Here is a 56004-nt window from a genome sequence, read left to right as displayed (position 1 = left end):
TGCGCCTGCTCACGCTGCGCGTGTCCGGCCCACAGGAACGCCTGGCTGCTGACGCTGTTGGCGGTCTCCGACGGCGGCTTGAGCCGGCCGGCGTGCACCCCGAGGTCCTCGGGAGGCGTGCCGCCGAACAGCCCGACCTGGCCGGCGAGAACGGCCAGCAGCAGCGTGGCGACGATGCCGATTCCGATCCACCTGACGATTCGCATGCTGCACCTTCTGTCGAGAACGCACGCTGAAACGTGCCTGAGAGCGGCATGATGGGCGGAACAGCGGGCGTCCTGCGCGGCCGTCGCAAGGTGGTGAACAGGCTGTCGGCATCCGGATGCGCGCTGCAACGCCGCTGCCAGTCTCATGCCGGGCAGGCACCTACGTCCGGCACGCGTTGCCGAGGCATCGTGACCGCTTCCAGCGGCGCCCGTCTACTGCGGCCGGACAGAATGACGGCGGCCGCTGGCAGGAATCTCTGCCAGCGGCCGCTGATTCGCTCAGTCCCGGTGCGTCGGGGCTGCCGCAACTGACCGATTGCCGTCGTCTACCGGGCGCGCCGCCGCCGAAGACCGGCTGCAGCCAGTGCGGCGCCACCCAGGAGAGCCAGCGAGCCCGGCTCGGGAACGTCGGAGCGGACGTTGGTGAAGACGAAACGGTTGTCGTCGTAGTCGCGGTCACCGCCGCCAAAGATATCCTCGAAACCGACCCACAGACCGTCGACCGGAATCACTCCGTCGGCAGCCCAGCTCGCGTGGCCGACGTGCACCAACCCGTCGGGGTTGCCTGCGCCGGGGCCGGTGAAGAAGCTGTTGCCGGTGGAGGTGACGTCCATGCGAAAGCGCAGTACCGTCCCTGCTGCATAGGTGCCGAGGCTCAGTGACGTACCGACTGGCGTCGAGTGGTTCTGGAAGAAAGGATTGCCGGCAAAGCCCAGTGGCTCGATCAGGTTGAGCTCGCTGTCGTAACCGGCACTTTGGCCAGCAAAGTAGATCACCACTTCGCCGCCCGTCGTGACGAGTTCAGCCGCCGTCGGCGTGACCGGGGATACCAAACCCGCCTGCGCGGATCCTGCGACGAAAGCCAGCGCCATCGCTGCCGTCAAAAGCTTCTTGTTCATTCCTGCGATCTCCTTGTCGTGTGCTGCCGGTGCTCGATTGCTGATTGGTCTGGCAACCCCTCGGGCTGCCGCAGTCTGTGAAAAGCAAGTGCCGTGCCACGATCAGGTGCTGCGTATAAGTTGCTGTTTTGAAATACTTCAGACAATTACTGGCGAGGCAGGAAGGCGGCTGATGTAAAGGAATCCGACACCACCGACCGCTGCGGGCCGCACGCCGGGGTGTGAGGCCGTCGTCGCTTGCAGCCCTGCGGCGCTGCTGGCACGTGCTGGCCCGTCCGCACGGCCGCTCAGACGATCCGGCAGGCCTCGTCGAAGGCGAGTCGCGGTCCCCGCGGATGCAGGCCGGCGGGGTCGCCGATGCCGAGGTTGCAGAGGAAGTTGACCTGATGACGCCCGTCGGCGAAGAAGGCGGCGTTGAGCTTGCCGGCGTCGAAGCCGGACATCGGGCCGCAGTCGAGGCCGAGTGCGCGCGCTGCCAGGATCAGGTAGGCGCCCTGCAGCGTGCCGTTGCGAAAGGCGGTGCTGGCGGCCAGTTCGGCGTTGGCGGCGAACATTGGTCGCGCGTCGTAGGCGGGAAACATCGTCGGCAGATGTTCGTGGAACAGGCTGTCGGTGGCGATGATCACCGTCACCGGCGCCGCCAGCGTCTTCTCCAGGTTGCCGGGCGACAGCGCCGGCGCCAGCAGCGCCTTGCCTTGCGGGCTGGTGACGAAGACCAGTCGTGCCGGCTGGCAGTTCATCGACGTCGGTCCCCACTTCATCAGGTCGTAGAGCTGCCGCAGGGTGGCCTCGGCGATCGGCTCGGGCCGGAAGGCGTTGTGCGTGCGGGCGTTGAGGAAAAGCTGATCGAGTGCTTCGCTGGCAAGGGCTGGCATGGAGTGTCCTTCGGATCGCGGGTTGGGGGGAGGGTGGGCAGTGTCCCAGGCGGCAGCGACACGACCGTCCTACTGTCCGGAAGCTGGCTGCTCGCAGCGCTTCGACGGCGATGCGCGGCAGGAGTTCATGTCCGCCGCCCAGCGACAACGAGGGCGGTTGCGCGTCGACCGCCTTCGCCGCACGGCACGGGCGACAGCCAGCAGGGGCTGCTAGAATCCCTCACCTCCCCGCCTGTCACCCCTCTTGCCCATGGCTTCCGCCGACAACCCGATCCTGAACTCGCCCTACGAGGAACCAACCCGGCACTACGCCACCGATGCGCAGGGAAACCTCAACTATCGCGACGTTCGTCCCGGTCGCCGCATCTTCACCGCGGACGTGCCGCAGGTGCCGATCGGCCAGCCTGACCAGGGCAGCATTTTCGACCTCAACGATTTCCCGACGTTGTACGGCGAGCATTTGATCAATACGCTGCGCGACGAGCTGCGTTCCTGGCGGCAAGCCGGCTACCGCGGCGTCAGCAGCCGCGTCACCCGCGATCTCCTGCAGTACTGGTTCGCCAACCCCGAGCGGGCGGCGCATCAGAAGCTGTTCTTCGCACAGCAGGAAGCGGTCGAGGCCGCCATCTGGCTGAACGAAGTGGCCGAGAAATCGAACACCGGCACGCATGTCCAGAACCAGTTGCGGCAACGACAGGCGACGGCGAGCGACGATCCGGCCAACCACCTGCCGCGCATCGCCTTCAAGATGGCTACCGGCTGCGGCAAGACCGTGGTCATGGCCTGCCTGATCCTCTATCACTACTTCAATCGCCGCGAGTACCGCAACGATACGCGCTACGTCGACTACTTCCTGGTCCTGGCACCGGGCATCACCATCCGCGATCGCCTCAACGTTCTGCTGCCGGACGGCCACAGCCAGCAGCCGTCGGCCGCTGCGGACTACTATCGCCAGCGCCATCTGGTGCCAGCGGCCTACCAGCACGCCCTCGGCGAACTCGCTCACCGGCTGGTCATCACCAACTACCACGAATTCCTGCCACGTGTGCTCGGCGGCAACAAGCGCACGCCCTTCGATGGCAAGCTCGGCGACGATGGCAGGAAGGTCGAGAGCCGCGAGGACGAAAGCCAGATGCTGCGCCGCGTTCTTGGTGGCTTCAAGGCCGGGCGCCGGCTGCTGGTGATCAATGACGAGGCGCACCATTGCTACCTCCCGCGCGCCAGAGGTCGCGACACCGAACTCGACAATTCGGCCACCGAGAACGAGCGCGCTGCCGTCTGGTTCTCCGGCCTGCGTGCCTGTGCCCGACGCTTCCAGGTGCGGGCCGTCCATGACCTGTCGGCGACGCCGTTCTACCTCTCCGGCTCCGGCTTTCCCGCGTACGCTCTGTTTCCCTGGGTGGTCAGCGATTTCGGCCTGATCGAAGCGATCGAAGCCGGCCTGGTCAAGATCCCCTTTCTGCCGATCGACGACAGCAGCCAGGCGATCGGCGAGCCGGTACTGAAGAACCTCTACGAGAACTGCAAGACCGAACTCCCGCGCAAGGGGCAGCGCTTGCAGCGCCGTGAGGCGAAGGAAGCCGCCGCCGGCGAGGCAGCGCCGAACCTGCCGGCGCTGGTCAGGCAGGCGCTCGACCAGTTCTATGCCCACTACGACGAATACGAGCGCGGTCTGCGCCGGCGGGGCGAACTGAAAGCCGACCTGTTCACGGCGCCGCCGGTCTTCATCGTCGTCTGCGGCAACACTGCCGTCTCGCGCGAAGTCTTCAAGGAGATTGCCGGTTACGAACGCGTGGACCAGAATGGCGAGCGCAGCGCCGTTCCCGGCCGCTTCCCGCTGTTCTCGAATTTCGACCGGGATACGGAGCGGCCGCTGGCGCGACCGCCGACCCTGCTGATCGACAGCGATGCCCTCGAACACTCGGGCCAGATCGACGAAGGATTCAAGAAGGTGTTCGCGCCCGAGATCGAGCGCTTCAAGCGTCAATACCGCCTCCGCCACCCCGAGCGCGGCGTCGAGGAACTGAGCGACGCGCAACTGCTGCGCGAAGTGGTCAATACCGTCGGCAAGCCGGACACCCTCGGCGCACACATTCGCTGCGTCGTCTCGGTGTCGATGCTCAGCGAAGGCTGGGATGCCAACACCGTCACGCACGTCATGGGATTGCGCGCCTTCGGCTCGCAACTGCTCTGCGAACAGGTTGCGGGCCGGGCGCTGCGCCGCCGCCACTACTTTACCGACCCGAAGACCGGCAAGTTCCCGCCCGAGTACGCGCACATCATCGGCATCCCCTTCAAGCTGTTCCAGGCCGGTAGGAGCAGCCACGTCGACCCGCCGCAGTACGCCACGCTGCGTGCACTGCACGAACGCGCCAGCCTCGAGATCCGCTTTCCCAATCTGGTCGGCTACCGCCTGCAGACCGACAGCGACCGCCTCGCCGCCGACTTCAGCCGCACGCCCGACTATCGCCTCGATACCACCCGGCTGCCGCTGGAAACGACGCTTGGCACGGCCGTCTCCGAAGATCGCCAGACGATGCGCCTCCAACTCGACGAACTGCGCGAGCAGACGGTGATCTACAAGCTGACGCGCGACTACCTGCGCCGGATCCATGGCGACGAAGCGCAGCGCGCCGACCTGCGTCTCTTCCAGCAGGTCAGGCACATCGTCGAGCGCTGGTACGAGGAAAAGCTGCAAGTCGTCGGCGAGGACGACCCGATCTACAAGCGCCTGGTGATCTACGAAGACCCGCAGCCGGTCGTCGAGAGCATCAACCGCGGCATCGTTGCCCAGGCCGCCGAATCTCAGCGCGTGCTGCCGATCCTCAACCACTACAACCCGCAGGGCAGCACGCGGCACGTCTTCGGCCGCAGCAGCCGCAAGACCTGGCCGACGAAGAAGAGTCACGTCAATCTGGTCGTCGCCGACACCGGCACCTGGGAGCAGATCGCCGCGAAGACGCTGGAAAAGCTGCCGGCGGTCGAGAGTTACGTCAAGAACGCCTTCCTCGATTTCCGCATTCCCTACGTCAGCGGCGGCAAGGAGCGCAGCTACCTGCCCGACTACCTGATCCGGCTGCGCACCCCGAAGCTGCGCAGCGGCAACCTGATCCTCGAGATCAGCGGCTTCAACCAGGACAAGGAACTCAAGCGCTGGGCGGTACGCGAACGCTGGCTGCCCGCCGTCAACAACGCGCGCGGCCAGCTCGGGCTGCCGCCGTGGTACTTTGCCGAGATCACGGAGATCGACGACATCAAGCCGGCGCTGACCCGGGCCATCCGGCGCATCGTCGAGGAAATCGATGCCGCCCCGGATACGCTCGGCGAAGCCCTGCGGCTGCTGGCCAGTCTGCCCGATGATTTCTACCTCGAGGGCCGGGAAGATCCACCGCTCTTCGAACAGCGCGAGCCCTTCGAATGACGCCCCGCTACCTTCTCGACACCAACATCTGCATCGCCTACAAGAAGGGCAAGCCCGGGGTGCCCGAGCGCATCGACGCCTTGCCGCCGGGTCAGGCGGCCATGTCGGTGATCACTTGGGGCGAGCTGATGCTCGGCGCCGAAAAGTCGCAACAGCGGACCCGCTCGCTGGAGATTCTCGCCAGGGTGCGGGCGATCATCCCGGTGATCGGCGTCGACGAGCGCGTCGGCACACGCTACGGCGCAATCCGCGGGGAACTGGAGAAGGCCGGCCGCACCATCGGCCCCAACGACCTTTGGATTGCCGCGCACGCGCAAGCCCTGGGCATCGCCCTGGTGACCAACAACACCGGCGAGTTTGACCGCGTCAGCGGCCTGACGCTCGAAGACTGGACCACGCCATGACCGACAAGAAGATCGACAGCCTGAAGCACCGCAACGCCAGGCGCACGCGCATCCCGAGCCAGGAAGAAGCCGGTTGCGAGCAGGAGAGCGAGGCAGCCCGCCAGACCGAGGCGAGGTGGCCGCTCAATCCGGTGACGCAGCGCGGCCAGGACCCCGAACTGTACTGGCTGGAGAAATACGGCGCCGCTGATCGCGACGAACATCTGGAAGTCGACATCCGCTCGCTCTACCGCACCGAACACATTGCCCCGGAGAAGCTGATCCAGCGCCTCTATACGCTGCGCCGTGCAGCCGACCACCAGGCCGATCTCTTCGTCGACGAACTGTTCGCCAACTACAAGGACGTCGACGAACTCGACAAGCCGCAGAGCTATTACCGTCACGCCGACCGCTGGGCCAACCGCCTGATCCAGGGCGACAGCCTGATGGTGATGGCCAGCCTGCTCGAACGCGAGGGAATGAAGGGCCAGGTGCAGATGATCTACATCGACCCGCCCTACGGCATCAAGTACGGGTCCAACTGGCAAATTCGTGTGGACAATCCATCTATGCCCGACGGTGATCCTGATGATGCTATCTCCGGCGAACCAGAGGTTGTAAAGGCATTCCGAGATACTTGGGAATTAGGTATTCACAGCTATCTTGCTTATCTACAGCAAAGATTGCTGGTTGCTAGAGAGCTATTAGCACCATCGGGCTCGGTCTTTGTTCAGATTTCTTCTGAAAATGTACATCTTGTTCGCTGTGTTGTAGACGAGGTCTTTGGCTCTAGTTGCTTTATTGCGGAGATATTGATTAAGAAGAAAGGATTTCAGAAAGGCGATTATATCCAATCTATTAATGACTATCTTCTCTGGTACTCTAGGCAGCCAATAGGCACTAGTATCGCTAAGTTTCGTCCATACTTTGTTCGAACGGGTCTCGATGACGAAACGCTGGATGAATACAAGTTTGCCGAATTGCCGGATGGAACAACTTTTCCAGTGGCTAATGCCAGGACTCCGAGCGGCGACTTGTTCGATTACCGACTAAGCCCCAAGCGGCTAGCGTCAGACTTCCCGAAGGTAAGGTTGTTTCGAGCGAATCGAATGACTAGCGGAGGAGAGCGTCGAAATCAAAGCCTCCCATTCTCCTTTGAGGGGCGCATATTCAGCCCCGGTAAAGGTAACTGCTGGAAGACCAAGGTAACTACCGACGATGGCAGCACTCCGGGGATGACCAAGCTTGCGCAAATCGGTCGGCTAATCGCTGGAACAGGCCAGCTTCGCTTCAAGTCTTATTTAGATGATTTTGGCTATCAGCGCCTGTCCAATTGGTGGGATGGGCTTGGTGGAGCGAGCAATCCAGTCTACATCGTCCAGACCAACGAGGAAATCATCAAGCGCTGCATGCTCATGACCACCGACCCCGGCGACCTCGTCCTCGACCCGACCTGCGGTTCCGGCACGACGGCCCACGTTGCCGAGCAGTGGGGTCGCCGCTGGATCACCACCGACACTTCGCGCGTCGCGTTGAACATCGCCAAGACGCGGCTGATGACGGCCAGCTACCCGTGGTACACACTGCAGGACGAGCAGAAGGGCCTGCCGCGCGAGCACTGGGATCTGCGGCACGGTTTCCTCTACAGGACGGTGCAGCGCATCACCCTCGGCTCGCTGGCCAACGACGAACCGCCAGAGGAGGTGACGCTCTACGACCAGCCGGCGGTCGACCGCGGCAAGCTGCGCGTCGCCGGGCCGTTCACCGTCGAGACATTGCAGAGCTACGAGCCGCTGGCGCCGGAGGATGTCGCGCAGGCGAGCCTCGACCACCAGCGGATGGAAGCGTTTCAGGCGCGCGTCTTCGAGCACCTGAAGACCGCCGGCGTCAAGAACGGCGCACGCAACGAGATGGCGGTCTTCGTCCGCGTCGATGCGCTGCCCGACAGCGCGCTGCACGCCGAGGGCTATTACGATGCCGCAGACGGCGAGCAGAAGGCCTACATCCACCTCGGCCCGCAGTTCGCGCCGGTCAGCCGGCAGGCGGTGAACGACGCGGTGAAGGCCTGCCGGGCGCGCGGCGACGCGCAATGGCTCCTGATTCTCGGCTTCGCCTTCGAGTCGGACGTCGAGAATTCAGTGCAGAGGCAGCGCGCTGGCAGTTTCCGCGTCGACAAGGTGCGCATGCACGACGACCTGCTGCAGGCCGGCCTGACGAGGAAGGACCGCAAGGCCGCCACCTTCGTCACCATCGGCGAGCCGGACATCGCCCTACAGCGCGACGGCGATACGGTCCGCGTCGAAATCCGCGGTCTCGATCTCTACGACCCGATTCGCGACGAGGTCAAGGCGCGCTCGGTGGCCGACATCGCCTACTGGATGGTCGACGACGACTACGATGGCTCCAGCTTCATGGTCCGCCAGGTGTTCTTCTGTGGCGGCGACCGGGACGAGTTCGACAAGTGGCAGCGTGGCCTGTCCGACGTGGCGAAGACGCGCACCCGCAGGAAACTGGAGAACACGCTCAAGATTGAAATCGACGCCGAAGCCTTCGACCGCCTGTACGGCTTCGTTTCCCATCCCATTCCCTTCCGGACCGGCAGGCGTGTGGCGGTGCGCGTCGTCAGCCAGTTCGGCGAGGAATCGACCAAGGTACTGCAACCATGAACACGCCAACGACCATGCCGCGCGAACGCCTGCGCCTGAAGATCACCCTCGAACGCTTCCGGCCCGCGATCTGGCGCCGCGTCGAGGTCGACGACGACCTCAGTTTCCAGGAATTGCACCGGGTCATCCAGGTGGCCATGGGCTGGGAAGATGCCCACCTGCACGAATTCCGCGTCGCCGGCTTGCGGATCGGAATGCCGGTTGACTCGGACGGCATGTTCGACGATGACGAACCGGCGCTTCCCGAAGACACCACGATACTCGGCGCCTGGCTGTCGGGTCAGCGGAAGTTCCGTTACTGGTACGACTTCGGTGACGACTGGTGGCATAGCATCGCCATCGAAAAGCGGCTGCCGGCCGACCCGGCGGCGCCGCGCGCCGTGCTGCTCGCCGGCAGGGGGGCGTGTCCGCCCGAGGACTGCGGCGGCGTGTACGGCTACGCCGACCTCATCGCCACCTGGAGCGACCCGGCAGCCGAGGATTACGAGAGCGTCCGGGAGTGGCTCGGCGACGATTTCGACCCGAACGCGTTCGACCTCGCCGAGCATGCCCGGCGAGTCGGCTACGTCATCATGCGCTGAGGCCGGCCGGCGCCATCGGGAGCAACGGCCCATGCCGGCGGGGGTCAGGGCCGTGCCGGATCGCACCTGGAAGGGGAATTCATCAGGTGCCAGAGCGCGCGCCGGTTCTTTGTCACTTCAGTGATGTTCAACCTTCTCCTGCAACCATACCTTGATCAGCGACTGATAGGGCACGTCGCGCGCGTTTGCCGCCGCCTTGATTGCGTCGAGCAGATGTTGCGGCAGGCGCAGCGATATGGTCTTGGTCGATGGTTTCAGGTTCGGCAGGACGACGCCCTGGGCCTGTCGCCAGTCCAGATATTCGGTCGAGTCGCTTCCCGTGCTCTCCCAGAAGGCACGTTCGTCCACCTCGCCCTGGAACTTTGGCAGCGGCTTAAACTGCTTGCTCATAAATGCTCCTTTCGTTGCGGTGCATGTCACGCGCCGAGATCACACGGATCGACGTGCCGTCATGGCGCAACGTGAACGTGATGGGCAGCGTCCGCCCCTGCCGCGTCTTGCCGAGTGCGTGGAAGCGCAATTCGTGCGTGCTGTGCCGCGCATCCGCGAGCAACAACAGCGGCTGGTGGAAGAACACTTCTTCGGCATCGGACTGGCTGACGCCATGCTTCTCGTTCTTGCGCGCGTTGCCGTCGTCCCAGTCGAAACCGCTGATACGGGTCAGATCGATCATTTCCGTATATTACCATGATATACGCCGAGGCAGGCAGTTCGATCGTCGCGCCGGCCACCGGTTGCCGCCGGGGAGAACGGTCGCGGGTCTGCGCTACAATGGCGATCCCTGGCGGCGACTGGGGCCACCGATGGCCCAGGGGTCGTCGTTCGCCGGGCCCGCCCGGTTCGGGTGCGTCGGCGCCGTCGCACCGCTTTTCCAACCACCACGCCGGAAGCAGCATGTGAAGATTCTCGAATACTCCGGCCTGGACACGACGCGCGTCCGGGCGAGCTACAGGAAGGTGGCGGAGGCCATCGCACGCGGCGATTTCCGCGCCGCGCAGGTGAAGAAGCTGGTCAATCTGAGCCACGGCAAGTTCTACCGCGCCCGCCTCGACGATGCCGACCGGCTGCTGTTCTCGCTCGTCCGCCACGGCGACGAGGTGTGCGCGCTGATGCTCGAGGTGATCGCCAACCACGATTACGACAATTCGCGCTTCCTGCGCGGCGCGGCGATCGACGAAAGCCGGGTGGCCGACATCGACGCCGCGACGGCGGTCGGCGAAGCGCTGCCGCTTCGCTACCTGCACCCGGAACGGACGGCGATTCATCTGCTCGACAAGCCGATCTCCTTCGACGACACGCAAGAGGCGATCTACCGCCAGCCGGCACCGCTGATCGTCGTCGGCAGCGCCGGCAGCGGCAAGACGGCGCTGACCCTGGAGAAACTCAAGCACGCAGAAGGCGAGGTGCTCTACGTCACGCACTCGAGCTACCTCGCACAGAGCGCCCGCGATCTCTATTACGCCAACGGCTTCGAGCACACGGGGCAGGAGGCGGTTTTCCTGTCGTATCGCGAGTTCGTCGAGTCGATCCGCGTGCCGGCTGGCCGCGAGGCGACCTGGCGCGATTTCGCCGGCTGGTTCGCGCGCATGCGGCAGGCGTTCCGCGACTTCGACGGGCACCAGGTGTTCGAGGAGATTCGTGGCGTCCTGGCGGCCGGTGCCGGCGGCATCCTGAGCCGCGAGGACTACCTGGCGCTCGGCGTCCGGCAGTCGATCTTTGCCGTCGAGCAGCGCGAGCGGCTCTACGAACTGTTCGACAAGTATCGCGCCTGGCTGGCCGAGGCGAAGCTCTACGACCTCAACCTCGTCGCCCAGGAGTGGCAGGCGCTGGCGGCGCCGCGCTACGACTTCGTCGTCATCGACGAGGTGCAGGACATCACCACCGTGCAGCTGGCACTGGTCCTGAAGACGCTGAAGAAGCCCGGCCACTTCCTGCTCTGCGGCGATTCGAACCAGATCGTGCACCCCAACTTCTTCTCCTGGAGCCAGGTCAAGAGCCTGTTCTGGAAGGATCCGAAGCTCGCCGAACGACAGCAGTTGCGCGTCCTCAGCGCCAACTTCCGCAACGGGCTCGAGGCGACGCGCGTCGCCAACCAGTTGCTCAAGATCAAGCATCGGCGTTTCGGTTCGATCGACCGCGAGAGCAACTTCCTCGTCCAGGCGGTCGGCGGCGAGGCGGGGCAGGTGGCGCTGATCGCCGACAAGGAGGCGACGAAGCGCGAACTCGACCAGAAGATCCGCCAGTCGACGCAGTTCGCCGTGCTGGTCATGCGCGACGAGGACAAGATCGAGGCGCGCCGGCATTTCGCGACGCCGCTGCTGTTCTCGATCCACGAGGCGAAAGGTCTCGAGTACGAGAACATCGTCCTCTACCGCTTCATTTCCGATCACCGCTCCGAGTTCGGCGAGATCGTCGATGGCGTTGCCGCCGCCGACCTCGAGGTCGAGACGCTCGACTACCGGCGGGCGAAGGACAAGAGCGACAAGTCGCTCGAGGTCTACAAATTCTTCGTCAACGCGCTCTATGTGGCGCTGACGCGGGCGATCCGCAACGTCTATGTGATCGAGTCCGACAGCGGGCATCCGCTCGTCGGCCTGCTCGGCCTGAGCGTCGGGCCGATGAGCGTGTCGGTGCAGAAATCGACGCTCGAGGACTGGCAGAAGGAGGCGCGCAAACTCGAACTGCAGGGCAAGCAGGAGCAGGCGGAAGCGATCCGGCAGACGATCCTGAAGCAGACGCCGGTGCCGTGGCCGGTGCTCAACGGGGAGAAGCTCGTCGACCTGCTGCAGAAGGTGTTCCGCGAACAGGCGCCGGGCGGCAAGATGAAGCAGCAGCTCTACGAGTACGCGACCTGCCACGACGAGCCGCAGCTGGCCGTCTGGCTGGCCGCCGAGGCGCGCTTCGAGCAGGCGATGAACTTCACGAAGCAGCGCGCGACCTTCGGCCGCAAGACCTACGTGCCGTACTTCGCCCCGCATTTCAAGGACATCCTGAGGCAGTGCGAGCAATACGGCCTCGAGCATCGGCTGCCGATGAACCAGACGCCGCTGATGGCGGCGGCGGCGGCCGGCAACGTGCCGCTGGTCGAGGCGCTGCTCGAGCGCGGCGCCGACCGCGATGCCGTCGACCAATATGGCTGCAACGCGCTGCACTGGGCCCTGCGCGAGGGCTTTCGCGATGCGGCCTTCGCCGCCGGCCCGCTCGCGGCGCTCTACGAGCGGTTGGCACCGGCGAGCATCGACCTGCGCACCGGCGACCGGCTGGTCCGCCTCGACCGCCACCTGGCCGAGTACTCGCTCTTCCAGACGCTCTGGGTGCTCTTCAAGTCGCGCTTCACGTACCCGCAACGTCGCCGCATGGGGGCCTTCGAGTCGAAGGACATCCTCGACGCCTGGCAGAACCTGCCGGCCAACATCGTCCGCCCGGAACGCCGGCGGCGGCAGTACCTTTCCTCGGTGCTGGCGCGCAACGAGATCGATCGCGACTACGCCTACAACCGGGCGCTGTTCCGGCGCCTGCAGCAGGGCTGGTACCAGCTCGATCCCGGCCTTTCGGTGCGTCGCCGCCGGGGCGAGGACGAGATCTGGCTGCCGGTCATCTCTGCCCTCAACCTGCCGCTGATCAGCGAGGTCTCGTACTGGGATCACGGCGAATGGGACAGCGTGCAGAAGGCGATCGACCGCCTCCTCGCACTGGCCGGCCTGCCGGCCCGCAGCCCGCCGATCGCCGCCGAGCGCCTGTTGGCGCTGCAGCGCGCGCAAGAGGAGGCGCGGCTGGCGGCAGCCAGGGAGTTGCAGGCACGACGCGCGGCAGCGCGCACCGGCGTCGCACAGCGGCCGATTCCGTGGGGCTCGCCCGAGGCCAAACGACTCGAGATCGAACGGATCCGGCAGCAGATCGAGGCGCGCCGGAAAGGCTGAACGACACGCTGCCGCTGCGCCAGCAGAGGCGTCGCTGTCCTCGCAGCCGCATCACGCTGTTGACGACGACCGGCAGGTCGATCGCGCCCTCCTTTTCCGAGCGTCGCCGGTAGAGGCATCGGCCCAGCGTCCGCTTTTCACGACGTGACCCCGCACGCGTTGACAGAAGCCCGCGTCGGCGCAGATACTCGCCGCTGGCAATCATGCGGTGTTTCTCCTTGGCGCAGCCCCTATGAAAGAGAAGTACGACGAAGCCGCACAGCGCCACTGGCGCGACGCCGAGTGGTTGCGCGGCGAGAAACGAACCGAAAACGCCGACCAGCTTTACGGTCTTGCTGCCGAATGCGCGGTCAAGGCAGTGCTGTCGAAGCTACCCGGATGCTCGTCGGGTGGGGAGTTGGCTTCGGGTTATAAGAAACATATCGACGAACTGTGGGACAGGATCCGGCTGCAGAGCGTCACCAAGCTTGCCCCCACATTGCAGTTGTTGGTACAGGCCGGCAATCCTTTTCAGGACTGGCGTGTCGGACAACGCTACGCGGGTGATGGCTGTGTTTCGTGTTCGAGCGTGACGAGCCACCGGCAGGCGACGAAGCGCCTGCTCGGTGCCTGCGGCCTGAGTGGCAGTCGCGGAACGTGATTCGACGATGAGCATGGCCGTTCGCTGTTTTGATCAGGCGCTGCCGGCTGCCTTGGGACTTCTGGCCGAGCAGTTCGCTCCGCTCGCCGAGAAGGAGCGACCAGAGATGACGATCGTCCGCGATGCTTTTGGCGGCTTGTTCGTCGTTCTGCCCGACGACGCGCTGCCGGACACCGCCGCGTGGCAGGCACTCGCCGCCCGCCTGCATGCCACGCTCGGTCGCTACAGCCCCGGCGAGCGACGCGTTCTGCTGGCCGTTGGCGATCTGATCGACGCCAACGACGTGCTGGCTTCCGCTGATCGCGTACGCCTCCCGGATGTGCCCCATACCTGGCTGGTTGATCGTTTGCAGACCAATCAGGACTGGTTGCGAACCCCGCTGGGTGCACGGCCACCCCTGCCGACCGCCGTCGCTTTCAGCATCAAGGGCGGCGTCGGGAGGACAACCGCTTGCGCGCTCTGGGCCTGGTTCCTGGCGCGCGAGGGCCGTGACGTGGTGGTGGTCGACCTCGATATCGAGTCGCCGGGCCTCGCCGGCGTCCTGCTCAGCGATGAGTGGCTGCCCGATTACGGGCTCGTCGACTGGCTGGTCGAATCATTGCGCGCGCCGCCCGACGAGTTGCTGCTGAACGAATGCCTGTCTGATTGCACGTTGGCGCACGACGCTCCCGGCCGCATTCGTGTCCTTCCCGCTTATGGGAAGAAGACGCGCGACTACATCAACAAGCTCGGCCGTGTCTATATGCCTTCAGCGAGCGCCGATGGGGCTGTTGTGCTCGGCATCGCCGAGCGCCTTTGGCAGTTGCTCGAGCAACTCGCGCGGCTGCCCGCGCCTCCCGACGCGGTACTGCTCGACTCGCGCGCCGGGCTGCACGATATCAGCTCCGCGGTGATTACCCGCCTGTCCGCGCAGGTGTTCCTTTTCGCGCGCGACGACCCGGCAAGTTGGCAAGCCTATGGACTGCTGTTCCGCCATCTGAGCCAGGCACGCAGCGTACAGTGGGGAATGCCGGATGACGATCTGCGCTGGCGGCTGGCGATGGTCGTGGCGCAGGCGGACATTGCCGAGAGCACGCGCCAGCGCGCCCGGATGCGCTGCTACGAGACGTGGCAGCCGCTCTACGACGACGAGAACGACGAGAACGACGAGCAGAGCGTCGCTGCTGGCGCGGCAGCGCATACGAGCGCGAGCGCCGAGGAGCGAATGGCCAATGACGACGAGCGAGCAGCGCGCGTTTTCGCCCTCGACGAGGATGGGCCGCACCAGCCGCTGTTCATCGCTTTCGACACCCGTTTGCGCACGATCGACCTTGCAGACGCGGCGGCACGGCCCGATTGGCAAACGATCGCCCCTACCTTTGCGGCGTTCTTCGATGCAGCAACGGAACGCTTGCTGCGCGCCAGCGAACGGGATGGGGATGCGTGAGCGCAGCGCCAGGGAGATCACCGATGGCTGAAGGAAAGCGAACAGACGGTCGATCACCCGTCTTTGCGGCTGCCGAGTACCGAGGCGCTCTGCGCGATCTGCCGAACGTCGCCGCCTGGGAGAACCTGGAACCGCCGCAACTCAGTGAGATCAGCGTGCCGCCGACGCACAACAAGGCTCTGTCGCCCGAAACAACCATCGTCGAAGGGATGCGTGGCGCGGGCAAGAGTTTCTGGACAGCAGTGCTGGCCAACGACACGACGCGCGCCTTCGTGGCCGCTGAGGCGCGGCTGGCGACCAACCAGCCGCTCGTCGTGCGCGTCGGATTTGGTCTCGACCTGAGTAACAACGATTTCCCTTCGCCGCAGTTCATGGCAGCACTCGTCGATTCCCCGCAGCCTCCGGATGCGATCTGGCGCGCCGTGCTCCTGCGCCATGCGCTGAAACTTCTGGAAAAGGATCTGCCGTTCGACGATAACTGGCAGTCCGCAGTGGGCTGGGTCGCCGCACAGCCGGCGAAGGTCGCCGAGACCCTGGCGACCGTCGACCGCGAGTTGGCAGCACAAGGCCGGACCCTGCTGCTGCTTTTCGATGCGCTCGACCGTCTGGGCGATGATTGGTCGCGTATCCGTGATCTGCTGACTGCGGCGCTCAAACTCGGTCTCGAATGCCGCTCGCGTCGCGCGCTGCGCTGCAAGTTTTTCCTGCGTCCCGACATGGTCGAGGAGGAAGACGAGGTCTGGCGCTTTGCCGACAGCGCCAAACTCCTGCACCCGAAAGCGACTCTCGACTGGAGCGCCGACGATCTGTATCGCCTTGTCGTCCAGCATCTGGCGAATTCGCCTGCCGCTGGCGCCGCCTTCCGGGCAACGCTGGCGCAGCATTGTGGCGTGCGCTGGTCAGAGGCGCACGGGGCGTATCCGTTGCCACGGGATCTGCCGGCAGAGGCACTGCGTTGGGTGATCGAAGACCTGGCGGGTCCCTGGGTCGGTCGCAGTGCGACGCGTGGCTTCACCTGGACGTGGATTCCCACTCACCTTGCGGACGCCAAACGGCGTCTCAGTCCGCGGAGCATCCTGCTCGCCTTTCGCGAGGCCGCCGAGTGGACCGAGCAACACCAACGCAGCGACCCTCGTGCGCTGCACTTCCAGGGGGTGCAGCAAGGCGTGGTGAAGGCTTCCGCAATCCGCGTGCGGGAACTGCAGGAAGACTATCCGTGGGTCGAACCGCTCCTGCGCGCGCTCAGCCGCAGCACGGTGCCGCTGAGCTTCGACGAACTCGCGCAGCACTGGACGCCCGTGTGCATCAGCGAATCGCTGGCTGCGGCGGCGAGCAAGCAGCGACTGCCACCGCGCCGCTACAGCAGCGCCGGTGGGCGCAACCTTGCCGCACTGCTTGAAGACTTGGTCGAGTTGGCTGTTCTGTACCCCACCGAAGATCGCAAGCGCTACAACATGCCCGACATTTTCCGTGTCGGCTTCGGCATCAAGCGCAAAGGAGGCGTCCGACCCCTGCGTTAGCGTCGCCCTTTGGCCACAAATCATTCCACCTCTGGGCAGCGGCCCGGGCCGCCGCTGGCGGCGGTCAGCGGCGGCCGTTCTCGGCGGTGCCGGTCATCGGCACGAAGCGAACCGGCAGGATGCGTTCACGTTCGAGCCGGCCGCCGTGTTTCCTGAGCAGGAAGAGGTTCTGGTCGCCGAAATCGCCGACCGGGATGACCATGCGGCCGCCTTCGCGGAGCTGGTCGACGAGCGGCTGCGGCACGTGGTCGGGCGCACAGGTGACGATGATCGAGTCGAAGGGCGCCGCCTCTGGCCACCCCTGGTAGCCATCGCCGTGGCGCACGCGCACGTTGCCGTAGCCGAGCCGCGCCAGGTCGCCGGCGGCGCGCTTCGCCAGCGGTTCGACGATCTCGATGCTGTAGACCTCGCGCACGAGGCTGGCGAGAATCGCCGCCTGATAGCCGGAGCCGGTGCCGATCTCGAGGACGCGGTCGCTGGGCTGCGGCGCCAGTTGCTCGGTCATGAAGGCGACGATGTAGGGTTGCGAGATCGTCTGTCCGTGACCGATCGGCAGCGGGCGGTCCTCATAGGCGCTCTGGCGGATTTCGGGCGGCACGAACTCGTGCCGCGGGACCGTCGCCATCGCCCGCAGAACCTCGGGCTTGCTGATGCCGCGCCAGTCGGCGATCAGCTGCTGCTCGACCATTCGCTGCCGGGCGGTGGCGTAGGGAGCGGCGCTGTCGGCAGCGGCCGAAGGCTCGACGACGGTGGCACCGAGCAGCGCCGGCAGCAGACCCATCGCCAGTCGCAGGTGGCCCGGCGGTCGCGCTGTCGGTGGTGTGCGGGCATCTGGCGGGGGATCGCTGGCAGCGGGCATCGTTCTCTCCGGCATTGGTTGCGGTGGGTGGTGGACGCTCGTCGAGGCAGTTCCGCTGTCGGCAGGGGGCAATCGCCGCGGCTTGCCGGCTCGTGGTCGTCCTCGTCCGCTCCGCAGTATAGGACGCCGCCGGGGCATTCGCCATCACTCGCCGTCGCGCGGCGGCTGGGTGGCCAGCAGGTGGCGCTGCCGTCCGGGCGCGACGCCGCTGCTCAGCGGATTTCGGCGAGCGGCGGCAGACCGTGGCCCCGGCGGGCGCGTTGGCAGCGGTCATCGCCAACCTGCACTTCGTGGCAGGGCGACGGGCGCTGCGGGTAGATGGTGCAGCATGCGCGACTGCCGATCTCGCCGTGCAACGCCCGGCAGCGGGGCTGGGCGGACTGGGTGCCGGCGAGGCAGGCATGCCAGGGCGTGATCTGTTCGACCAGTTCGTCGGGGAGGGCGAGGACTTCAGCCTCGGCCCAGTAGAAGGAGACGCGGTAGGAGGCGCAGCAGGCGCCGCAGCGGCGGCAGTCGAAGCTGCCGCTGGTCGGCGTCGCGGCAGGATCCGTTCGGTCCGCGATCGCCGTCGCGCCGGCGCCGGATCGCCGGCCTTTGTCGGCGGCGAGCGGCGCTGCCGAGGCGGGATGCGCGCACCGCGAATCGCCCGGCGGGTTCATCAGGGCAGCGGCTCGAGGCGCGCGAGGACGCCGCGCGCACTGTCGGTGAGGATGTAGATGAAACCGTCGGGCCCGCTGCGCACATCGCGGATGCGGCCGATGGCGTTCTTCAGCAGCGGCTCCTGGTGCACGACGCGCAGCCCGTCGAGCTGCAGGCGCAGCAGCATCTGCTCGCGCAGCGCGCCGACGAAGAGGTTGCCGCGCCAGTGCGGGAAGCGCTCGCCGCTGTAGAAAGCCATTCCCGAGGGAGCGATCGACGGCGTCCATTGATGCAGCGGCTGCTCCATTCCGGGTTTGGCCGTCCCCTCCCCGATCGGCGTTCCGCTGCCGTAGTTCCGGCCGTAGGTGATGACCGGCCAGCCGTAGTTGCTGCCGGCGCGGATCAGGTTGATTTCGTCGCCTCCCTGCGGCCCGTGCTCGTGTACCCACAGTTCGCCGCTGTCGGGATGCAGCGCGGCGCCCTGGATGTTGCGGTTGCCGACCGTGAACTTCTCGGGCAGCGCGCCAGGTCGGGCGACGAAAGGATTGTCCTGCGGCACGCGGCCGTCGTCGTGCAGGCGGATGACCGAGCCGGCGTGGTCGTCGAGCCGCTGCGCCCGCTGCATGTCGCCGCGATCGCCGAGCGTGATGAAGAGGAAACCTTGCCGGTCGAAGACGAGGCGCGAGCCGAAATGCTGTCCGCCGCCCGACTTGGGGCGCATGCGGAAGAGGATCCGCACGTCGTGCAGCGCCGTGCCCTGCAGGCGGCCGCGCAGGACCTCGGTACCGTAGCCGCCCGGCCCCTCGCCGACGTAGGAGAGGTAGACCCAGCCGTTGTCGCGGAAGCGGGGATGCAGCGCGACGTCGAGCAGCCCGCCCTGGCCGAACGCCGCCACGGGCGGCAGGCCGCGAACGGGCTCGGCGTCGAGCCTGCCGCTGCCGTCGATCAGCCGCAGGCGCCCGGGACGCTCGCTGACCAGCATCCGGCCGTCGGGCAGGAAGGCGAGTCCCCACGGATGTTCGAGCCCCTCGCTGACGATGCGCAGCCGGAAACGCTGCAACTCGCTGGCGAACACCTGCTCCCCTGCAGCGAGGGGCCAGGTCGAGGCGAACAGCAGGAGCAAGGCTGCCAGCAGCTGCGCCCGGCAGGCGATCGGCCGCGGATTCCGCGCCAGGAAACATGCGTTCATCTGTCCTCACTCGCGAAAGCGGTGGCGGTGCCGCGCCGGCCACGCCTGCGGGCAGGTCGCCAAGTATCCGGCAGTCGGCGCGGCGCTTCAAGTCCGGTAGAATCCGCGAATCGGCAGCGGCTCGGTGGGTGATCGATCCATGCCGCCTTCCTCCGCCACCGCCTCGCGGGCGGTCCGGTTTCCAACCCTCATCGACGACCCACACCATGAACACTCATCCCTCCGACCTGTTGCCCCTGAGCCAGGGCGGCGCCGGCTTCATCCTCACCCCATGTCCGGGAACCCGCGGCGTCGATGCTGCGGACGCAGTCGAGCAACTGCAGGCTGCCGGCGCTGCAGCCGTACTGACGCTGATGCCGAGCGACGAAATGGCGAGCAACGGGGTGAGCACACTCGGCGACCTGTGCGCAAAGCGTGGGCTGCGATGGTTTCACCTGCCCATCGAGGACGATCATGCGCCCACGGCGGATTTCGCCGCCGCCTGGCAGGCGCAGCGGGAGGCCGTGCACCGGTTGCTCGACGACGGCAAGCGGGTCGCCATTCATTGCAAGGGTGGCTCGGGGCGCACCGGGCTGATGGCGGCCCAGATCCTGCTCGAACGGGGCTGGTCGAAGGATGCTGCCGTCGCTGCCGTCAAGGCCGTCCGGCCCAACGCGTTGAGCCTGCCGGCGCACCAGGACTACCTCGCGCAGCTGGCGGCCGTCAACCGCTCGCAACCCTGATCGCGGCTCCTGCAACGGCGCGCATGATGCCGCCCACCCTGATTCGATGGAGAATGCCTGGATGAGAAGGATCCTGTGTTGTGCGATGCTGGCGGTCCTGCCCGTCATGGCCCCGGCGGCGGACGTCCAGATCAACGTCGGTAGCGTGGAGATCCAGACCGGCGGCGCGACGATCCGTTTTGGTGACCGCGACCGGCGCGGCTATTACTGGGATGGCAAGCAGTGGCGGGACCCGGTCTATTGGCAAAAGCACCACGGCAAGGGGCAAGCGCAGGGGCAGGGGCAGGGGCAGGGGGTTCACTGCCCTCCGGGTCAGGCGAAGAAGGGCAACTGTTCGCCGCCGCCAGCAACGCCCTACCGCTGAGCGCGGCAACGGAACTCCCCGTGCCGGCGTCCGGCTTGCTGGAGCTTCGGGGTCACGCGGCAGGGGGAGTCGGGGATGCCTGTGGCGAATGTGGCTCACCAGCCGTTGTCAGGCGGCGCGGCGGACTCAGGCGCAGGCCTGCAGGTCACCGCCTTGCCAGAAGCCGGGCGACGGCATGAAGTTCGATGACTGCAGGTTGTTGATGAACAGGCGGTCGTCTTCGCTGATGTGACGCTCGAACCAGTACTCGCAGTAGCGCAGGAACGAGTGTGCGTCCCGCGCGCCTCGAATCACCTCCACCAGTGCCCGGCGGAGCAGACGCAGCGTGTCCTCGTGGATGCGAGCATGGTCGACGAAATCGAGTCCGGCTTCCTCAGCCAGCCGCTCTTCGGTGGCGAAGTGCATCGTGAAGTAGTCGAGGAGCGCCTGGAACTCGGCAACCGGCACGTGACTGCTCTCGAAACAGGCCGTCTTGAGGGACTCGATGCGGCAAAAAATCTCCTCATGCTGGGCGTCGATTTCCGGCAGATCGACCACCAACTGCTCGGGCAGCAACCCCGGAAGGCAGATTTTCATGACATGTCTCCTGTCTGAATTTCTTCGAATGCCGTTCTTGTCTTGCCAGTATAGGAAGAAGACCGGGAAAAGGCTAGGGGAATCAAGTTAATTCAGCCAAATAGTGCCGCAATTGCCGTCGTTTTCGCTGCCGGCGGCGCGCCAGCCGCAGCGAGTCGCCGCACCCCGGCCCTGCCGCTGCAGGCTACCCACGGTATCGGTGGCCGGCTCTGGCCGTCACTGGCGCAGGAACAGCCAGGCGCCGGCGAGGCTGGCGACGACACCGAGGAAGGGCAGAGACCAGACGTGAAAGATCGACCAGGCCTGTCTCTCGCCGAGCAGGCGGAGGGCTGATGTCTTCATGCGCGTCGATGCGGTGCGCGGGAAAGGCGAGCAGGGTGAGCAGCACCAGGGTACCGAGCAGGATCGCCGCCAGTGGCAGCATTTCGCCGACGAAGGTGGCGAACGAGACGCCCGAGCGATGCCAGAGGAAGAGATTCTGCGGATTGCCGATCGGTGTCAGCACCGAGCCGGCATTGACCGCCAGGGCTTCGAAGATCACCAGGCGGGCAGTCGGCAGGGCGGCCATGCCGTGCAGGCCGAGAGTCAGCGGCACGACGACGAACAGCGCGATGTCATTGGTCAACACGCTGGCGAGCGCCGCCGCGACGACGACCAGCAGCAGGGCGAGGTGCCGCTCGCTCCGCATGCGGGTGATCCGGTGGAAGGCGAGGTGTTGCAGGAAACCGCTCTCCTCGAGACCGGTGGTCAGCAGGAGCAGGCCGGCGAGGGCTGCGATCGTCGGCCAGTCGACGAGCCGCGGGTAGCTGGCGACGGCTGCCGGGTCGAGCACGCTGAGCCCGACGCAAAGCAGGACGAGAATCAGCAACAGGACATCGCGCTGCAGGCGGGCAGCAATCTCGATCGGAATCAGCAGCAGGCGGCGCATCGGTGGCTTTCGCGGAGGGCAGCGGATTGTACGGCAGCGACCGCCAGCGCGGCAGCGCGACGCCTGCCGGCGAGCCGCTCAGGGCGTGCCAGATTCGTCGGTGAGGCGATTGATCGCCGACCACTCCTCGCGTTGCGACAGATGGCAGCCGAGCTGCCGCGCCATGCCGACCGCACCGCTCGCCATCAGCGCGAAGTGGCGGCGGGCAAAGACGCCCCGCAGCAGTGGCGCCAGCAGGCGCATCCACGGCCGGCGGAGTTCGACGTCCCAGCGGTAGGTCAGGCGCACGGCGTGCGGTCCGTCGGCCTCGATCAGCCACAGGCCGATGCCCTGCAGGTCGCCGCTGGCAGTCGCCTCGAGTTCGCGTGCGCGCGCGACGCGCGTCGTGCGCATCACGAGCTGCAGCCGGTAGCCGAGACCACTGCACCAGACGAAGGCATGACGCGCACCGATGCCCTCGCCGTCGCCGCCGGCAAGTTCATCGACGCGCAGCAGGCCGGGCCACCAGGCGGGCCACTGCGTCGGTCGCGCCAACACTTGCCAGAGCCGCTCGGCTCTCGTCTCGAGACGCCAGCGACTGATCATGACGAAGCGCTGGCCGATCCCCCTCCGGCTCACGCTACGATGGCGTGACCACGGACGAAGGCGACAGCGCCATGCTCACTGCTGAGCTCGCCGTGCGTGCTGCCTGCCGGCGCGAGATGGAACTCGCCGGCCCGCACCAGGATGTCGCCAAAGTACGCGTCGCCAGCGAGCAGCATCCACTCCTCCTCGTGCGCGTGGCCATGTGCCGGCAGGCGGCTGCCCGCTGCCAGGCGGTAGAAGCGCGAAACGACGTCGCCGGCTCGCCAGAGGATCTTCTCTTCGACGCCGTCGGCGATCGTCTGCCAGTCGTCGTCGGCAGCGTGGACGGTGCGGGTCGCGGGCCCGGCGCCGGGCAGCAGCCCGCCGATGAGTTCGCCGAGGGCGGCCCGGGTGTGGCCGAGCGAACTGCCGCGCAGGTATGCCAGCCCGCCCGAGCGCGATGAGATGCGGCCGTGGCGGCTGCCCGGTGGCGAGACGTGGTAGTCGCCCGGAACCAGGTTCAGGTCGCCGAGTTGCAGCGAGCCGCGCAGCACGATGCCTTCCTCGAGATGCTGGTGGCGGTGCACCGGCAGGACCGCGCCGGCAGCCAGTTCGATCAACACCGAAGCACCGTCGGCGCCGGTGTGCAGCAGCTTGCTGCGCACCCCCTTGATGAGCTTGCGCCAGGTGCCTTCGCCGGTGCGAACGGTGATCAGGCCGGCGTGGCGGCGGGCGCTGTCGCCGACACGCTGCAGCAGGCGGCTGCGCAGGCCAGTGGCAGCGCCGGGGGGGAGGGCGATGGGCGCCAGTCCGTCACAGATCATTCTTTGCAGCGCCTCCTGTTCGTCATTTTCGGCGGCGGTGGTGCCGAGCTGGGTGGGCGGGCTGTTCATGGCGTCACCATCGGAAAGCGGGAGTCATCGGTGCCGAGCAGATCGCGCAGGCGGAGCAGGGCGCGGCGGATGTGCGACTTGACCGTGCCGAGCGGCATGCTCATCTGACTGGCGATCTCCTCGTGCGACAGGCCGCGGAAGAACGCCAGCGCCAGCAACTGTCGCGGTACGGCATCGAGCGTGCCGAGCGCGGCGTGCAAGCGGTGCTGCTGTTGCACCGCCAGCAGCAGATCCTGCGGGTCGCCGTCGCCGGCGACGGCCGCCAGCCGCTCCTCGTCAAGCACTTCGGTCGGTTCGCAGCGGCGCACGGCATCGAGCGCGCGACTGCGGGCGATCGTCAGCACCCACGCGGCGACGCTGCCGCGCAGTGGGTCGAAACGCGGTGCCTGCCGCCAGACCTGCCAGAAGGTATCCTCGGTGACCTCCTCGGCGGTCTGCACCTGGCGCACGATGCGCAGCGCAAGGCCATAGACGCGGCCGGCGAGCGCGTCGTAAAGCTCGGCCAGTGCCTGCTCGTCCTGGCGGACGACGCGGGCCACCGCAGCCAGCAGGCGGGAATCGTCGGCCGCCAGCGGCGGCGGGCCGCCAGCGGCGGCGGTCGCCGCTGGCGCCTCGCTGGCGGCGGGTGGCTCGGCGGCCAGGTTGTCGGTGTAGTCCATCGGCTGCTCACTCCGTCGTGCTCGCCAGCTGCATTCTGCCGGATGCCGCCAGCCGGGCCAAGGGGCGCGCGCTGCGCGCCTGGCGTCCAGGTGGTGGCCGTTGCGGCGGCTCGTGGCGACCGGTCTGCAGCCGCCTGTCCTGGATACGCACGCCCGGCGAAACTGGATGCAAGGCCAGGCTCAAGACCTTCGCCTGCCGCGGCTGCGGCGTCGCTTGACGAGGAAGGATGGGGGGGCGCGCGAGCGCACCAGGGCGAGCCCCAGAGTGCCTGCCCAGCGGGCCTTCAGCCACCGTTCCCGCAATTCGTCCGGCCCATACGGATGATCAACGCGGGCTGGAAGCCAGCCCGACCATGCGGGCGATGACGATGGCCGGGAACATGACGCCCAGTGTGGACAGGAAAACGGCCAGCATCCTGGCTGAAGTGCTGAGGGCATAGATATCGCCGTAGCCGACGGTCGTCAGTGAAGCCAGGCTGAAATAGATGAAGTGAGCGTAGTCATGGTCGGTGCCAGTGAGCACGACATTGCCGCCCAGGGACACGCCGGTGGCGGCATGAATGACTTCCAGCGTCAGCGCTCCCATGAGTGCCAGCAAGAGGTACACATTGACCGCTCCGACAATCCGGTAGGCGTTGACGATCTGGTCGCGAAAGAGAAGCTGCAGGTTGATGAAGATGAAGACCAGGGTATTGGCGATGCCGATCAGATTCTCCAGGACGAAGAATGAATACGGGTTCTCTCCGAAACGGATGATTCGCAGGGCCAGGTGAATGCCGAACAGAACCGAGGACACGGTGATGAGTCCCATGCTGCGTGTCGAGAAGATTCCCGAGAAGAAGACGCTGAGCAGGAGTATGTTGAACAGCCGTACTCCATGACCACTGTGTGCCATGATGATCGGAAGTACGAACACTGCCGTGAGGAGCATGATCAGCAGGGTGACGAAGCTGGCGTCCGCCAGCCAGTAAGACTGGAGATTCCGGATCAGATTTCGCATGGCGTCTGGGTGCTGGAGTCCTGGGCAAGCGGGTCGGGCGAGCACATCGCGAAGCAGTCGCACGGCGGCCGATCGTCGGCTGCGGCACGAGCGGATCATCGCCAGGGGCGACCGGGCGCCGCCGCTCGAAGGGTCGGCAACCCGGCCGAACCACGACGAGTATAGGAGTGCGCGTGAAGCAGCGTCAATCCTCACTTTCCTGCAAGGGCTCCTGAAAGGCCCCCTTGCTTCCGGGGCTCAGTGCTGGCGGAGGATGGGGACGGCGTCGGCAGCCAGGATGTCCGCCGGAACATCGAGGCTGTCATGCAGCCTGCGGATCGAGGCCAGGATCCGGAGATGCCTGCGCTTCAGGGCTGAGGCTTTGCCCGCGACCGCGATCTGCTGCCACGGCGGTCCGGCAGCCGCCGTGGCCTGGTGTATCGTCAAGGTCTGACGCGCCGGTACCGGGCCGGCCTGGTCTGGTCCGTTTCCAGCACGACCAGGTGATCGGCGTCCACCGTCCTGAGCGTCATCAGCATTGCGCTGCCATCCGCTTCGCCGGGCAGCAGCAGCCGCAGTTCGCACGCCTGCAGCCGCCAGCGGCCGTCAACGAATTCGGGGCGGCCGTGCAGCCAGGTATCGAAGCGGCCCTGGTTCGGGCTGCTGCCCGCCGCGAAGGCGATTTCCTCGAACGAACCGGCGCCGGAGGTCTGCCGCCAGGCGCCGACCAGTCGCTGCCCCAGACCGGCGCAGGTTTCGCCGCGGCATTGCCGGGCGTGCAGTTCGGCGATGCGGGCGCGGTAGGCCGGGGCCAGACAGGCGACGTCGCGACAGACGTTGCGCACCTCCTGCAGCCACCGCTGTTGCTCGATCCTCAGGCCGCCGGCCGGGCAGCGCTTGCCGGCGTCGCGGTAGGCCGCCGCAAGCTGCTCGTCGAGAGCGCTTGCCACGGGATCCTGACAGATCGTCCTTTCCAGTGGCGTATCGGCCCTGCCGCAGTCGAAGCCAGCGGCCTGGGCAACGATGCTGCCGCCGCTGACGATCAGCGCCAGCAGCATCGGCGGCAACCAGCGCGCCGGAATCATCGGCGGAAGCGCGCTGCGGGCGCCCGTTTCATCATGTCGGACCGGCGTCAACTGGCGGTACCTGTCCGGGACTGTCATGGCTGGATTGACCGTCACGGCTGCATGTCCTTGCGCATCAGTTGCCGCAGCGTGACCCCGTCGCCGTAGTCGATGTCGGTGATGCGCCAGCCGGCCCCGTCGCGGCGTTGCAGTCGATACGCCAACCGGTGCTGACGGCCAGCTCCGACGTCGACCAGGACCAGCTGCGTGGCCTGCTCGCCGCGCCGCGCGAGTTCGCCCAGCGTCAGCGACAGCGGTGGTTCCTGCGTGTCGGTGAACGGATCGCCGTCGAGGTAGGGTGCTTCGTCCGGACGCGGCGGTCGCGCAAACCAGCGCCTGAAAGCCTGGCTGAGCGACGGCGCGAGCCAGGCATGCAGGCGCGACACCCGTGCGGCGTCGAAGGCGCTGCCCTGTTCGGACAGGTGCTGCAGCAGCAGCTCGCGCACCGGTGCCTGCGCGTCACCCGCAGCGGCGCGGTGACGGAGCACGAGCACCCGGCCGTCGAGTGCGGTGAGCAGCCGCTCGGCTGCCGCGCGGTGCAGGTCGAAGCTGCCATTGGCGCACTCCAGCCGCAGCGTGGTCGTATCGGGGCGGGAGAAACCCAGCGCGGCGGCCTGCTGCTGTGCCCGCACGGCGTCGTCGGCCTGCCACGCGCCCTGGAAAAGGCCCTGGGCAGGGAGCAGCAGAATCTGCTGTCGCGCCTGCGGGCAGGCCAGCGGTTGCGGGCCGCGCAGCCCGCTGGCATCAAGCCGCCAGCGCGTGCCGGCGGGCCACGGTGGCGGCGCCAGGCTCGCGCCGGCAGCGAGCGGCCGGCTGTCAACCAGCGTCAGGGTGGCGCCGGATGCGGCCGGCAAGGCCGCGAGAGCCAGCGCGAACGCACCCAGGCATCGGCGGGCCCTGCCGGGTCGGATAGTGCTGCGGCAGGGCAGGGGGCTGGCGGTTGACGGGTGGTCAGGCATGGTTGAACCCAGGTCTCGGGGTGGGTGCGACCGCGTGCGCACCGCCTGCCGGCATTCCGGCTGACGACGAGCGCCGGGTGTTCACGGCCGGAACAGGGGAAACGGCGTCTTCCAGGCCGAGCGCGTGTCAGGCACCTGAAGCCACAGCGAGGTGATCTCCGTCTGGATGCGCTCTCCCCAGCCGTCGTCCAGCAGGTCCTGGCGGATCGCCCCTTCGTCTGGCCACTTTTGCAGGAACTGGCCAAGATCGGTGGCAAAGCGGGTGCCCGCTGCAATCTGCGGCGAAAGCCTGGCCAGATCTTCGCGGTAGGCGGCCAGTCGCTGCGCTGTGCTGTCGGCTGCGGCGGCGCGGGCAACCGCCGACATGCCGCCGCGCCTGAACTGCAGATCACGGTACTGCTGCCCGAGCTCCTTCATGCTGCCGAGCAGGGCGCCGGCCCGCTCTGGCAGGTCGCGCGGGCCGTCGCCGGCCGCTGCCGGCGCTGACGCGAACACCCAGGCCAGGCCCAGGGCCCGCAGAAGTGCAGCCATCCCATGCTTCATCCGATACTCCTCGCTTCAAGTCGTCTGTGGTCGATGGCGTGGTGTGTCGGCGCGTGCACGTTGCGGATGGACGAACCACAACGACGTGCCGCAGTGCGCGCAATACAGGCGGGCCAGTTGCTCGGGGGTGCCGCGCTCATCGGGGCGGACCGGCTCTTCGGGCTGTACACCGTCGGGCAGCGGCGCCAGGGACGCAAGTTCCAGAACCGCCTGAACCTGCACATCGCGCCCGCCCAGCGGGCGCACTGCCAGGCCGGCGCGCGTCAGCTCTTGCGCGAGCGGCTGCAGATGCAGACAACACGCATCACCGGCTGCCCGAGGCGGCGGCGCTGGCACGACAGCGGTGGCCGTCTGTACCACGGGATCTGCCCGTCGGGCGGCCACGCGACGGCAGCGTGCCCGCGCCAGCGACCAGCCCAGTCCGACGAGCACCGCCAGCGCCGGCCAGAAGAGCCACAGAATCGGTGTCGGCGTGCTCCCACCGGCCAGCCGAAAGCCCGCGCCCAAAGCCACCACCATTGCCGCGCCGACCGCGGCGATCACCTGCAACAGCGCCATCCGCGGCGACGGCAGCACGGCGTTCGCGCGCGACCGGCGAACGGTTCCAGTTGCGGCCAGGGACGCCGCCCGCGCCGCGGGTGCCGGCGGCTGGGCCGGCGCAGCGCCCGCAGTGCGGCCGCGCAACGACGCCGACACGACGAAGCCCACCGTCGCAGCCGCCACCAGCGGCAACCCGACCGTCAACAACGCCATCAGGCCCAGCCCGGCGACCCATCCCAGCGTGCTGCTGCCCAAGCCACCAGCCAGCAACAGGGCAACCACCGGCAACAGCGTCAGGGCAAGCAGCAGCAAGCCCGCCTGCCGTCGGCGCGCTGGCGCCTGCCTCTGCAGCCAGGCTCCCGCAAGTGTGCCGGCAATCACCAGCAGCGAGAGCAGAAACAGCGTGTCAAGCATGGCAGCACTCCGCGGGGATGCAGTGTTCGCTGCGGCCAGGGACGCATCCCCAGGGCAGCCCCGTTCCGGGAAGAAGAAGAAGGATGGTCGGGCGAAGGGGGCTTCCACGCCCGGGCGGCCGCCTTTCGCCAGGCCCGGGCGGTAGACTAGAATGAACGAGTCGCATCGACAACCAGCCCGATCAAGTGAAAGGAGTCGCCATGGCACGAATCGAGAGAGATTTTCTGGGCGAGAAGGAACTGCCGGACGGCGCCTACTACGGCGTGCAGACGCTGCGTGGCAAGCAGAACTTCCACATCACCGGTATTCCGATGTCGGCCGAGCCGTATTTCGTCAAGGCTTTCGGCTACGTCAAGAAGGCGGCGGCGCTGGCCAACCGCGACCTCGGCGTGCTCGATGCGCGTCTCGCCAATGCCATTGCCGGCGCCTGCGACCGGCTGATCGCCGGCGAGCTGGCTGAGCAGTTCGTCACCGATTTCATCCAGGGCGGCGCCGGCACCTCGACCAACATGAATGCCAACGAGGTGATCGCCAATCTGGCGCTGGAGAGCCTGGGGCATCGCAAGGGCGAGTACCAGTACCTCAACCCGAATGATCACGTCAACTATGGACAGTCGACCAACGACGTCTATCCGACGGCCTTCCGCCTGGCGCTGATCCTGCGCCTGGCGAGCTACATGGACGCCCTGCGGCTGCTGCAGCAAGCGTTCCGCCGCAAGGCCGAAGAGTTCGACCGCGTGCTCAAGATGGGGCGGACACACCTGCAGGACGCCGTGCCGATGTCGCTCGGGCAGGAGTTCAATGGCTGGGCGACGACGATCGGCGAGGAAGTGAGCCGCCTCGCTGAGGTGCGCCAGTTGCTGCACGAGATCAACCTCGGGGCGACGGCGATCGGTACCTCGGTGACGGCGGCGCCCGGTTATCCGGAACTGGCAACGCGCCATCTGTCCGAGCTGACCGGGACCCGCTTCATCCTCGCCGGCGACCTCGTCGAGGCGACCTCCGATACCGGCGCCTACGTCCAGCTTTCGGGAGTGCTCAAGCGCACCGCCGCCAAGCTGACCAAGATCTGCAACGATATCCGCCTGCTCGCCTCGGGGCCGCGTTGCGGCCTGAACGAGATCAACCTGCCACAGATGCAGCCGGGCTCGTCGATCATGCCGGGCAAGGTCAATCCGGTGATCCCGGAGGTGGTGAACCAGACGAGCTTCCTGGTCATCGGCCTCGACCTGACGGTGACGCTGGCCGCGTCGGCCGGCCAGTTGCAGCTCAACGTGATGGAGCCGGTGATCACCTTCGCCCTGTTCACCTCGATCTTCACGATGGAGAACGCGGTCACCAGCCTGCGCGTGAACTGCGTCGACGGGATCACCGCCAACAGCGAGCGCACGCGGCAGATGGTGCTCAATTCGCTCGGCATCGTCACCGTGCTGAAACCGACCCTCGGTTACAAGCAGTGCGCGGAGATCGCCCGCGAGGGCTACGAAAGCGGCAAGTCGCTGCAGCAGATCGTCGTTGACGAACGCAAGCTGTTGACCCTGGAGCAGTGGGACGAGATCTTCTCCTTCGAGAACCTGATCAGTCCGCAAAGCGAGTGATTCCGGCGGTGGCGGCTGCGCGAGGCCGCCACCCCGGTGCCGCGGCATCGGCCGCGGCAGGCGCGATCGATGCCGCTGCGGCGGCACACTGGAGAACGGATCATGAGCATCGGCATTGCCCTGCAGTTCGTCGTCGTCCTCGCGGCGATCTGGATGGGGGCGCGTTACAGCGGCGTCGGACTTGGCCTCTGGGGGGCGGTCGGACTGCTGTTGCTGGTCGTCGGCTTCGGCGTCACGCCGACTTCGCCACCGATCGACGTCATGCTGATCATCCTCGCGGTGATCATGGCGGCGTCGGTGATGGACGCCGCTGGCGGTATCGACTACCTGGTGCGCGTCGCCGAGCGCATCATTCGTGCCAACCCGAAGTACGTCACCATCGTCGCGGCGCTGACGACCTGGAGCTTCACCTTCGTCGCCGGCACCGGACACATCGTCTATCCGCTGTTGCCGGTGATCTACGAAACTGCACACCAGAACGGCATTCGTCCGGAACGGCCGATGGCGATCGCGACCATCGCCTCGCAGCAGGCGATCACCGCCAGTCCGGTGGCGGCGGCAACCGCGGCGATGATCGGTCTCTTCGCCGAGAAGGGAATGAGCCAGTGGGGGTTGCCGCAGATCCTGATGATCTGCGTGCCGGCGACGCTGACCGGCGTCGTCGCGGCGGCGATCGTCTCGATGTTCGTCGGCAGGGATCTGCGCGACGACGCCGCGTATCAGGAGCGGCTGCGCAGAGGGCAGATCCCGGCGCCGCAGTCGGCTGGCGAACGGCCGCCGCTGAAGCCGGCGGCGAAGCTGTCCGCCTGCCTTTTCCTCGCCGGCGTCGCGCTGGTCGTCCTCTTCGGCTTCTTCCCCGAGTTGCGCCGCCTGCCGGGGGCGAAGAGCCCGCTCGGCATGCCGATCGTCATCGAGATCGTCATGATGGCGGTGGCGGCGATCATGCTGATGCTCACCCGGGTGAACGTCGATGAGGTGCCGAAGACCGCCACGCTGCGGGCCGGTGTCGTCGCCGTGATCGGCATCTTCGGGCTGGCCTGGCTCGGCGACAGCTTCATTGCCGCGCACAGGGACGTCATCGTGCCGGCGATCGGCCATTGGGCGGAAACGGCACCATGGACCTTCGCCTTCGGCCTGTTCTTCGCTTCCGTGCTGCTCTACAGCCAGGCGGCGACGACGCGTGCACTGATGCCGCTCGGCATCGCTCTCGGCATCCCGCCGCAGTTCCTGATCGCGATGTTCCCGTCGGTCAACGGCTATTTCTTCATCCCGACCTATGGTTCGCTGATCGCCGCGATCAACTTCGATCTCTCGGGGACGACAACGATCGGCAAGTACGTGCTCAACCACTCGTTCATGATCCCCGGCCTGGTCGCCACCAGCGTTGCCGTCAGCAGTGGCCTGCTGCTCGCTCGCCTGATGTTCTGATGCGCTCGCCACAGCAGCACGCGGCGCCGCCGATGGGTGAGGGAAAGATCGCTGCCACCCGTCGTTCCCTTGCGCGGCGGTGAAGGGGGGCCTGGCGACGGCTGCGGACAGCTGCTCGCTCACTCCGGGCCAGGCCGTTTGGTCTGCTCGCGACGACCCCTCTGCAGCCCGTCTGACGGGCTGATTGCCGCCGCACGGCTCGTTTAGCACGAGCGCTCCTGGCCGCTCAGGCTGCGGTTGCGCGCCCGCAGGAGCCCGCCAGATGGACGGGCTTCCTCGCGGCAAGCACTTCCCTTACTGCTTCCGCCTGCGGATTGCCGCCAGAGCGGGGAGGCCGAGGCCGAGCAGCGCGAGCGCCCCGGGTTCAGCGACCGCGGCGGTGGCCGATACCTGGAGATTGTCGATCACGGTAGCAGTCGCGCCGGTGGCAGCGAGCGTCACCCGCAGTTCGTCGATCGGCGTGCTGGCCAGGGCCGAACTCGCGAAGGTGAGGTATGAGCTGTCGCTGGCGGTCATGAAGATGTCGATTCCCTGCGACACGCCGCCCAGAAAGCCCTCGAAGCTGATGCCGAAACTCTGATTGAACTGGAAGGCGACGTCCGACCCGTCGAAGGTGAACAGCCCGCCGACGACGTCGTTGCGAACGACACGCAGCACACCGCCACCACAACTACTGCATCCTTCCATGTTGTACGCGTCGCCGTTTCCCTGGGCGTCTCGAAAGAGACCGCCACTGAAGGTGTCGTAGGTGAAGACGCCTTCGCTGGTTGCCGCGACCGGGGTGCCAATCGGACCGGGCCCGAACGTGATGATGCTGGCGTGCGACGCGGTCGATGCCAGCGCAATGCCGGCGCAGGCGAGAGCGAGGATGCCGTGGCGTGTTTTCGTGGAGATCATGGCGGTGCTCCTGGAAGAGAGGTGGAGAAGGAAGGTCAGGGGTTCTGGACGGAGTTCTTCCGGCTGAGGACCTGCAAGCACTTTTCGTGCCATGATGCAATAAACGTTTCGATTCATGGCCTTCAGGCGGTGTCCTTAGGGCTGGATGCGCCGGCTTGTCAAAAATCTCGACAGTCTGCGGCGGCGCCTGCGCGACCGCGGGCTCAGCCGGTCGTTGCCGGCAGCGGGAAGTGAAAGCTGACGAAATCGGCTGCCGGGCACGGCGCACTGAACAGATGGCCCTGCACGACGCGGCAGCCGTGGGCCTGCAGGAAACGCAGCTGTTCGACGGTCTCGACACCCTCGGCGACCGCCTCGATCTTCAGGCTCGTCGCCATGGCGACGACGGCGGCGATGATCGCGGCATCGTTGGCGTCCGTCTGCAGGTCGCGTACGAACGAGCGGTCGATCTTCAGCCGCGAGACGGGAAAACGCTTCAGGTAGGCCAGGCTGGAGTAGCCGGTGCCGAAGTCGTCGATCGCCAGGCGGACGCCGAGATCGGCGAGGCGGCGCAGCAGTGTGCTGGCGCTCACCGGGTCGGCCATCAGCATGCTTTCGGTGAGTTCGATCTCGAGGCTGCTGGCGGCAAGCCGCCAGCTCGCGAGCGTCGCGGCAATCCCCTCGGCGAGGTCGGCCTGCTGCAGTTGCCGCGGCGACAGGTTGAAGCCGATGCGCATGCCGCTGTGGCCGGCATCGTGCCAGGCGCGCAGCTGCCGGCAAGCCTGTTGCAGGACCCAGGCGCCGATCGGGATGATCAAGCCGGTTTCCTCGGCGATGGCGATGAAGCGGCCTGGCGGTACCAGGCCGAGCTGCGGGTGGTGCCAGCGCAGGAGTGCTTCGCAGCCCTCGACGCGACCGTCGCTGCTGTCCACCTGCGGCTGGTAGAAGAGCTCGAATTCGTCGCGCTCGATCGCCCGGCGAAGGTCGTGCTCGATCGACACCCGTTCGCGCAGCGCCTGGTTCATTGCCGCGGTGAAGAACTGGAAGTTGTTCCGCCCGCGTTCCTTGGCGTGATACATCGCCGTGTCGGCGTTGCGCAGCAGGGTGAGGGCATCCTCGCCATCATCGGGGAAGACGCTGATGCCGATGCTCGGCGTCACCTGGAATGGCCGTTCGTCGATCAGTTGCGGAGCCGACACCACGTCGATCAGCCGGCTCGCCAGTTGCGCTGCGCGCGCCACGTCGACCACTCCGGGTACGACGATGACGAACTCGTCGCCGCCCAGCCGCGCGACGGTCTCATGCTCGCCGAGGACGCTGCTGAGGATCTCGGCGACGCGGCTCAGCAGGCGGTCGCCGACGTCGTGGCCGAGGGTGTCGTTGATCAGCTTGAAACGGTCGAGGTCGATGAAGAGCACCGCTGCATGAAGTTGCTCGCGGCGCGAGCGGTCGATCGCATCGCGGATGCGCTCGTCGAGCAGGCGGCGGTTTGGCAGCCGCGTCAGCGCATCGTGGTGGGCGAGGAAGTGGATGTGGTCTTCCGAGCGCTTGCGCTCGGTGATGTCGTAGAAGCTGCCGATGTAGTGCGTGACCGTGCCCTCGCTCCCGGTGACGGCGGTGATCGTCAACCAGGCCGGGAAGATCTCGCCGTTTCGGCGCCGGTTCCAGATCTCGCCACGCCAGGCGCCGCTGCTGCGGATGCAATTCCACATCTCGCGGTAGAAGCCGACCCGCTGCCGACCCGAGGCGAACAGACGTGGCGTGCGACCGATGATCTCCTCGCTGCAGTAGCCACTGATCGTCGACAGTGCCGGGTTGATGGAGATGATGCGTTGCCCGGCATCGGTGATGCAGATCCCCGAACTGCTGGCCGAGAAGACGGTCGCCGCCAACCGCTGCGACTGCTCGGTGCGGTGCCGGTTGACGATGCGCCAGATGTCCTGGCCGAGCAGGCGCGCGGTTTCTATCTCGTTCTCGCCGTAGGCTTCGGCCTTGTTGCCGACGCCGAGCATCATCCGGCCGATGCCCCCCTCGATGACCGGCACGCTGATCAGGCGCTCGAGTCCGGCGCTGGCGGCCAGTGGGCTGGTGGCGAGGACGGCTTGGCGGTCCTGGTAGAGTACCGGCGCCCGCCGCTGCAGCGCTTCCTTCCAGATCCCGGACAGCGTGCCGGCGCACAGTCTCTCGCTGATCGCCGGCAGGCTGTGCGGGGTGGCGCTCGACCACGTGATCTCGGCCGCCGTCTGCTGCTCGTCGGCGAGGAAATAGACGAAGGACATTCGGCTGCCAGTCAGTCTCTCGACCTCGGCGAGGCCGTGCCGGATGAACTCGCTTTCGCTCATCCCTTCGGCGGCCTTGGGCAGATCGAGCATCGCCAGTGCACGGGCTGCCTGGTGCTGGAGCAGCAATACCGCCCGTTGCCGGGCCTCCTCGCTTCGCCTGCGCTCGCTGATGTCGGTGAGGATGCAGTGGGTCCGCGCCCGGCCGTCCGCACCGCGGTGGATGCGCCCGTTGATCAGGACGGTGATGGTGCGCCCGTCCCGGTGACGGAATTCGCAGCCGAGGTCGCTGATGCGGCCGTGGGCGACGAAGGCGGGAAAGACTTCGGCCAGTCGCTCCCTCGACTCGGCGCTGAGGAAATCGCCGAGCGGCCGGCCGACCACCTCGGCGTTGTCGTAGCCGAGCAGGCTGAGCCAGGCGTCGTTGACCGCGGCCAGCCGCAGGCTGTCGACATCGACCGACTGGTAAGCCAGCGGCGCGTCACTGAAGAGGGCGCGGTAGCGCTCCTCGGAGGCGGCGATCGCCGCCTCACGTTCGAGGACGGCGTTCGCCATCCGCCGAAGGTTGTTCGCCAGGCTGACCAGCTCGAGGGCGCGCGACGCTGGCAGGGTGGCACCGTAGTCGCCATCGGCGATCGCCTGCAGGTGCCGGTTGAAGGCGGCGATGCGCCGCACCAGGTGCTCGCCATATACCAGTGCGGCGACGACGGCGAGGGCGAGGGCGATGGCCGATCCGGCGGCAACCCCGATCAGGGCCGTGTGCATCGTCGCGAAGGCCTGTTCTTCCGGCTGCGCCACCAGCGTCAGCCAGCCAGAATTCCCCACCGGCGTCACCGTACCGATGTATTCCCGGCCCGCCAGCGAGAAACACTCGGTCTTGAAGCGGCCGGCCAGGCCAGCCTGGATCAGCGGCAGTTGTGCGAGGTTCTCCTGGCGCGTCGCGGCTGTGGGGTCGGGATGCGCGACCACCTGACCGACACGGTCGACGATGATCGTCAGCAGGCTGCCGCCTTCGCCCAACTCGGCGATGTGCCCCGAGAGACTCTCGAGATCGAGTTCACCGACCAGCGACCACGGCTCGTCGCCGGCTGCACCCACTGGTGGACGCAGGGGCACGCTGACGGCGACGACGATCCGGCCATGCTGCGACAGGTAGCTGTCCGACCAGAGGAAGCTGCCGGCAGGCCTCGCCGTGCGGACGAAAGCGCGCGCCGAAAAGTCGAGTCCGAGCAGTTCGTTACGCTGCCCTCGCCGTGGGCGCGGCAGTCCGACTTCGATCACCCGCCCGCGTGGATCAAGAAGGTGGAGCGCGGCCAGTGGCGGGTGTGCCTGCGCCAGCGTGTCGAGGAGAATGCGGACACTCGCAGTGGAACCGTGGGGACCAGCCTCGATCTCGCTGGCGAGGCGTTCGAGGACCCCTGCCGAATCGTGCAGGAAATCGTCGACCTGCCGCGCGAGCGAGAGGCCCAGTGCGCGATTGCTGCTCTCGACCTGGTCGTTGAGGCGGGGCACGAGGACGACGACGAGGACGGCGACGACCGCGCCGGTGGCGGTGGCGACGACGCTCGCCAACGCCAGCGCCAGCCAGAAACGAAGGGAACGAACCATTCCGGCATGTTAAACCAGCCCGTTGCCGTTCGCCGTCGCTTTTCCGTCAGCAAAGGGCAACGGGCAACGAGGCCAGGTGGGGGTGCCACCAGGCAGCGTTGTGCGCCGAGGTCGGCCGGCAGCCGCGCCGGCATCGCCGGTGTGGCGGTCTACGGCAGCGACTGGAACTCGCCGTCGTGGATCCGTGAAAGGAAGGTGTCGCGCTCGGTATCGCCGTTGGCATCGAAGCGGATCGGCGATTGCGCGCCGACGAACTCGCCATGCGCGAGCAACGCCTGCTTCAGCGTCTGTTGCTTCTGCCTGCTGGCGATGGCATCGAGGGCGACATTGGTGGCGTCGAAAGCGGTCAGTCCGGCGAAACCGGGTTCATGGGCGAAGCGCTCGCGATAGGCCTTGCGAAAGGCGAGGTAGGCGGGGTTGCGGTTCTGCCGATCGACGTACTGTGCCACCACCAATCCTTCGGCCGCCTGGCCGCCGAGTTCGATCAGGCGCTCGGTGGCCGCCCATTCGGCGGTGGCGAGGCGAACCTGGCGGTCACGCAAGCGGATTTGTTGTACCAGCAGGCCGGTATCGACCGAGTTGGCGATGATCACGACCCCGTCAGGTCTGCTCGCAAGGGCACGGGTCGCGACCGTAGACAGCGCGTCGTCAGCGGCAAATCCGACCTCGTCGGCGATCGTGCCGCCGAGCGCGACGAAAGCCCGGCGAAAGTCGCCTGCCCAGCTGTCCGCATACGCCCTGTTGCGCAGATCGCAGACCAGCACGATGCGTCGCAAACCGAGCTGCCGGTAATGGTGGTCGGCCGACTTGAAGACGTGCCGGGCGGTCGGCGCGACGACCCGGAAGAACTGGTCGTCGATGCCGGTGAGCCCGTTGGTCGTGACCGTCGGCGAGATCAGCGGTACCGTCGTGCCGTTGATCTGCGGTACCACGGCCATCGCCATGGCGCTCGTCATCGGGCCGATGATCACCTCGACCGGGCGGGCGAGCAGGCGGGCCACCGCCTGTCTGGCGACCTCGGGATCCTGCTGGTCGTCCTCGGCAATCAGCTCGATCGGCCGGCCGTTGATGCCGCCGCTCTGGTTGCGCTGCTCGACGGCCAGGATGGCGCCGTTGCGGCCGCCGATCCCGAGGTCGGCGACCCGGCCCGAAAGGCCGCCGAGGAAACCGATGCGCACGGGTTCCGGTGGTGCGCAGGATGATGTCGCGAGCACGCAGGCGATGACCAGCAGCAGCTGCCGCCAGCGACTGCCGCCCTTCGCGGTGCAGGTGGTGTGCGATTGCGCGCGCATGGGAAGCTCCGAGTTGCGATCCATCGGGTGGGGCGGCACAGTCTGCGTCTGCCCGGGTCAGCACCGCAGTATAGGCGACGGAGTCACCGTTCGTGGTGCAGACCGGGGGCGGGTATGGCGGTCGCCGGCAGCCGTCGCCCTGGCTGCCGTTTGCATCGGCGAGTGCAACTTTCGCCGCCGTGCTGGCCAGTGACCCGAAAAGTCCGCAAAAGAGTGTTCCGACGGCCGTCAAGCAATTGAACTGCCAGACATGTCGGCGGTATCATCACAACTCACGTCGAGCAGGTATTCGACGCGTTTTCAAGTTGCACGACACACCTTCCACTGGAGAGAGATAGATGGAGAAGAGAACGCCGCCCGTCGCAGATGGCACCGACAGCAGCAAGCCTGCAGGCACCCCGGCAGCCGCGGATGCCGGGTCTGCAGCGGCCAAGCCGGCGGGACGGGTACCACGCGCGCGCGCCAGCGCATCGCCGCGCGCGGCGCAGCCGCGCAAGGTGTCCGCCGGGGACGTCGCGCCGGCGCATTCGGCGAGCGGCATGGAGGCCTACGATGTCGCCGAGGCCGCCAGCTCGGCGATCGAGCAGAAGAAGGTCGCCCTGCAGGACATCATCGCGCATGCCAAGGTCGGTGACACTGCTTCGCTCGCCAAGACGCTGGAAGCGATCATGACCGGGTCGTCGCCCGACGACGCGATTGCGCTGCGCAAGGCACTGCTCGACAAGGAGCAACCGGCAGCGGCGAAGCCGGCGACCAGCCCGGACGACGAACTGGCGAGTGGCTGGCGCGACAACAACTCCTACCCGTACCGCAACCTGATGTCACGCAAGGCGTACGAGAAGCAGAAGTATCGCCTGCAGGTCGAGCTGATCAAGATGCAGAACTGGGTCAAGGAGACCGGCCAGCGCGTCGTGATCATCTTCGAGGGCCGCGACGCGGCGGGCAAGGGTGGCTCGATCAAGCGCTTCACCGAGAACCTCAACCCGCGTGGCGGGCGGGTGATGGCGCTCGAGAAGCCGACGCAGGAGGAGCGTGGACAGTGGTACTTCCAGCGCTATGTGCGCCACCTGCCGACTGCCGGCGAGATCGTCTTCTGCGACCGTTCGTGGTACAACCGCGCCGGGGTCGAGCGCGTCATGGGGTTCTGCAGCAACGAGGAGTACAGCGAGTTCATGCGGCAGACGCCCGAGGTCGAGCGGACTCTCGTGCGCAGCGGCATCCACCTGATCAAGTTCTGGTTCTCGGTCAGCCGCAAGGAGCAGCGCCGGCGCTTCAAGGAGCGCGAGGTGCACCCGCTGAAGCAATGGAAGCTGTCGCCGATCGACCTCGCGTCGCTCGACAAGTGGGACGATTACACGAAGGCCAAGGAGGCGATGTTCTTCCACACCGACACCGCCGAGACGCCGTGGACCGTCGTCAAGTCCGACTGCAAGAAGCGCGCGCGGCTGAACGCGATGCGCTATGTACTGCACAAGCTCAACTACACGGGCAAGGACATCGAGGCGATCGGTCCGATCGACCCGTTGCTGGTCGGCCGGCCGCACGTGGTCTATGAGCCCAGCGGGTCGGCGCCGTCCGTCGATCATCAGCCGATCCTCTGATCGACCCGCCGCAGGACGCGCACGGGGGCGCCGCCGGGCGCCCCTTTTTTGCGGCCTCCTGTGCTTCCGGAGCGAGCTACAGACTTGGCCAGCCTTCGCCTGCAACACTTCGCGACCCACCATGTCGGTCCGCTCGCGGTCTCGGTCGCCGCCGCCGAGTGCGTCTGCGTCGAGGGCGCGTCGGGCAGCGGCAAGACGCTGCTGCTGCGGGCGATCGCCGATCTCGATCCGCACCGTGGTGAAGCCCATTGTGACGACGTCGCCTGTTCGGCGATGCCGGCGCCGGCATGGCGACGCTCGGTGGCGCTGGTGGCGGCCGAGAGCCAGTGGTGGTCGGATCTCGTCGGAGATCATTTCGAACACGGTGTCGACGCCGAATGGCTGGCGCGGCTCGATCTGCCGCCAGCGGCGATGACCTGGCAGGTCGCCCGCTGCTCGACTGGCGAGCGGCAGCGGCTGGCCCTGCTGCGCACGCTGATGCATGCGCCGGCAGTCCTCCTGCTCGACGAGCCGACCGGCAATCTCGACGAGCGGAACACGCGGCGGGTCGAATCGCTGCTCGCCGACTACCGCCTGCAGCGGCAGGCGGCGCTGCTCTGGGTCAGTCACGACAAGGGGCAGATCGGGCGTGTCGCGCAACGCCACTTCGTCCTCGACCAGGGGCAACTGCACGAGTGCGGGCGGCGATGAACGTCGTCTCGCTGTCGCCATTCGATCTCGCTCTGGCCGCATTGCTGATCCTGGCGCTTGCCGGCCTGTCGTGGCGACTGCGCATCGGCAGCGAGCGACAACTGCTGATCTCGGCGGCGCGCAGCACCGTGCAACTGGTCCTCATCGGCCTCGTGCTGAAACTCCTGTTCGCCAACGCGCATCCGCTGTGGGTCGGACTGCTGGCGGTGGTGATGCTGGCGGTCGCCGGACGCGAGGTGATGGTTCGCCAGAAGCGTCGTTTCGTCGGCGGCTGGGGTTTCGCCGTCGGCACCCTGTCGATGTTCGTCTCGTCGTTCGCCGTGACGGTCCTGGCGCTGCTGCTGGTCATCGGCACCGACCCCTGGTACGCCCCGCAGTACGCGATTCCGCTGCTCGGCATGATTCTCGGCAACACGATGAACGGCATTTCGCTCGGGCTCGATCGCCTGACGCAGGACGCGGCGGAGAAGCGGCAGATCATCGAAAGCCGGCTGGCACTGGGGCATGACGCGCGACGGGCGATCGCCGACAGCCGCCGCGAAGCGATCCGTGTCGGCATGATTCCGATCGTCAACGCCATGTCGGCCGCCGGCATCGTCAGCCTGCCGGGAATGATGACCGGCCAGATCCTCGCCGGGACGCCGCCGGTGGAGGCGGTGAAATACCAGATCCTGGTCATGTTCCTGATTGCCGCCGGCACCGGTTTCGGGACGATGGTCGCGGTCGGTTTCGCCGCCCGGCGCCTGTTCGACGAGCGGCAGCGACTGCGGCTCGATCGCCTGCGGCCACCCGGGGCCTGATCCTCAGTCGAGGAACCGGCCGAGAAGGCGCTCGAGCGTGGCGGACACCTGTGGCGCCAGGCAATCGACGATCTGCGGCCGCAGGCTGTTGGCGATCCAGGTGAGCTGTCGCTTCGCAAGCTGGCGGGTGGCGTAGATGCCTCGATCGCGCAGCTCGTTGCGCGCTGCGATGCCGTTCTGGACTTCCCACACCTGCCGGTAGCCGACGCAGCGCATCGACGACAACCCACCGTGCAGCCGGTAGCGGGCGCGCAGCGACTCGACCTCGCCCTCGAGTCCGGCGGCGAGCATGGCAGTGAAACGGTCGGCGATCCGCCGGTGCAGGACGCTGCGCTCGCTCGGCACGAGGCCGATCGACAGCATCCGGTACGGTGGCGGCGCTTGGCCCGTGGCGGCGAGCAGACCGGACAGCGGCTGGCCGCTGAGGCGAAAGACCTCGAGCGCACGCTGGATGCGCTGCGCGTCGCTGGCGTGCAGGCGTGCCGCCGTGCCCGGGTCGACAGCGGCGAGTTCGGCGTGCAGCGCCGGCCAGCCGCGCGCCGCCGCCTCGCGCTCGATGCTCGCACGCGTCGCCGGGTCGGCTGCCGGCAGGTCGGCGAGGCCCTCGCACAGGGCCTTGAAATAGAGCATCGTGCCGCCGACGAGCAGCGGTACGCGGTCCCGCGCAGTGGCTTCGGCCATCGCTGCCAGCGCGTCGACGCGAAAACGCGCGGCCGAGTAGCTCTCCTCGGGGCTGATCAGGTCGATCAGGCGGTGCGGGAACTCGGCGAGGGTCGCCGCGTCGGGCTTGGCGGTGCCGATGTCCATGCCGCGAAAGACCTGCGCCGAGTCGACGCTGATCAGCTCGACCGGGAAGCGGCGGGCGATCGCCATCGCTGCCATCGTCTTGCCGCTGGCCGTCGGCCCGAGCAGCAGGATCGCCGGCGGCAACCGCGTGGCCGGCGTTGCCGGTGAGCTCATCGGCCGCGCAGGAAGTGGCGGTCGAGATCAGCCATGCCGAGCTGCATCCAGGTCGGCCGGCCGTGGTTGCAGTGGTCCGCGCGCTCGGTTTCCTCCATCTGCCGCAGGAGGGCGTTCATCTCGGCGAGCGAAAGCTGGCGGTGGGCGCGGACCGCGCCCTGGCAGGCCATGCTGGCGAGGAGCTGGTTGCGTTGCGCCGTTGCCGGCCGCGTCGTGCCGTGCTCGCGCAGTTCGTGCAGCAGCGAGCGCGCGAGTGCCGTCGGATCGGCGGCGAGGAGCAGCGCGGGGACGCTGCGCACCGCGAGCTGTCGCGGGCCGACCGGCGCCAGATCGAAGCCGAGTCGCTGCAGCGCCGCAGCGTTTTCCTCGGCGGCGGCGACGTCGATCTCGTCGGCGCTGAAGACGGCTGGAATCAGCAGCGCCTGCGATGCCAGGTTCTGTTGCTCGAACGCGTGCTTGAGCTTCTCGTAAAGGATGCGCTCGTGCGCTGCGTGCATATCGACGACCACCAGGCCGGCGGCGTTCTGCGCCAGGATGTAGACGCCGTGCAATTGCGCCAGGGCATATCCGAGCGGCGGCGTTGCGCCATCAACAAGCGGCGGCAACGCTTCGCTCGCCGCCGACGCTGTCGTGGGCATGCGTGCGGCAGCGACGAAAGCCTCGTACGCGCCGCTGCGGGTCGCCTCGCTGACGCCCAGCGAAGCCTGCCACGGCGGGCGACCGCTGCCGCCTGCGAAGGGCTGGTCACGCACGCCAGCCCTTGCCGGCGGCGTCGGCAACGGCGAGGCGATGTCATCCGGTGGCGCGACCGCCATGGCTGCGGCCGCTGCCGTCGCTGCCAGTGGACCAGCGAGACAGCGCTGCACGGCGTGGAAGACGAACTGGTGGATCGCCCGCGAGTCACGAAAGCGGACCTCGGTCTTCTGCGGGTGCACGTTGACGTCGACGGCCGCCGGGTCGAGTTCGAGGAACAGGCAGTAGGCCGGGTAGCGGCTGCCGTGCAGCAGATCCCGGTAGGCTTCGCGCAGCGCGTGTGCGAGCAGCCGGTCGCGTACGAAACGACCATTGACGTAGCAGTACTGGGCGTCGCCGCGCGCGCGCGAGTAGGCCGGCAGGGCACAGTAGCCGGCGAGGCGGAGCGGCCCGGCGGTGGCATCGACGCCGCGCGACTCGGCGAGAAACTCCTCGCCGAGGATCGCGCCGGCGCGCCCGCGCGCATCGCTGCGCGCCAGGTGCAGGCTGACGCGGCCGTTGTGGGCCAGGGTGAACGCCACTTCCGGATGCGCCAGCGCGATGCGCCGCAGGGTTTCGGAGCAATGCGCGAACTCGGTACTCTCGGACTTGAGGAACTTCCGTCGCGCCGGCGTGTTGTAGTAGAGGTCGCGCATTTCGACCACGGTTCCGCTGGCGAGAGCGGCCGGTTCGGGCGTCGCGCCGCTCTCGCCGGCGACTCGCCAGGCATGCGGCTGCGCCGTCCCGTCGCCGCCCTTTGCCCGCGTGGTCAGGGTCACGCGGGCGACGGCAGCGACCGACGCCAGCGCCTCACCGCGGAAGCCCAGCGTGCCGACACGTTCGAGGTCGGCGAGCGAGGAGATCTTCGATGTCGCGTGGCGGACGAGCGCCAGAGGCAGTTCGTCGGCGGCAATGCCGCTGCCGTCGTCACTGACCCGGATCAGCTTGACGCCGCCTTCCTCGAGCTGGACCTGGATCGACGAGCTGCCCGCATCGAGGGCATTCTCGAGCAGTTCCTTGAGCACCGAGGCCGGCCGGTCGACCACCTCGCCAGCGGCGATCTGGCTGATCAGCAGGTCGGGCAGGAGATGGATTCGCGCTGTTTCCGGCATTGCCGGATTATACCGGCGCGGCTTCCGGTAGAATCGCGGCTTGCCGACAGCCCACACTCCCACGCCGATGGAATACCTCGCCAGCTTCATCGACATCATCCTGCACCTCGACAGGCACCTGGCGGTTCTGGTACAGGAGTACGGCCAGTGGATCTACGCCATCCTCTTCGTCATCATCTTCAGCGAGACCGGCTTCGTCGTCACCCCTTTCCTGCCTGGCGACTCGCTGCTCTTCGTTGCCGGCGCCCTTGCGGCACTGGGCGGCATGGACATCGTCGTCCTGCTTGCCGTCCTCGGTGTGGCGGCAGTGCTCGGCAACATGGTGAACTACCAGATTGGCCGTTTCCTCGGGCCGCGGGTGTTCCAGTGGGAACAGTCGCGCTTCTTCAACAAGGCGGCGCTCGAGAAGACGCACGCCTTCTACGAGAAACACGGCGGCAAGACACTGGTCATCTCGCGCTTCCTGCCACTGTTTCGCACCTTTGCGCCCTTCGTCGCCGGCATCGGTGCGATGAGTTATTCCCGCTTCACCTTCTTCAATCTGGTCGGCGGGCTGGGCTGGGTCGGCTCGCTGACGCTGGCGGGTTACTGGTTCGGCAACCTGCCCTGGATTCAGAAGAACCTGTCGCTGGTGATCCTGGCGATCATCGCCATCTCCCTGGTGCCGGTGGTCGTCGGCTGGCTCCAGCATCGGCGGGCCTGAGGCATGTCGCATCGCTGCCCAGCGAGGCCGCCGCCGGTTGCCGTGCGTGCGACCGGCCGTTGCCTCGACCGGTGCTGCGGCCTTCACCGGCGGGGGTTGTCGTTGCCGGCAGGGGAGCGGCAATGACCCGGGTCGTCATCCTCATCTCCGGCCGCGGCAGCAACATGGCTTCGCTGCTGGCGGCCGGCGAGTCCGGCGCGCTGCGGGCGACGGTCGTCGGTGTCATCGCCAACCGTGCCGACGCACAGGGCCTGCTGACGGCCGCGGCGCGTGGCGTCCCGACGCGTGTCGTCGATCATCGCTCGTTTGCCGAGCGCGAGGAGTTCGACTCGGCGCTCGCGGAGGCGATCGAGGTCTTCTCGCCCGACCTCGTCGTTCTCGCCGGATTCATGCGCATTCTCGGCGCCGCCTTCGTGCGTCGCTTCGACGGTCGCCTGATCAATATCCATCCATCGCTGCTGCCCGCCTTCCCCGGTCTGCACACGCATCTCCGGGCGCTGTCGGAGGGGGTGAGGATTCACGGTTGTACGGTGCATTTCGTCACTGCCGATCTCGACCACGGGCCGGTCATCATCCAGGCGGCCGTGCCGGTGCTCGATGGCGACGACGAGGCACTGCTCGCGGCGCGCGTCCTGGCGCAGGAGCACGTCATCTATCCGCAGGCCGTGCGCTGGTTTGCCGAGGGGCGGCTGCGCCTGCAGGCCGGTCGCGTGCTGCTCGAAGCGCCGCCGGCTGGCGCCGGCGTCCTGATAGCACCGCAGCCCGACGCATGCCCGCGCTGCTGATCCTGGCGCTTGCCGCATCGCTTGGTCTGCATACTGTCGTACTGTTCGTGCCGGAGGTCGATCTGTCCTTTCCCGTCGAGCCGCCACCGCTGTCGGCCGAATTGAAGCCGCAGGTCGCGACGCAGCCCGTGCGCGCCACGGCGCCGGCAACGCCGCTCGCCGCGCCGCCACCGCCTGCCCGCAAGAGACGACCGCCGGCAGCGTCGGGCAGGCCGCCGGAGTCGACGCGGCGGGCAACGGCTGATGCGTCACCGGCAGCGCCGGAACCGTCGCCAGAGGCGGCTGCGGCAGAGGGGAATGGCGCAGCCGAGGCGATGGCCGAGCCCGAGGCGATGGAGCCCGATGCCGGCCCGGCACCCGATGCACCGACCCTGGCCGCATCCTCCCTGCCGCGGCGGGGGATCATCCGCTATCGTGTCGATCGCGGCGACCAGGGCTTCCAGATCGGTCACGCGGTGCATTCGTGGCAGGCCGGGGACGGGGTCTACCGCATCACCGCGGTCACCGAGACCAGTGGCCTCATCGGCTTCTTCCGACCGCTGCGGGTGGAGGCCGAAAGCGTTGGCCGGGTGACCGCGGGCGGTTTGCAGCCGGAACGCTTCGTCACGCGCCAATCGGGCCGGGAAAGGAACGAGCAGGCGGACTTCGACTGGCAGCAACTGCAGGTGCGTTTCGCCGATCGGCAGGCGCAGACGCTCAGCCCCGGAGCGCAGGATCTGTTGTCCCTGAATTACCAGCTTGGCCTGCTCGGGGGCCTGGCGACGGGTCAGGAGCTCGCCGTCGTCACTGGCCGGAAACATGCGCGCCATCGACTCGAGGTCCTTCCCGACGAGGAGGTCGAGACACCCGCCGGGCGCTTCAATGGCCTGCACCTGCGGGTTTCCGGCGTCGCGTCGACCGAAGTCTGGCTGGCCCGTGAGCGAGGCTTGTTGCCGGTCAAGATTCGTTATGTAGACCGCAGGGGCAACCTCTACGTGCAGGTGGCCATTGCCATCGAAGTCGGCGAGGAGCCCTGAGCATGCGCGTGACGCCGTCGTTGTTTCAACATGCGCAAACGCTGCTCGCCGAAGTGCTGCGCCTGACGTCCGCCGCCGACCAGGCGGTTGCCGCCTACTTCCGGCAGCATCGCGAACTGGGCCATGACGAGCGCGGCTTCATTGCCGAACTGGTGTTCGCCGTCTTGCGGCGCCAGCGTTCGCTGGCCGCCCGTTGCGCCGACGACCTGAGTTCGCGCCGCCTGCTTCTGGCGGCACTCGCCTGCGTGCAGGGAATGAACCGGCGACAATTGGCGGAGATCCTGAGCGAGTCGGAGAGCAAATGGCTGGCGCAGGCAAAGGCGGTGCGGGTCGAGGATCTGCCGGCGGCCGTGCGCCTCGATCTTCCCGACTGGCTGTACGGCGAGTTGCTTGCCGCTTTCGCCGCCGATGAACTCGAGCGCCTGGCAGCCGCGCTCAATCAGCCGGCGCCGCTCGACCTGCGGGTGAATCCGCTGCGGTGCGGGCGGGATGAGGTGCTGGCGAAGCTGCTTGCGGGCGGTCTGGCAGCCAGTGCTTGCCCGTATTCGCCTCTGGGAATACGCCTGGCGGGCAAGCCGGCGTTGGCGAGGCACCCGTTGTTCGTCGATGGCAGCATCGAGGTGCAGGACGAAGGCAGCCAGTTGCTCGGTTTTCTGCTGCAGCCCCGGCGTGGTCAGATGGTCGCCGACTTCTGCGCCGGCGCCGGCGGCAAGACCCTGCTGCTCGGGGCGCTGATGCGCTCACAGGGCAGGCTCTATGCCTTCGACGTTGCCGACCGCCGGCTGGCGAAGATGAAACCGCGCCTGGCGCGCTCCGGCCTTTCGAACGTCTACCCGGTGCGTATCGAGTCCGAGCGCGACCCGCGCGTCGGACGGCTGGCGGGCAAGCTCGATCGCGTCCTCGTCGACGCGCCGTGCTCGGGTCTTGGCACGCTGCGGCGGAATCCCGACCTCAAGTGGCGACAGAGTCCGGCGAGTGTCGGCGAACTGGCGGTGAAGCAGGCGGCGATCCTCGTCGCCGCCGCCAACCTGGTGAAGCCGGGCGGAAGGCTGGTGTACGCTACCTGCAGCCTGCTCGCGGCGGAGAACGAGCGCGTCGTCGATGCTTTTCTGGCGCAGAACCCGCAGTTCGTCGTCCGTCCGGCAGCGCAGATCCTCCAGCAGCAGGAGATTCCGCTGGATACCGGCGAGCGACTGCGACTGCTGCCGCATCGGCACGCAACCGACGGATTTTTTGCGACAGTACTGGAGAGGCGATGAACGAGAAGGAGATGTTTGCCCTGTTGCTTGAACTCTGGCGCGATCTGCGCAATCCGGGCTTTCTCTGGCAGGTGTTTGCCGTCGCGATCAGCCTGCTCGCCGCCTGGGGCGCGACGCGCACCTGGCAGCGGCATGCGGCCACCGTCGCGGCGGAGCCCTATGGCGCCCTGCGCGCCTTCGGCAGCGGCAGTCTGAAGCGTGTTTCCTTCCCGCTCCTGGCGCTGTTGCTGGTCGTCGTCGTCCGGCGCGCCTTCCGCTACTGGCATCTCGGGCCGGTCAGCCTGCTCGACCTGGCGGTGCCCTTGCTGTTGTCGATGGCGCTCGTGCGGGCAGCGGTCTATCTGCTGCGTCACGCCTTTTCACCGAGTGGCTGGTTGGCGACTTCCGAGCGCTGGATCGCGACCGTCGTCTGGCTTGGTTTCGCCCTGCACCTGACAGGCCTCGCCGTCCCGCTGATCGACCTCCTGCAGCAGGTGAGCTTCACTGCCGGCAGGCAGACCCTCGACCTGTGGACGCTGCTCAGCGGGCTGGTGACGGTAGTGGTGACGGTGCTGCTGGCATTGTGGCTGTCGGGCGAGATCGAGGCTCGGTTGCTGGCGAAGGAAACGATGGACTCGAGCATCCGGGTCGTCATCAGCCGCCTGGTCAAGGCCGTCCTGTCGGTGATCGCCCTCCTGCTCGGGCTGTCGATCGTCGGCATCGACATCACCGCGCTGTCGGTCTTCAGCGGCGCGCTCGCCGTCGGCCTCGGCCTCGGTCTGCAGAAGATCGCCAGCAACTACGTCAGCGGTTTCATCATCCTGCTCGACAAGTCGATTCGTCTCGGTCACCTGGTGGCGCTCGATCCGACGACCGCGGGCGTCGTGACCAAGATCACCTCGCGCTACACGGTCCTGCGGATGCTCACCGGAACCGAGGTGATCGTCCCGAACGAGTACCTGGTCTCCAATGTCATCCGCAACGAGTCCTACAGCGACTCGCAGCTGCGCGTCGTCGTTTCGCTGCAGGTGAGCTATGGCACGGACCTGGAGCTGGCGATGCGGCTGATGGGCGAGGCGGCAAGGACGCAGCCGCGGGTGTTGGCGGAACCGGCGCCAGTGGTGTTGCTGACCAACTTCGCCGACAGTGGCATCAATCTCGAGTTGGGCTTCTGGATCGGCGATCCGCAACAGGGTAGCGGAGCCGTTCGCTCGGCGATCAACGTGGCGATCTGGCGCTCGTTTCGCGAGAACGGCATCGAGATTCCCTTCCCGCAGCGTGAAGTGCGGCTGATTGGCAGTCTGCCGGCGGTGGCCGCACCGACAGCGGGCTGAGGACTTGTCGCCAGCGCCGGGGCAGCGGCCGCGGAAAAAAAAGCCCCGCGCCAGCGTGGCGCGGGGCGGAAGTCCGTCATTCGGACGGGCGGAAGGGAGGGTCAACCAGACACAGCAGAAACACTCGGACTACAGTTGCACGACACAGACTACAGCGCTGCACAGCGCATGGGATTCAGCGTCGTTTGCCGCGAATCCTCGTTCGCCAGCAGCGGACGGCGTACCACGCGAGCGAGCCGACGGCAGCGGCCAGCGCCGCCTGGAGCAGGTTCATCTCGCCAGCACTGAGCAGATCCCAGGCGACGATGCCGACGAAAAGCCCCACTCCTTCGCTGATGGGGAATCGTTCGGACGGCACCGCCAGTGAACTCATGCGCAGTTGTGACCACGATGCTCGGCGCGGCCACAATGGACCGCTGCATCGTCCTCGCGAGCCTCGGGCGACGCACCGGGAGCCGCCTCGCCGGAGAACAGGTGCTGCCGCGTCGCGGCAAGGAATCGCTCGCAATTGATTTTGAACTCGCTCATCTCGTCTCCTGGGTCATTGCTTCATCGACAGGGACGGATGATAGTCGGCCGACGGCTTGCCGGTCTGCAGCGATTGCGTCAGCTTTCCGTGACGTTCTGTGACAGTGGCCAGTTCAGCGTCAGACGGGCGCCGCCAAGTGGGGAGTCGCCGGCGCTGGCGCGGCCGTTGTGCTGCTCCAGGACCAGGCGGGCGATCGCCAGACCAAGGCCGTAGCCACCGGTCGAGCGGTCGCGCGAACGGTCGAGGCGGGTGAAGGCGGAGAAGACGCGGTCGCGCTCCTCGACCGGGATGCCGATGCCGTCGTCGTCGACATGCACCCGGATCTCGCCATCGGCCACCTCGGCACTGACACGGACCTGGGCCCGGGCGTAGCGGATCGCGTTGCGCAGCAGGTTGCCGATGGCGTAGGGCATGCTCCTGCGATCGAGTTCGACGTGCAGCAGGGGCGGCAGCGTGGCGCTGTCCACCTGCAGGTCGAGCTTGCGCGCGAGGACACGGACGGCCTCCACCTGTTCCTCGAGCCAGGGAGCAAACTCGACCTCGGTCAGCTGCAGTTCGGGCTGCTCACGTTCGAAACGCGCATAGGTCAGGCTTGAGTCGATCAATCCGTCCAGTTCATCGAGGTCACCTTCCATGGCTCCGGCCATGCGTTCGCGTTCAGCCCGCTCGTCGGTGGCGGCGAGCATCTCGAGCGCGAAGCGCAGGCGCGCGATCGGTGTCCGCAGTTCGTGCGAGATCGCGCTCGACAGCTCCTTCTGCGTGGCGATCAGACGCTGGATGCGCTCGGCCATGCCATTCAGGGTTTCGGCCAGTGGCCTGAAGGCGCTGCTGCGCATCGCCGGTGCGCGCGCAACGAAGAATCCCTCGCCGAGTGAACGCGCGGTCTGGCGCATCGCTTCCAGATCCCGCCAGACGGGATGGACCCACAGCCAGACGACGATCGCCAGGCAGACGCCGATCAGGCTCCAGGTCAGCAGGCTGATGCGCAGGTCGAGCGGCATGCCGCGCTGGTACTCCGGATTCCGCTCCGGGGAGATCGGTCCGACGACGAGTATCTGCGGCGTCTGTTTCAGGCGGTGATAGATGATGTCCCCCTGGGCGTCGATCGCCAGCTCGCCGCTGTCGAGCTTTTCCGCCTCTTTCGGGGGCAGCATCAGCGTCCAGCGGTCGACGATGTCGAGGCGATAGGCGAACTTCTGATCGAGAGCCTTGATCGTCCGCATCCATTCCGAGCGTGGCCGGCGGAACAACTCCTCCTCGATCAGCAACACCGTGCCGCGCATGAAGCGGCTGGTGTAGTCGTCGGTGATTCCCTTCACTGCGGTCGAGATGACGAAGTCGGCAAAGATCGCAATGGCGACGAAGGAGCCCATGACCAGCAGGTAGAAGTTGAAGAACAGCCGGGACAGGCTGTAGCGGCCGCGCCAGGGTTCCGGCTTGTAGGTTCCGAGGATGGCGAGCAGCCTGTTGTTGCCGCTATTGCCAGTCATGCTTGCTGAAGAGGTAGCCCTTGCCGCGCACTGTCTTGATTCGCGTCGGGTTTTCCGGATCGTCGCCAAGCTTGCGGCGCAGGCGGGAGATGCGCGCGTCGATCGAGCGGTCGAGGCCGTCGAAACCGATGCCGCGCAGTTCCTGCAACAGGTCATCGCGCGACAGGATGCTGCCGGCGTGGCGTGCGAGCAGCCAGAGCAGGTCGAACTCGGCGGTCGTCAGGTCGATCCGGTCGTCGCCGAGCGAGGTGCTGCGCGTCGCCTGGCTGATGCGAAAGCGGCCGAAAGTCAGCTCGATCGGTGCACCGGCATCGCTCCCCTCGCCGCTGGCCGGCGTTGCCGGCGCGCGCCGCAGCAGCGCCTTGATGCGCGCGAGCAGCAGGCGTGGCTGGACCGGCTTGGCGATGTAGTCGTCGGCGCCGAGTTCGAGACCGAGGATCTGGTCGAAGTCCTCATCACGGGCGGTGAGCATCAGGATCACGCCGGCGTAGTGCGCGCGCACCGCCCTGCAGACCTCGAAACCGTCCTTCCCCGGCAGCATCACGTCCAGAATCACCAGATCGGGACGCTCGTCGAGGATGCGCGTCTCGGCGCGCGTACCTTGCGGCTCGATCGAGACCTCGAAGTCGTTCTTGCGCAGGTATTCGGCGGTGAGGTCGGCGAGGCGCGCATCATCCTCGACGAGCAGGATTCGTGTCTTCATGGCTCAATGATAACGGCTTGTGCGCGTGTGAGAAACGTCTGCCACGCGAAGCACCGCTGCGCGGTGGCCGGCCGGACTCTGCGACCAGGACCGGGGCCGCGTCGTCACCGGCGTTTGGTGATGGCGCGCGATTGCCTTAGAATCGCCGGCTGCCCAACTTCTCCGGAATTTGCCGCATGTACGCTGGAATGGTCGATTGGCCCTGGTGGGGCTACGTTCTGATGACCCTCGTCCTGACCCACGTCACGATCGTTGCCGTGACGGTCTTCCTGCATCGGCAGCAGGCGCATCGTGCGCTCGAGTTGCACCCCCTGGTGGCCCATTTCTTCCGGCTCTGGTTATGGCTGACCACCGGCATGGTGACGAAGGAGTGGGCGGCGGTTCACCGCAAGCATCACGCCCGCTGCGAGACGGTCGATGATCCGCACAGCCCGCGGGTGCATGGCATCCACCGCGTACTGTGGAGCGGCGTCTTCCTCTATGTCCGGGAGGCCAGGAAGCCCGATACGTTGCAGCGTTACGGTCACGGCACACCGGATGACTGGCTCGAGCGGCATCTGTATACCCCGTGGCACAAACTGGGCGTCGCCATCATGCTGGCGCTCGATGTGCTGATCTTCGGCGTCGCTGCCGGGTCGCTGATCTGGCTGGTCCAGATGGCCTGGATTCCCTTCTGGGCGGCCGGCGTCATCAACGGCCTCGGGCATTTCTGGGGCTACCGCAACTTCAGCCCGGCCGACGCAAGTACGAACATCAGCCCCTGGGGCATCCTGATCGGCGGCGAGGAACTGCACAACAACCATCACACCTTCCCCACCTCGGCCCGATTGTCGATCCGGTGGTACGAGTTCGATGTCGGATGGCTCTACATCCGCATGCTGGCGGCGCTTCGCCTGGCACGGATCAAGCGGGTCGCCCCCAGGCCGCGCCTGGGAGGGCTGCGGCCGGTGGTCGACGCCAATACCCTGCAGGCGGTGATTGCCAACCGCTACGACCTGCTGGCCCAGTATGCCCGCTCGCTGAAGCAGGTGTATCGCGAGGAACTTGCCCGACTGCAGCACGGCAAGCGCTTCCGCGGCCTGAAGCGGTGGCTCGCCGCCGATTCGCGGACGATCCCGCAGGAAGCTCGCGGCAGGCTCGAAATGATGCTGGACGAAAGTCGAGCGCTGCAGACCGCATACGCCATGCGCGATGAACTGATCGCGCTCTGGGAGCGGTCGAACGCCTCCGGCGAGTCTCTCCTCAGGGCGCTGCAGGACTGGTGTGAGCGGGCCGAGAACTCGGGGGTGCGGCAGTTGCGGGAACTGTCGCTGCGCCTGCGCAGCTATGTCCTGGTCTGAGCGGTGATACCGCTTGCCGGGCGGTCGCCGCGCACGATCCTGCTCCTGCTGGCCACGGCGGCAATCGGTCTGACGCTGGCCGGCTGGGCGATCGGCGAGATCATGCGCCTGCAGCCCTGCCCGCTGTGCATCTTCCAGCGCCTGCTCTTCCTGGCGATCGCCCTGCTCGCGCTGATCGGCGCATTGTTGCCCGCTGCCACCCGCGTGTCGAGCATCCTGTTGGCCGTGGTGGCGGCCGGCGGCGTGACGACCGCAGCTTATCAGAGCTGGCTGCAATACCTGCCGCAGGAGGGGATGGAGTGCGGTTTCGGCGAGCCGACGCTGATCGAGCGGATCGTCGACTGGTTTGGTGCGCTGTGGCCACAGATGTTTCTCGCCACCGGTTTCTGCTCGAGCAAGGACTGGATCCTGCTCGGCCTGTCCATGGCCAACTGGTCGGGGCTTTGCTTCATCGGCTTCCTCGCCGCCGCTGCCGTGATGCTGCGACCGCGCAGCGACTGACGGTGCTCATGCGCCCGGCGGCGTAGCGGCGGCAGGGGTCGTGAATCAATCCACGGCGCGACCGATCGGCGGCGTTGCCCAGTCGCTCACTCCGCGCCGGTTCACCTGATCCGTCTCGTCGTTCACTCGCTGGCGCCTTGCACCCGGCCTGCTCGCGACGATTGCTGCACGACCTGTCAGCCGTGCCCGGTGCTGCCGAAACCGCCATCGCCACGGGCGCTGGCGGCGAAGTCGTCGACGATGTTGAACGACATCTGCAGTACCGGTACCACCACCAGTTGCGCCAGTCGGTCGAGCGGTCGCAGCGTGAAGGGTTCATGCCCGCGGTTCCAGGTCGACACCATGATCTCGCCCTGGTAGTCGGAGTCGATCAGGCCGACCAGATTGCCGAGCACGATGCCATGCCGGTGGCCAAGGCCGGAGCGCGGCAGGATCATCGCTGCCAGTCCGGGATCAGCCAGGTGGATCGCGATGCCGGTCGGGATCAGGCGCGTCTCGCCGGGTGCGATGACGAGCGGCTGCTCGATGCAGGCGCGCAGGTCGAGTCCGGCCGAACCGGGTGTCGCGTAGTGCGGCGGCTGCTCGCGCAGGCGCGCGTCGAGCAGCTTGATGTCGATCTGCAGGCTGCGCCCGTTCATCCGCGTCTCGCCAGCAGGCCGGCGATGTGCGCCACCAGTTGCCGGGCGAGGACGATCTTGGATGCCGGCGCCAGGGGGTGCTGCCCGTCATCGTCGAAGAGGACCAGCCGGTTGTCGTCACCACCAAAGCCGTCCTGGATGAGGTTGCCGACGATCAGTGGAATGCCCTTGCTGCGCCGCTTCTGCTCGGCGTAGGCGGCGAGGTTCTCGCTCTCGGCGGCGAAGCCGACGCACAGCGGTGGCGCGGCCAGGGCGGCGACGTCGGCGAGGATGTCCGGATTCAGCACCAGCTCGATCGCCGGTGGCATCGCTTGCGCGCCCTTCTTGATCTTCTGCGCGATGGTCCGCGCCGGCCGGTAGTCCGCCACCGCGGCAACGGCGATGAAGACCTCGTGCCGGGCGACCCGCGCCATCACCTCGGCGTGCATGTCGAGCGCACTGGTGACGTCGATGCGGTTGACGCCGGCCGGGCAGGGCAGGTGGACCGGGCCCGAGACCAGGGTCACCCGCGCACCCGCCTCGTGCGCCGCGCGCGCGATGGCGTAGCCCATCCTGCCGCTCGACAGGTTGGTGATGCCGCGTACGGGATCGATCGCCTCGAATGTCGGGCCGGCCGTCAGGAGGACGTTGACGTTCGCCAGCAGGCGCGGCTGGAAGTGAGCGACCAGTCCGTCGCGGATCTCCGCCGCTTCGAGCATCCGGCCGGGGCCGCTTTCGCCGCATGCCTGATCTCCATGGTCGGGACCGAGGATGCTGACGCCGTCGGCGCGCAGCGTCGCCACGTTGCGCGCCGTCGCCGGGTTTTCCCACATCTGCCGGTTCATCGCCGGAGCCAGCAGCAGCGGGCAGTCGCGGGCGAGGACCAGCGTCGTCAGCAGGTCGTCGGCGAGGCCGTTCGCCACCTTGGCGATGAAATCGGCCGATGCCGGTGCGACGAGCACGGCGTCGGCGGCACGCGACAGGTCGATGTGCGCCATGTTGTTCGCCACCCGCGGGTCCCACTGGTCGCTGAACACCGGCTGCCCGGACAGCGCCTGGAAGGTGACCGGCGTGACGAAGCGGGTGGCGGCTTCACTCATCACCACCTGCACCGCAGCGCCCTCGCGGCCCAGCAGGCGGAGCAGTTCGGCCGCCTTGTAGGCGGCGATGCCGCCAGTAACCCCGAGAAGGATGCGTTTCCCAGCCAGTTCCATGCGCAAAGTCCATCCACCCGTTGAACATCCCAGGCGGCACATTCTACTGGAGATGCGGCGGTGACGGCGGCAGCCGTCACGGCAGCCGCCGTCCTGCCGGGGGCGCGACTGCTTCTGCAGCATCGCCGACATCGCTACAATGAAGGCCCGGGAAGCTGCAGGGGAGAGGGTGGAGATGGCGATCACCGACTGGCCGGTGGACGAGCGGCCGCGCGAGCGTCTGCTCGCGCGTGGCGCGGCGTCGCTCTCCGATGCCGAGCTGCTGGCGATCTTCCTGCGTGTGGGCAGCAGGGGCACGAGCGCCGTCGACCTGGCGCGCGACCTGATCCGTCGTTTCGGCAGCCTCAACAGCCTGTTCGCCGCCGGGCGCAACGAGTTCTCCGAGGTGCCCGGGATGGGCCCGGCGAAATATGCCCAGTTGCAGGCAGTCCTCGAGATGGCGCGGCGGGCGCTGGCCGAGGAAATGAAACAGCGCAGCACCTTTGCCTCGCCCGGCGCCGTGCGCGATTACCTGCGACTCCATCTGGCCGGCCTCGAGCATGAGGTCTTCGTCGCCCTCTGGCTGGACGCACAGAACCGCCTGATCGCTGCTGAGGAACTGTTCCGCGGTACCCTGACGCAGACCAGCGTCTATCCGCGCGAGGTCGTCAAGCGGGCGCTGTGGCACAATGCGGCGGCAGTGGTCCTCGCGCACAATCACCCGTCGGGGGTCGCCGAACCGTCGCGTGCCGACGAGTTGTTGACCAGCGAACTGAAGCAGGTCCTGGCGCTGGTCGAGGTGCGGGTGCTCGATCACTTCATCGTCGCGGCACAGGCCGCGCCGCTGTCCTTTGCCGAACGCGGGCTCCTCTAGCGGCGCGGTGGAAATCGCTTGAAAACAACTGCCTGCATCGGCTAGAATCGCGGGCTTTCTTCCTGAATCAATTGGAGCAACGATCATGGCGCGTGTTTGCCAGGTGACGGGCAAGAGCCCAATGGCGGGGAACAACGTTTCCCATGCCAACAATAGAACGAAGCGCCGCTTCCTGCCGAATCTGCAGTATCGCCGCTTCTGGATCGAGAGCGAGAA

Annotated in this window: 53 protein-coding genes (1 of these 53 only partly in view); 24 read left to right on the top strand and 29 right to left on the bottom strand. The window is 67.1% G+C overall.

Translation table 11 applies throughout. From position 1 onward, the window contains the following. The 3 genes from NFW30_RS17160 to NFW30_RS17150 all read right to left on the bottom strand — a co-directional run. Positions 1 to 206 carry the beginning of a DUF1499 domain-containing protein gene (locus NFW30_RS17160; protein WP_295358085.1) on the bottom strand. It extends 283 nt beyond the left edge of the window, so 206 of the gene's 489 nt are visible here — the first part of the coding sequence; its start codon is at positions 204 to 206; its stop codon lies off the left edge, out of view. 326 nt (positions 207 to 532) lie between these two features. After that, positions 533 to 1105 (bottom strand): PEP-CTERM sorting domain-containing protein, encoded by a 573-nt coding sequence (locus tag NFW30_RS17155; RefSeq protein WP_295358083.1) that lies wholly within the window; start codon positions 1103 to 1105, stop codon positions 533 to 535. Between the two features lie 287 nt (positions 1106 to 1392). Next, positions 1393 to 1980 (bottom strand): malonic semialdehyde reductase, encoded by a 588-nt coding sequence (locus tag NFW30_RS17150; protein ID WP_295358081.1) that lies wholly within the window; start codon positions 1978 to 1980, stop codon positions 1393 to 1395. Positions 1981 to 2230: 250 nt separating this feature from the next. Between NFW30_RS17150 and NFW30_RS17145 the strand changes: the two genes are divergently transcribed. From NFW30_RS17145 to NFW30_RS17130, 4 genes are read left to right on the top strand one after another with little or no spacing between them, the layout of a single operon-like run. Continuing rightward, positions 2231 to 5401, top strand: coding sequence for a BPTD_3080 family restriction endonuclease (locus NFW30_RS17145; RefSeq protein ID WP_295358100.1), 3171 nt, complete (start codon positions 2231 to 2233; stop codon positions 5399 to 5401). After that, complete coding sequence (locus NFW30_RS17140; protein ID WP_295358079.1) at positions 5398 to 5805, top strand: type II toxin-antitoxin system VapC family toxin; 408 nt, start codon at positions 5398 to 5400, stop codon at positions 5803 to 5805. The genes NFW30_RS17145 and NFW30_RS17140 overlap by 4 nt, the downstream gene beginning before the upstream one ends. Next, positions 5802 to 8450: a site-specific DNA-methyltransferase gene (locus tag NFW30_RS17135; protein ID WP_295358077.1), complete on the top strand. Its 2649-nt coding sequence runs from the start codon at positions 5802 to 5804 to the stop codon at positions 8448 to 8450. The genes NFW30_RS17140 and NFW30_RS17135 overlap by 4 nt, the downstream gene beginning before the upstream one ends. Continuing rightward, positions 8447 to 9031, top strand: a complete 585-nt coding sequence (locus NFW30_RS17130; RefSeq protein WP_295358074.1) for a plasmid pRiA4b ORF-3 family protein — start codon at positions 8447 to 8449, stop codon at positions 9029 to 9031. The genes NFW30_RS17135 and NFW30_RS17130 overlap by 4 nt, the downstream gene beginning before the upstream one ends. A 117-nt stretch (positions 9032 to 9148) precedes the next feature. Here NFW30_RS17130 and NFW30_RS17125 read toward each other — a convergent pair whose 3' ends face one another. Continuing rightward, a complete protein-coding gene (locus NFW30_RS17125; RefSeq protein ID WP_295358072.1) occupies positions 9149 to 9421 on the bottom strand; it encodes a BrnA antitoxin family protein in 273 nt (90 codons plus the stop codon). Continuing rightward, positions 9405 to 9704 (bottom strand): BrnT family toxin, encoded by a 300-nt coding sequence (locus NFW30_RS17120; RefSeq protein WP_295358070.1) that lies wholly within the window; start codon positions 9702 to 9704, stop codon positions 9405 to 9407. Before NFW30_RS17120 ends, NFW30_RS17125 begins: the two co-directional genes overlap by 17 nt. A gap of 223 nt (positions 9705 to 9927) precedes the next feature. On the opposite strand from NFW30_RS17120, the gene NFW30_RS17115 reads away from it, so the two are divergent. The 4 genes from NFW30_RS17115 to NFW30_RS17100 all read left to right on the top strand — a co-directional run bounded on the left by NFW30_RS17115 (position 9928) and on the right by NFW30_RS17100 (position 16537). Continuing rightward, on the top strand, positions 9928 to 12951 hold the full coding sequence (locus NFW30_RS17115) for an ankyrin repeat domain-containing protein (RefSeq protein WP_295358068.1): 3024 nt from the start codon (positions 9928 to 9930) through the stop codon (positions 12949 to 12951). Between the two features lie 232 nt (positions 12952 to 13183). Beyond that, entirely contained in the window at positions 13184 to 13591 is a 408-nt protein-coding gene (locus NFW30_RS17110) for a hypothetical protein (RefSeq protein ID WP_295372374.1), read from the top strand. Between the two features lie 7 nt (positions 13592 to 13598). After that, the gene (locus tag NFW30_RS17105) at positions 13599 to 15017 is read left to right on the top strand and encodes a hypothetical protein (protein WP_295358065.1); all 1419 of its coding nucleotides are present in this window, start codon (positions 13599 to 13601) and stop codon (positions 15015 to 15017) included. Positions 15018 to 15040: 23 nt separating this feature from the next. After that, a complete protein-coding gene (locus tag NFW30_RS17100) occupies positions 15041 to 16537 on the top strand; it encodes a hypothetical protein (protein WP_295358063.1) in 1497 nt (498 codons plus the stop codon). A gap of 64 nt (positions 16538 to 16601) precedes the next feature. Here the strand turns inward: NFW30_RS17100 and NFW30_RS17095 are convergent, their stop codons facing one another. From NFW30_RS17095 to NFW30_RS17085, 3 genes are all read right to left on the bottom strand, one after another. After that, positions 16602 to 17396: a protein-L-isoaspartate(D-aspartate) O-methyltransferase gene (locus NFW30_RS17095; RefSeq protein ID WP_295358061.1), complete on the bottom strand. Its 795-nt coding sequence runs from the start codon at positions 17394 to 17396 to the stop codon at positions 16602 to 16604. Positions 17397 to 17608: 212 nt separating this feature from the next. Beyond that, positions 17609 to 17959, bottom strand: a complete 351-nt coding sequence (locus NFW30_RS17090) for a YkgJ family cysteine cluster protein (RefSeq protein WP_295358097.1) — start codon at positions 17957 to 17959, stop codon at positions 17609 to 17611. Between the two features lie 95 nt (positions 17960 to 18054). Next, positions 18055 to 19224 (bottom strand): PQQ-dependent sugar dehydrogenase, encoded by a 1170-nt coding sequence (locus NFW30_RS17085; RefSeq protein ID WP_295358059.1) that lies wholly within the window; start codon positions 19222 to 19224, stop codon positions 18055 to 18057. A gap of 206 nt (positions 19225 to 19430) precedes the next feature. Here NFW30_RS17085 and NFW30_RS17080 point away from each other — a divergent pair, with 206 nt between their 5' ends. Together NFW30_RS17080 and NFW30_RS17075 are read left to right on the top strand one after the other, a co-directional pair. Further along, positions 19431 to 19946 (top strand): dual specificity protein phosphatase family protein, encoded by a 516-nt coding sequence (locus NFW30_RS17080; protein WP_295358057.1) that lies wholly within the window; start codon positions 19431 to 19433, stop codon positions 19944 to 19946. Positions 19947 to 20007: 61 nt separating this feature from the next. Continuing rightward, a complete protein-coding gene (locus NFW30_RS17075; RefSeq protein WP_295358055.1) occupies positions 20008 to 20310 on the top strand; it encodes a DUF2502 domain-containing protein in 303 nt (100 codons plus the stop codon). A 126-nt stretch (positions 20311 to 20436) separates the two neighbouring features. Here NFW30_RS17075 and NFW30_RS17070 read toward each other — a convergent pair whose 3' ends face one another. The 10 genes from NFW30_RS17070 to NFW30_RS17025 form a co-directional block, all read right to left on the bottom strand. After that, positions 20437 to 20886, bottom strand: a complete 450-nt coding sequence (locus NFW30_RS17070; RefSeq protein WP_295358053.1) for a hemerythrin family protein — start codon at positions 20884 to 20886, stop codon at positions 20437 to 20439. Between the two features lie 184 nt (positions 20887 to 21070). Then, positions 21071 to 21814 carry an SLC13 family permease gene (locus NFW30_RS17065; protein ID WP_295358051.1) on the bottom strand — a complete coding sequence of 248 codons (744 nt, stop codon included), beginning with the start codon at positions 21812 to 21814 and terminating at the stop codon, positions 21071 to 21073. A 78-nt stretch (positions 21815 to 21892) separates the two neighbouring features. After that, positions 21893 to 22432: an SRPBCC family protein gene (locus tag NFW30_RS17060; protein ID WP_295358049.1), complete on the bottom strand. Its 540-nt coding sequence runs from the start codon at positions 22430 to 22432 to the stop codon at positions 21893 to 21895. Beyond that, positions 22429 to 23271: a cupin domain-containing protein gene (locus NFW30_RS17055; protein WP_295358047.1), complete on the bottom strand. Its 843-nt coding sequence runs from the start codon at positions 23269 to 23271 to the stop codon at positions 22429 to 22431. The genes NFW30_RS17060 and NFW30_RS17055 overlap by 4 nt, the downstream gene beginning before the upstream one ends. Beyond that, entirely contained in the window at positions 23268 to 23930 is a 663-nt protein-coding gene (locus NFW30_RS17050) for a sigma-70 family RNA polymerase sigma factor (RefSeq protein WP_295358046.1), read from the bottom strand. The genes NFW30_RS17055 and NFW30_RS17050 overlap by 4 nt, the downstream gene beginning before the upstream one ends. 325 nt (positions 23931 to 24255) lie before the next feature. After that, positions 24256 to 24930, bottom strand: coding sequence for a potassium channel family protein (locus tag NFW30_RS17045; protein ID WP_295358044.1), 675 nt, complete (start codon positions 24928 to 24930; stop codon positions 24256 to 24258). A gap of 422 nt (positions 24931 to 25352) precedes the next feature. Further along, the gene (locus NFW30_RS17040; protein WP_295358043.1) at positions 25353 to 26090 is read right to left on the bottom strand and encodes a hypothetical protein; all 738 of its coding nucleotides are present in this window, start codon (positions 26088 to 26090) and stop codon (positions 25353 to 25355) included. Then, positions 26087 to 26887, bottom strand: coding sequence for a hypothetical protein (locus tag NFW30_RS17035; RefSeq protein ID WP_295358041.1), 801 nt, complete (start codon positions 26885 to 26887; stop codon positions 26087 to 26089). The genes NFW30_RS17040 and NFW30_RS17035 overlap by 4 nt, the downstream gene beginning before the upstream one ends. Before the next feature lie 186 nt (positions 26888 to 27073). Next, positions 27074 to 27523 (bottom strand): hypothetical protein, encoded by a 450-nt coding sequence (locus NFW30_RS17030; RefSeq protein WP_295358039.1) that lies wholly within the window; start codon positions 27521 to 27523, stop codon positions 27074 to 27076. A 27-nt stretch (positions 27524 to 27550) separates the two neighbouring features. Beyond that, positions 27551 to 28489 (bottom strand): hypothetical protein, encoded by a 939-nt coding sequence (locus tag NFW30_RS17025; RefSeq protein ID WP_295358037.1) that lies wholly within the window; start codon positions 28487 to 28489, stop codon positions 27551 to 27553. Positions 28490 to 28689: 200 nt separating this feature from the next. Here NFW30_RS17025 and NFW30_RS17020 point away from each other — a divergent pair, with 200 nt between their 5' ends. Next, entirely contained in the window at positions 28690 to 30087 is a 1398-nt protein-coding gene (locus tag NFW30_RS17020; protein ID WP_295358036.1) for an aspartate ammonia-lyase, read from the top strand. A 102-nt stretch (positions 30088 to 30189) separates the two neighbouring features. After that, positions 30190 to 31515, top strand: coding sequence for an anaerobic C4-dicarboxylate transporter (locus tag NFW30_RS17015; protein ID WP_295372371.1), 1326 nt, complete (start codon positions 30190 to 30192; stop codon positions 31513 to 31515). 294 nt (positions 31516 to 31809) lie between these two features. Here the strand turns inward: NFW30_RS17015 and NFW30_RS17010 are convergent, their stop codons facing one another. The 3 genes from NFW30_RS17010 to NFW30_RS17000 form a co-directional block, all read right to left on the bottom strand. After that, positions 31810 to 32412, bottom strand: a complete 603-nt coding sequence (locus tag NFW30_RS17010) for a PEP-CTERM sorting domain-containing protein (protein ID WP_295358033.1) — start codon at positions 32410 to 32412, stop codon at positions 31810 to 31812. A 203-nt stretch (positions 32413 to 32615) separates the two neighbouring features. Continuing rightward, positions 32616 to 36278 (bottom strand): EAL domain-containing protein, encoded by a 3663-nt coding sequence (locus tag NFW30_RS17005; protein WP_295358031.1) that lies wholly within the window; start codon positions 36276 to 36278, stop codon positions 32616 to 32618. A 149-nt stretch (positions 36279 to 36427) separates the two neighbouring features. Then, entirely contained in the window at positions 36428 to 37570 is a 1143-nt protein-coding gene (locus NFW30_RS17000) for an ABC transporter substrate-binding protein (protein WP_295358029.1), read from the bottom strand. 338 nt (positions 37571 to 37908) lie between these two features. Here NFW30_RS17000 and ppk2 point away from each other — a divergent pair, with 338 nt between their 5' ends. The 3 genes from ppk2 to fetB all read left to right on the top strand — a co-directional run bounded on the left by ppk2 (position 37909) and on the right by fetB (position 40661). Then, positions 37909 to 39171 (top strand): polyphosphate kinase 2, encoded by a 1263-nt coding sequence (gene ppk2 / locus NFW30_RS16995; RefSeq protein ID WP_295358026.1) that lies wholly within the window; start codon positions 37909 to 37911, stop codon positions 39169 to 39171. A gap of 84 nt (positions 39172 to 39255) precedes the next feature. After that, positions 39256 to 39861 (top strand): ATP-binding cassette domain-containing protein, encoded by a 606-nt coding sequence (locus NFW30_RS16990; protein WP_295358025.1) that lies wholly within the window; start codon positions 39256 to 39258, stop codon positions 39859 to 39861. Next, the gene (gene fetB, locus NFW30_RS16985; RefSeq protein ID WP_295358023.1) at positions 39858 to 40661 is read left to right on the top strand and encodes an iron export ABC transporter permease subunit FetB; all 804 of its coding nucleotides are present in this window, start codon (positions 39858 to 39860) and stop codon (positions 40659 to 40661) included. Before NFW30_RS16990 ends, fetB begins: the two co-directional genes overlap by 4 nt. Before the next feature lie 3 nt (positions 40662 to 40664). Here the strand turns inward: fetB and miaA are convergent, their stop codons facing one another. Together miaA and mutL are read right to left on the bottom strand one after the other, a co-directional pair. Then, a complete protein-coding gene (gene miaA / locus NFW30_RS16980; RefSeq protein ID WP_295358021.1) occupies positions 40665 to 41621 on the bottom strand; it encodes a tRNA (adenosine(37)-N6)-dimethylallyltransferase MiaA in 957 nt (318 codons plus the stop codon). Continuing rightward, positions 41618 to 43465, bottom strand: coding sequence for a DNA mismatch repair endonuclease MutL (gene mutL / locus NFW30_RS16975; protein ID WP_295358020.1), 1848 nt, complete (start codon positions 43463 to 43465; stop codon positions 41618 to 41620). Before mutL ends, miaA begins: the two co-directional genes overlap by 4 nt. Positions 43466 to 43532: 67 nt before the next feature. Here mutL and NFW30_RS16970 point away from each other — a divergent pair, with 67 nt between their 5' ends. The 5 genes from NFW30_RS16970 to NFW30_RS16950 all read left to right on the top strand — a co-directional run bounded on the left by NFW30_RS16970 (position 43533) and on the right by NFW30_RS16950 (position 48541). Then, positions 43533 to 44168 carry a DedA family protein gene (locus NFW30_RS16970; protein WP_295358094.1) on the top strand — a complete coding sequence of 212 codons (636 nt, stop codon included), beginning with the start codon at positions 43533 to 43535 and terminating at the stop codon, positions 44166 to 44168. Positions 44169 to 44290: 122 nt separating this feature from the next. Next, positions 44291 to 44953: a phosphoribosylglycinamide formyltransferase gene (gene purN, locus NFW30_RS16965; protein ID WP_295358018.1), complete on the top strand. Its 663-nt coding sequence runs from the start codon at positions 44291 to 44293 to the stop codon at positions 44951 to 44953. Next, positions 44938 to 45969, top strand: coding sequence for a DUF3108 domain-containing protein (locus NFW30_RS16960; RefSeq protein ID WP_295358015.1), 1032 nt, complete (start codon positions 44938 to 44940; stop codon positions 45967 to 45969). Before purN ends, NFW30_RS16960 begins: the two co-directional genes overlap by 16 nt. A gap of 2 nt (positions 45970 to 45971) precedes the next feature. After that, the gene (locus tag NFW30_RS16955) at positions 45972 to 47228 is read left to right on the top strand and encodes an RsmB/NOP family class I SAM-dependent RNA methyltransferase (protein WP_295358012.1); all 1257 of its coding nucleotides are present in this window, start codon (positions 45972 to 45974) and stop codon (positions 47226 to 47228) included. Beyond that, entirely contained in the window at positions 47225 to 48541 is a 1317-nt protein-coding gene (locus tag NFW30_RS16950) for a mechanosensitive ion channel domain-containing protein (RefSeq protein ID WP_295358010.1), read from the top strand. Before NFW30_RS16955 ends, NFW30_RS16950 begins: the two co-directional genes overlap by 4 nt. A 175-nt stretch (positions 48542 to 48716) precedes the next feature. On the opposite strand, the gene NFW30_RS16945 is transcribed toward NFW30_RS16950, so the two are convergent. The 4 genes from NFW30_RS16945 to NFW30_RS16930 all read right to left on the bottom strand — a co-directional run bounded on the left by NFW30_RS16945 (position 48717) and on the right by NFW30_RS16930 (position 51263). Next, complete coding sequence (locus NFW30_RS16945) at positions 48717 to 48914, bottom strand: hypothetical protein (RefSeq protein ID WP_295358007.1); 198 nt, start codon at positions 48912 to 48914, stop codon at positions 48717 to 48719. Beyond that, the gene (locus NFW30_RS16940) at positions 48911 to 49069 is read right to left on the bottom strand and encodes a hypothetical protein (RefSeq protein WP_295358006.1); all 159 of its coding nucleotides are present in this window, start codon (positions 49067 to 49069) and stop codon (positions 48911 to 48913) included. Before NFW30_RS16940 ends, NFW30_RS16945 begins: the two co-directional genes overlap by 4 nt. Before the next feature lie 78 nt (positions 49070 to 49147). After that, positions 49148 to 50560, bottom strand: coding sequence for an ATP-binding protein (locus tag NFW30_RS16935; RefSeq protein ID WP_295358003.1), 1413 nt, complete (start codon positions 50558 to 50560; stop codon positions 49148 to 49150). After that, complete coding sequence (locus NFW30_RS16930) at positions 50547 to 51263, bottom strand: winged helix-turn-helix domain-containing protein (protein WP_295358001.1); 717 nt, start codon at positions 51261 to 51263, stop codon at positions 50547 to 50549. The genes NFW30_RS16935 and NFW30_RS16930 overlap by 14 nt, the downstream gene beginning before the upstream one ends. Before the next feature lie 176 nt (positions 51264 to 51439). Between NFW30_RS16930 and NFW30_RS16925 the strand changes: the two genes are divergently transcribed. Together NFW30_RS16925 and NFW30_RS16920 are read left to right on the top strand one after the other, a co-directional pair. After that, entirely contained in the window at positions 51440 to 52603 is a 1164-nt protein-coding gene (locus NFW30_RS16925; RefSeq protein WP_295357998.1) for a fatty acid desaturase, read from the top strand. Between the two features lie 3 nt (positions 52604 to 52606). Beyond that, positions 52607 to 53104 carry a disulfide bond formation protein B gene (locus tag NFW30_RS16920; protein ID WP_295357995.1) on the top strand — a complete coding sequence of 166 codons (498 nt, stop codon included), beginning with the start codon at positions 52607 to 52609 and terminating at the stop codon, positions 53102 to 53104. Positions 53105 to 53280: 176 nt separating this feature from the next. Here the strand turns inward: NFW30_RS16920 and dut are convergent, their stop codons facing one another. Together dut and coaBC are read right to left on the bottom strand one after the other, a co-directional pair. Next, positions 53281 to 53742, bottom strand: a complete 462-nt coding sequence (gene dut, locus NFW30_RS16915) for a dUTP diphosphatase (RefSeq protein ID WP_295357993.1) — start codon at positions 53740 to 53742, stop codon at positions 53281 to 53283. Next, positions 53739 to 54935 carry a bifunctional phosphopantothenoylcysteine decarboxylase/phosphopantothenate--cysteine ligase CoaBC gene (gene coaBC, locus NFW30_RS16910; RefSeq protein ID WP_295357990.1) on the bottom strand — a complete coding sequence of 399 codons (1197 nt, stop codon included), beginning with the start codon at positions 54933 to 54935 and terminating at the stop codon, positions 53739 to 53741. Before coaBC ends, dut begins: the two co-directional genes overlap by 4 nt. A 175-nt stretch (positions 54936 to 55110) precedes the next feature. Between coaBC and radC the strand changes: the two genes are divergently transcribed. Next, positions 55111 to 55788, top strand: a complete 678-nt coding sequence (radC, locus tag NFW30_RS16905) for a DNA repair protein RadC (protein ID WP_295357988.1) — start codon at positions 55111 to 55113, stop codon at positions 55786 to 55788. Positions 55789 to 55873: 85 nt separating this feature from the next. Beyond that, on the top strand, positions 55874 to 56004 hold a 131-nt coding region (rpmB, locus tag NFW30_RS16900; protein WP_295372378.1), incomplete at its 3' end, for a 50S ribosomal protein L28.

Source organism: Accumulibacter sp. (assembly GCF_023806635.1).
Taxonomy (GTDB): Bacteria; Pseudomonadota; Gammaproteobacteria; order Burkholderiales; family Rhodocyclaceae; genus Accumulibacter.
Note: the sequence above shows the minus strand (reverse complement) of the source record. Positions and strands in the feature narration are given on the sequence as shown.

Bases quoted from the DNA above. Each gene is read 5' to 3' on its own strand.
- NFW30_RS17005 (WP_295358031.1), bottom strand. From the start codon at position 36,278: ATGGTTCGTTCCCTTCGTTTCTGGCTGGCGCTGGCGTTGGCGAGCGTC.
- NFW30_RS17130 (WP_295358074.1), top strand. From the start codon at position 8,447: ATGAACACGCCAACGACCATGCCGCGCGAACGCCTGCGCCTGAAGATC.
- NFW30_RS16970 (WP_295358094.1), top strand. From the start codon at position 43,533: ATGGAATACCTCGCCAGCTTCATCGACATCATCCTGCACCTCGACAGG.
- NFW30_RS17155 (WP_295358083.1), bottom strand. From the start codon at position 1,105: ATGAACAAGAAGCTTTTGACGGCAGCGATGGCGCTGGCTTTCGTCGCA.
- ppk2 (WP_295358026.1), top strand. From the start codon at position 37,909: ATGGAGAAGAGAACGCCGCCCGTCGCAGATGGCACCGACAGCAGCAAG.
- NFW30_RS17110 (WP_295372374.1), top strand. From the start codon at position 13,184: ATGAAAGAGAAGTACGACGAAGCCGCACAGCGCCACTGGCGCGACGCC.
- NFW30_RS17055 (WP_295358047.1), bottom strand. From the start codon at position 23,271: ATGAACAGCCCGCCCACCCAGCTCGGCACCACCGCCGCCGAAAATGAC.
- NFW30_RS17025 (WP_295358037.1), bottom strand. From the start codon at position 28,489: ATGCTTGACACGCTGTTTCTGCTCTCGCTGCTGGTGATTGCCGGCACA.
- NFW30_RS17065 (WP_295358051.1), bottom strand. From the start codon at position 21,814: ATGCGCCGCCTGCTGCTGATTCCGATCGAGATTGCTGCCCGCCTGCAG.
- NFW30_RS17095 (WP_295358061.1), bottom strand. From the start codon at position 17,396: ATGCCCGCTGCCAGCGATCCCCCGCCAGATGCCCGCACACCACCGACA.
- NFW30_RS17015 (WP_295372371.1), top strand. From the start codon at position 30,190: ATGAGCATCGGCATTGCCCTGCAGTTCGTCGTCGTCCTCGCGGCGATC.
- NFW30_RS17125 (WP_295358072.1), bottom strand. From the start codon at position 9,421: ATGAGCAAGCAGTTTAAGCCGCTGCCAAAGTTCCAGGGCGAGGTGGAC.
- NFW30_RS17135 (WP_295358077.1), top strand. From the start codon at position 5,802: ATGACCGACAAGAAGATCGACAGCCTGAAGCACCGCAACGCCAGGCGC.
- NFW30_RS17085 (WP_295358059.1), bottom strand. From the start codon at position 19,224: ATGAACGCATGTTTCCTGGCGCGGAATCCGCGGCCGATCGCCTGCCGG.
- mutL (WP_295358020.1), bottom strand. From the start codon at position 43,465: ATGCCGGAAACAGCGCGAATCCATCTCCTGCCCGACCTGCTGATCAGC.
- NFW30_RS16925 (WP_295357998.1), top strand. From the start codon at position 51,440: ATGTACGCTGGAATGGTCGATTGGCCCTGGTGGGGCTACGTTCTGATG.
- NFW30_RS16945 (WP_295358007.1), bottom strand. From the start codon at position 48,914: ATGAGTTCACTGGCGGTGCCGTCCGAACGATTCCCCATCAGCGAAGGA.
- NFW30_RS16935 (WP_295358003.1), bottom strand. From the start codon at position 50,560: ATGACTGGCAATAGCGGCAACAACAGGCTGCTCGCCATCCTCGGAACC.
- coaBC (WP_295357990.1), bottom strand. From the start codon at position 54,935: ATGGAACTGGCTGGGAAACGCATCCTTCTCGGGGTTACTGGCGGCATC.
- purN (WP_295358018.1), top strand. From the start codon at position 44,291: ATGACCCGGGTCGTCATCCTCATCTCCGGCCGCGGCAGCAACATGGCT.
- NFW30_RS17120 (WP_295358070.1), bottom strand. From the start codon at position 9,704: ATGATCGATCTGACCCGTATCAGCGGTTTCGACTGGGACGACGGCAAC.
- NFW30_RS17100 (WP_295358063.1), top strand. From the start codon at position 15,041: ATGGCTGAAGGAAAGCGAACAGACGGTCGATCACCCGTCTTTGCGGCT.
- NFW30_RS17145 (WP_295358100.1), top strand. From the start codon at position 2,231: ATGGCTTCCGCCGACAACCCGATCCTGAACTCGCCCTACGAGGAACCA.
- NFW30_RS16940 (WP_295358006.1), bottom strand. From the start codon at position 49,069: ATGAGCGAGTTCAAAATCAATTGCGAGCGATTCCTTGCCGCGACGCGG.
- NFW30_RS16950 (WP_295358010.1), top strand. From the start codon at position 47,225: ATGAACGAGAAGGAGATGTTTGCCCTGTTGCTTGAACTCTGGCGCGAT.
- NFW30_RS17020 (WP_295358036.1), top strand. From the start codon at position 28,690: ATGGCACGAATCGAGAGAGATTTTCTGGGCGAGAAGGAACTGCCGGAC.
- NFW30_RS17000 (WP_295358029.1), bottom strand. From the start codon at position 37,570: ATGCGCGCGCAATCGCACACCACCTGCACCGCGAAGGGCGGCAGTCGC.
- NFW30_RS16960 (WP_295358015.1), top strand. From the start codon at position 44,938: ATGCCCGCGCTGCTGATCCTGGCGCTTGCCGCATCGCTTGGTCTGCAT.
- NFW30_RS17050 (WP_295358046.1), bottom strand. From the start codon at position 23,930: ATGGACTACACCGACAACCTGGCCGCCGAGCCACCCGCCGCCAGCGAG.
- miaA (WP_295358021.1), bottom strand. From the start codon at position 41,621: ATGAGCTCACCGGCAACGCCGGCCACGCGGTTGCCGCCGGCGATCCTG.
- NFW30_RS17030 (WP_295358039.1), bottom strand. From the start codon at position 27,523: ATGGCTGCACTTCTGCGGGCCCTGGGCCTGGCCTGGGTGTTCGCGTCA.
- NFW30_RS17045 (WP_295358044.1), bottom strand. From the start codon at position 24,930: ATGCGAAATCTGATCCGGAATCTCCAGTCTTACTGGCTGGCGGACGCC.
- NFW30_RS16955 (WP_295358012.1), top strand. From the start codon at position 45,972: ATGCGCGTGACGCCGTCGTTGTTTCAACATGCGCAAACGCTGCTCGCC.
- dut (WP_295357993.1), bottom strand. From the start codon at position 53,742: ATGAACGGGCGCAGCCTGCAGATCGACATCAAGCTGCTCGACGCGCGC.
- NFW30_RS17070 (WP_295358053.1), bottom strand. From the start codon at position 20,886: ATGAAAATCTGCCTTCCGGGGTTGCTGCCCGAGCAGTTGGTGGTCGAT.
- NFW30_RS17080 (WP_295358057.1), top strand. From the start codon at position 19,431: ATGAACACTCATCCCTCCGACCTGTTGCCCCTGAGCCAGGGCGGCGCC.
- NFW30_RS17140 (WP_295358079.1), top strand. From the start codon at position 5,398: ATGACGCCCCGCTACCTTCTCGACACCAACATCTGCATCGCCTACAAG.
- NFW30_RS16930 (WP_295358001.1), bottom strand. From the start codon at position 51,263: ATGAAGACACGAATCCTGCTCGTCGAGGATGATGCGCGCCTCGCCGAC.
- NFW30_RS17075 (WP_295358055.1), top strand. From the start codon at position 20,008: ATGAGAAGGATCCTGTGTTGTGCGATGCTGGCGGTCCTGCCCGTCATG.
- NFW30_RS17010 (WP_295358033.1), bottom strand. From the start codon at position 32,412: ATGATCTCCACGAAAACACGCCACGGCATCCTCGCTCTCGCCTGCGCC.
- fetB (WP_295358023.1), top strand. From the start codon at position 39,858: ATGAACGTCGTCTCGCTGTCGCCATTCGATCTCGCTCTGGCCGCATTG.
- NFW30_RS17150 (WP_295358081.1), bottom strand. From the start codon at position 1,980: ATGCCAGCCCTTGCCAGCGAAGCACTCGATCAGCTTTTCCTCAACGCC.
- NFW30_RS17105 (WP_295358065.1), top strand. From the start codon at position 13,599: ATGAGCATGGCCGTTCGCTGTTTTGATCAGGCGCTGCCGGCTGCCTTG.
- radC (WP_295357988.1), top strand. From the start codon at position 55,111: ATGGCGATCACCGACTGGCCGGTGGACGAGCGGCCGCGCGAGCGTCTG.